Raw genomic sequence first — 56166 nt, 5'->3', positions numbered from 1 at the left:
CCCGTTCACCGGATCGCGGTCGCCGGTGAACAGCAGCAGCGGCAGGTCCTTCGGCAGCCGCTCCAGTTGCGCCGCGTCGGCGGTGCGAGCGCCCGTATCGAAAATCGAGAACAGCGACGCTTCGGTCAGCGGGAAGCCGCACAGCGGGTCGGCCATATAGGCGGCGGGAACGGCGGGGTCGCGGCTGAGCCAGTCCACCGGCGTGGCGGCGTTGGGCACCGTGGCGTTGGCTGTTTCCACGGTCCAGCCGGAGACGCGCGGATCGAGCAGCTCCAGTGCCGTGGTGCCCGACAGCGCGCACGCATGCAGCAGGTGCGCGTGGTCGAGCAGGTAGATCTGCGCGGCCATCGATCCCATGCTGTGCGCCAGCATCACCAGCGGCACGCCGGGATGCGCGGCGCGGACGTGGCGCGACGCCGCCGCCATGTCGTCCACCAGGCCCTGGAAGCCGCGCGCACCGAAGTCGCCCAGCTCGCGGCGGCGCCGCGCAAGCGCGCCGTGCCCGCGATGTTCGCCTGCGTAGACAGCATAGCCGGCCTCCAGCAGCGCTTCGGCCACGTGCTGGTAGCGCGCCGAGTGCTCGGCCATGCCGTGCACGATCTGCACCACGGCCCTGGGCGCCGCCCGCTGCCAGCACAGGATGTCGATGGCCTGGCCGTCGTTGGCTTCCAGGGTGATGCGTTCGGCGGGGTGTTTCATTGCGACCTCCATGTCAGTAGCGCACCGTCAGGTCGACGCCGTAGCGGCGCGGGTAGGGCACGGTGGTGAAGCGGGTCTGCGAGGTGGCGTCCAGCACGATGCCGGCCGGGTTGCGGTTGTCGCTCAGGTTCTTGCCGTACAGCGCCACCTCCACCTTTTTCGAGGGGCTGAGCAGGGCGATGCGGGCAGACACGTCGCGCGTGACGCCGACCCGCGAGGCGGGCACGTTCGTGGCGAGGAAGTACTGTTCGCCGATCACGCTGGCGTCGCCATGGAAGTTCAGCTTGTAGCCGCCCAGCGGCAGGCTGTAGTCGATGCCGGCGTTGGCGGTGTAGCGCGGCGCTTCGATCATGCGCTTGCCCGACAGGTCCACGCCGTTCAGCAGCAGCTCGCGGTACTTCCCGTTCAGCAGGCCCACGCTGGCGTTCACGCGCAGTTCGCGGGTGGCTTGCAGCGCCGCCTCGAACTCGGCGCCGGTGATGCGCGACTGGCCCGCGTTGACCAGCTGCTGCGTGCCGATGCCCACCACGTTGAGGAACTGCTGCTGCTTGAAGTCGTAGCGGAAGGCGGACGCGTTCAGCGTCAGCCTGCGGTCCCACATCTGCGACTTCACACCCGCTTCGTAGGAGTTCAGGTATTCAGGCTTGGCGGTATTCAGGTCGGCCGCGTTGGTCAGCGCGCCGCCGTTGAAGGCGCTGCTGCGGTAGCCGCGCGCATAGTGGCCATACGCCATCACGTCGCGCGAGAGCTTGTAGCTGGCGCCCAGCCGTCCGGTCGGCTTGGCGTCGCTGTAGTCGAGCGTGGGCTGCACCGGCACCACGGGCGTGACGTGGAAGCCGCGCATCTCGCCTTGGTCGCGCGTGTAGCGCAAGCCGCCGTAGATGGTGGCGCGTTCGTTCAGCTCATACGTCCCGTCCACGTAGGCCGCGTTGGAGCGGCGCGCCTGGTTGTATTTCTGGCGCAGGATGGGCAGCACCGGCGGGCCGCCGAAGATGGTGTAGGTGGTGCCGATGTCTACCTTGTCGCGCTGGTGGTACAGGCCGGCGATGAACTGGAACGGGCCGTCGAAGGAGCTGGAGAAGCGCAAGTCCTGGCTGAACTCGTGCGTTTTTGAAGTGAAGTCGATGTGCAGCAACGGGTCCATGGTGCCGTCGGCGTCCACCAGGTTGAGGAAGCGGCCGTTCAGGAAGGAGGTGATGGAAGTGACGGTGCCGTGTTCCAGGCGCTTGTTGAGCGTGAGGTAGCCGCCGCTGCCGCGCACTTCGATGTTGCCCGAACGGTCGGTGGCCACTTCGCGGTCGCCCAGGCGCGCGCCGGTGAAGGGATTGATGCGCGGGTTCTTGCCCAGCGCATTCAAGCCGTCGGCCGCCAGCCCTTCGTTGGTGGCGCCCACCGCCTCCGGGTTGTTGCGCACGGCGAACAGGCGCAGCGTGCCGTTCAGGCCACTCTCGTCCTTGTAGCCCAGGGTCAGGCGCACGGCCTTGCGGTCGATGTTGGACAAGTCGTGGCCGGCCGGGTTCACGTTATGGATGTAGCCGTCCGAATGCGCGCCGGTGAAGGCCAGGCGCGCGCTCAGGCGGTTCTCTATCAGCGGCGCTTCCAGCACGCCCTTGGCTTCGCGGTAGCCGTTGCTGCCCACGCCCACCGTCATTTCCGCCTGCGGGCGGAAGGTGGGCTTTTTCGAAATGAAGTTGACCGCGCCGGCGGTGGTGTTCTTGCCGAACAGCGTGCCCTGCGGCCCGCGCAGCACTTCCACTCGCTCGATGTCGAAGATCTGCGCACCGCCCAGGTATTGCGCGCCGACGTACACTTCGTCGAAGAAGGCGCCGGTGGGCGAGATGGCGTTCAGGTTGAATTCCGAGCTGGAGATGCCGCGCAGCGAGAACTTCGGCTGCGACTCGTCGCCCAGCACCGACACGCGCAGGTTGGCCACCAGGCGCGCGATCTCGGTGCCGGTATCGAGCTTGGCGTTGGCCAGCGTCTGCGCGCTCATGGCGTTCACCGACAGCGGCACCTCCTGCAGCAGCTGCTCGCGCTTCTGGGCGGTGACCACCACCTTGTTGGTGTCGGCGATTTCTTCGGCCGGCGGGGCGGTGTGTTCCTGCTGCGCGTGGACGGTAGCGGCCAGGCCCAGCATGGCAGCCGCGCCGAGGACATTGGTATAGTTCATTGCTTGTCTCCTTCTTTATAGTTGTGGCACTGCTTACATCAAGTGATTGCGGTACTGCTCCCTGATCCTGTTCTTCTGAATTTTTCCCGTCGGTCCCATGGGCAGGCTGTCGACGAAGACCACGTCGTCCGGTATCCACCAGCGCGCCACCTTGCCGTTGAAGTGCGCCAGCAGCGCATGGGGTTCCAGCTCGCAGCCGGGCTTGCGCACCACCACCAGCAAGGGCCGCTCCTCCCACTTCGGATGCGCCACGGCGATGCAGGCCGCCTGCTGCACGGCCGGATGCGCCATGGCGATGTTTTCCAGGTCGATCGAACCTATCCACTCGCCGCCGGACTTGATCAGGTCCTTGCTGCGGTCGGTGATGCGCATGTAGCCGTCGGCGGTAATGGTGGACACGTCGCCGGTGGGGAACCAGCCGCCTTCCAGCGCCGAGCCTGGCGGCTGGCCGAAGTAGGCGTCCGCCACCCACGGACCGCGCACCATCAGGTGGCCGGCGGCGTTGCCGTCCCACGGCAGTTCGGCGCCGTCGTCGTCCACGATCTTCATGTCCACGCCGAAAGGCACGCGGCCCTGCGCCTGCAGCAGCCGGCGCTGCTCCTCGGCCGGCAGGTCCAGGTGGTGCGCCTGCAGCGTGCAGACGGTGGCGATGGGGGACAGCTCGGTCATGCCGAAGGCGTGGACCACCTGCACGCCATACTCTTCGCGCAGGCCATCCATCAGCGCCGGCGGGCAGGCCGAACCGCCGATCACCGTGCGCGCGAACGTGGAGAAACGCAGTCCGTTGGCGCGCACGTGGTTGAGCAGGCCCAGCCAGATGGTGGGCACGCCGGCCGAGAAGGTTACGCCTTCCTGCTCGAACAGCTGGTACAGCGAAGCGCCGTCCAGCGCGGGGCCTGGCAGCACCAGCTTGGCGCCCACCAGCACGGCCGAATAGGGCAGCCCCCAGGCGTTCACATGGAACATCGGCACCACGGGCATGACACAGTCGCGCGCCGACAGGTTGAGCATGTCCGGCGCCACAGAGGCGTAGGAGTGCAGCATGGTGGAGCGGTGCGAGTACAGCACCCCTTTGGGATTGCCGGTGGTGCCCGAGGTGTAGCACAGGCCGCAGGCGGCATCCTCGTCGAACACCGGCCAGCTGTAGTCGCCGTCCTGCGCGGCCAGCAGGTCTTCATAGCAGGCCAGGCGGGGAATGCCCTTGATGCCGATAGCGTCCTTGTCCATCACGATGAAGGCCTTTACCCGCGTGCAGTGGGGCGCAATGGCCTGCACCAGCGGCGCCAGCGAACGCTCGAAGAACAGGTAGTCGTCGCCGGCGTCGTTGATGATGAAGGCCAACTGCTCGGCGTGCAGGCGCGGATTGATGGTGTGGATCACGGCGCCGAAGCCGGACACCGCGTAGTACAGCTCCAGGTGGCGGTAGCCGTTCCACGCCAGCGTGCCGACGCGGTCGCCCATGCGCACGTCCAGGGCGGCCAGCGCGCCGGCCAGGCGCTGCGCGCGGGCGTGGCAGTCGCGGTAGGTGTAGCGGTGCAGGCTGCCGTCGTCGCAGCGCGAGACGATTTCGCGCGCGCCGAAGTGGCGCTCGGCATGGCGCAGGATGGCGGAAATGAGCAAGGGGCGGCGCATCATCTGGCCGGGCAACGGACTGTGGACGTGCTGGTACATAAAGGTCTCCTGGCGCGTGCGGCGGAAAAAGAGCTGTCCGCGCCGCGCTGTTTCGGTGATAGTATTTTGTAGACACTGTAGGCGAGGGGGCGGTGCGCGTCTTGCCCCCGGCGGCCAAGTTATTGTTTTGCGGAGACAGCGCGAAGGCAGCGGCGAAGATCACACGACAAGACCGCGTACACGGAGATAAATGGAAACTGCAATCGAACAGGCGCGCACGCGCAGCCAGCCGACCACGGCTGGATCGTGGCTGCAAGGCATCCGGGACATGCTGCTGAGCGCCGGCCTGGACCCGGCCGCCATCTTCGCCGACGCAGGCATCCCCGCCGCGCACGTGGGCGATCCGCACCAGCGCATCCAGAGCGACCAGTTGAGCCGCCTGTGGAACGTCATCACGGCGGTGTCGGGCGACGAGGCGATCTCGCTGGCCTCGTCCGATTGTCCGCGCCCGGCCACGCTGGACCTGCTGACCTACACCATGATGACCGCGCCCAACCTGGAAGCGGCGCTGCAGCGCTTCATCCGCTACCTGCGCATCATCAGCGACGCCACCACCTTCTCGCTGGAGCCGGACGGCGTGCGCGGCCAATGGCTGCGGCTGGCCATCGAAGGCGGCGAGCTGGCGGTGCCGCGCCAGCGCTGCGAATTCATCCTGATCACCATCCTCAACATCTGCCGCTGGATCAGCAGCAAGCCGATCAACCCGGCCGCGATCGAGTTCGTGCATGCGGAGCCGGGCAGCACGCAGGCGCATGCGCGCGCGTTCGCCGGTCCGCTCACCTTCAGCGCCGCCCGCAACGGGCTGCTGATCGGCGCCGCCGACCTGGCCGCGCCGCTGCCGGCCGCGAACGCCAGGCTGTCCGAGCTGCACGAAAAATTCGCCTGCGATTTCCTGGACCGCATGGACAGCGCGCGCCTGACGCCGCGCGTGCGCGACATCATTGTGCGCAGCCTGCCCGACGGCGATCCGCCGCGCAGCCTGGCCGCCGCCGCGCTGTGCATCAGCGAGCGCACCTTGCAGCGCCGCCTGCAGGAAGAGGGCATGAGTTACCAGGAGCTGGTGGACCATACGCGGCGCGAACTGGCGCGCGACTATCTGGCGAAAGAGCAGCTGGCGCTGGGGCAGGTGGCGTTCATGCTGGGTTTCGCCGACCAGAGTACTTTTTGCCGGGCCTGCCAGCGCTGGTTTGGCAACACGCCCCGGCAGTTCCGCAAACGCCTGTCCCAGCCGGTACAAGCGGACTCGTCCGATGCTGCCTGAGGCCGCCTGATTCATTTCCTCGCGCAAACGTACAGAAGACCGCACAGCGCTGCCGTTATAGTGGACAGTGTTGAATATCTTCGGGACCCTGAGACACTGAATGCGCTCGCATATTTACCGTGGTTTTGAAATTAACTGTGTTGTCGCAAAAGCTGAGACCGGCAAGCCTAGTGCCCGATGGCATTGCGCGCTGACCATCCGCGCGCTGGATGAGCCGGAGCCCCTGCACTATGAGATAGACCTGAACGCCTGGACGCCCGCCGGCGCGCGCAGCCTGTGCATTCAGTACGCCAAGCAGCACGTGGACGAGTCCAAGGGGCCGGAGCAGTATGCCGGGCAGGCGTCCCAGTGTCCGCCCAGCTCCCCGCTGCGCAAAAAGGACGGCTAGCCTGTCTAAGAGCCGAGGCCGCCGCATGCGCCGGGAATGCGCCAAGGCCACTTGGTGCACAGCAACGTGCTACCATGCAATACATGAAGCATAGACTGTTCCTTTTCGACTTAGACGATACGCTGCTCGACTTCAAGGCCTCCGAGAAGCTCTCCTTCACCCGCACCATGCAGCAGCTTGGCCTGCGCGACGGCATGGACGGCTTGTTCGCGCAATACCAGGCGATCAACGTGGCGCTGTGGCGCAGTTTTGAAGCGGGTGCCGTGACCAAGGATTTCCTGAAGGTGGAGCGCTTCCGCAAGACCTTCGCCGAGAACGGCGTCGAATGCGATGCCGAACTGGCCAGCCGCCTGTATCTCGACTCCCTGCCGGATACGGTAGTGCTGATCGAGGGCGCCAAACTGCTGTGCGAGACCCTGTCCGCCATCGGCGAGGTGGGCATCATCACCAACGGCGTGGAACACATCCAGACCCGCCGCATCGCCAGCTCGGGGCTGCAAGCGCATATTTCCTTCGTGTCGACGTCCGAGGCCTGCGGCTACGCCAAGCCGGACGTGCGCTTCTTTGAATACGCCTCCAGGATGGCGCGCTCCTTCCGCAAGGAGGATGCGGTCATCGTCGGCGACCGGCTGGACGCGGACATCCTCGGCGCGAACCGGTACGGCATCGAAAGCTGCTGGTTCAACCCTGACCGGGTGGCCAACGAGTCGGAGGCGGTGCCAACCTACGAAGTCTCCAGCCTGCACGACATCGTGCCTTCGCTCAGGTCCGCAGCAGCTCGGCGCGGCGCTGCGCGGTAAAGCGCATCAGGTCCGGGAAGAATTGCTCGAAGCCGTCGGCGATGGCGGCGTAGTGTTGACGCAGGTCCAGCAAGCCTTCGCGCATCAGGTGGCCGTTGCGGCTCAGGCGCGTCGAGATGCGCGTGACGGCCATTTCCACGCCCGCCAGCTCCTCATAGCCCGCCAGCCACTGCTGCTCGATGATGCGCGGCGCAATGGCTTGCAGCTTCTCCGGCAGGATGTCCATGTGGGCGCGCAGCGCGCGGTGGAAGCGGGCGATCAGCTCGTGCCTCGGCAGGTCGCTGTACCGGTCCCAGCGCTGCGTGAGCAGGTGGTCGTAGAACACGTCGAGCACGATGCCGCCGTAGCGCCGGCGCGGTCCTTCGAACAGCTGCACCGCTTCCTTCACCACCGGGTGGGCGTCGGTGTAGCTGTCGATATAGCGGTGCAACATGATTTCGCGCTCGATCTCGGGCGTGTACACGCCGCTCACGCTGGCCTTGGCAAAATCGCCCAGCATGGCGCCTATCATGGCGGCGTCGCTCTGGCGGGCGAGGAAGATGTGCGCGAGGTAATTCATGCGCCCATTGTAGCCCGGGGCTATACTTTGACGCATGGACCAACGCGAACCGGGGAGCAGGGCGATATGCAAATAGCGGCAATTTCGGACATACATGGCAACCTGTGGGCGCTGGAGGCGGTGCTGGCGGATATCGCGCGGCGCGGGGCGGATATGACGGTCAACCTGGGCGATATCCTGTCCGGCCCGCTGCTGCCGCGCGAGACGGCGCAGCGGCTGATGGCGCTGCAGCTGCCCACCATTGCCGGCAATCACGAGCGCCAGGTGCTGACGCATGATCCTGCGCGCATGGGCGCGTCCGACCTGTACGCGCACCAGCAGCTGGACGAGGATCAGCGCGCGTGGATAGGCGCGCTGCCCACCGAGCTGCGGCTGGCGCACGATGTGCTGCTGGTGCACGGCATCCCCGGCAACGACCTGGTGTATTTCATGGAAACGGTGACGGAGCAGGGCGAGCGTCCGGCCACCCATGGCGAGGTGCTGGAGCGCGCCGGCGATGCGCGCGCGTCGCTGATCTTGTGCGGCCACACGCATGTGCCGCGCAGCGTGCAGCTGGATGACGGGCGGCTGATCGTGAACCCGGGCAGCGTGGGCTTGCAGGCGTATGACGATGAGCACCCATATCCGCACAAGGCGGAGAACTACACGCCGCATGCGCGCTATGCGCTGGTGGAGCGCACGGCGCAGGGCTGGCGGGTGGAGCAGGTGGCGGTGCCGTATGACTGGGAGGCGGCCAGCGCGCTGGCGGCGCGCAACGGGCGGCCTGAGTGGGCCTACGCCCTCAGGACGGGGCGCATGCCGGCCTAAGCCGCAGCTCAGGCGCTGGCGATCTCCGCGCCGGCCAGGAAGCCGGCCAGCAGCGGGTTGACCGCGGCGGCGTGCGTTATCGGCGCCATGTGGCCGCCCTTGGTCTGCACCGCGGCGCCGTTGGGCAGCGCGGCGGCCAGGCATTCGGCCACGCGCCGCGTCGATTGCGGGCTGCGCTCGCCGGACAGCACCAGCGCCGGCATGTCCAGGCCGGCCATGTCGGCCAGCGTCGCCGCTTCGCCCAGCAGGGCCTGGAAGTCCAGCTTGACCTTGGCGATCTGCGCGGCAAAGCGCTGCTGCTGCGCTTCGGGCAGCGCGTCGAAGGCGCCGGCGCGGTTCCAGTAGTCGATGAAAGTGCGCGCGGCGTCCTGCGGGCCGGCGGCGCTGTGGATGTCGGCCACCACGTTTTCAATTTCAATGCGCGCCGCGTCGTCTTCGGACAGCAGGTGGAACGCCACCGGCTCGAACACCGCCAGCGACAGCACGCGCGGGCGCAACTGGCGCGCCATGCGCAGCGCGGTGGCGCCGCCGTAGGAGTGGCCGATCAGGTGGAAGGGCTCGTCCGGCGCCAGCTTGCCGGCAATGGCGGCGTTCACCGCGTCCACCTCGTGCGCCAGCGAAAAGTCCGCTTCGGCGCCGGCCGGGAAGGGCGATTTGCCGTAGCCGAGCAGGTCGACGGCGATGCAGCGGAAACTGCTTTCCTGCTGGGCCATCAGCTCGGCCCACTGGCCCTTGGAACTCATGGAACTGTGCAGCAGTACAACGGCCGGGCGTGCGTCCGGCTGGGCATGGAAGGTGGTCATGTTGACAATCGCAAACGGCAAACCCGCGATTATAGCGCCTTGCCACCCGGCCGGACGCGCGGCGGCCTGCCTCTGCTACAGCGCGCGCACCGGGATGCAGATGTCGCAGATCATGTCGCCGGTGGCCGGGTCGAAGCTGCTGGCCGGGTCGAAGCGCTCGAAGCTGGGGCGGTCGTCGCACTGCAGGCCGCTCGAGGCCAGCCATTCGCGGGTCAGCCACATCCACGCGTTGCCGATGGTCTGCGGCTGGCCCCTGAAGCGCGCCACCGCGTAGCGGCCGCCCGGCAGCGTGGCCAGGCTGGCCTGGCTGGCCTGGAGCGCCGCCTCGAAGCCGTCCGGCACGGTGACGCAGGCGTCGTAGCGGCATTTGTCGGGCGGCGTGACGCTGGGATCGTCGTGGCCGACGCCGTAGCACAGCTGGCCGTCCAGGCCGTGCGACTGCATCCACGGCGCCATGGTCTGGCGCCAGAACACGCCGATTTGCGGACCGTAAGGTCCGATCAGGCGCTGGTAGGCCACGCGCACGGCGGGCAGGTCGGTGATTTGCACGTCCATTTCGGTTTCTCCATAAAGGGTTAAGGAGCCGTCATGGTCGCCCGGCGGGCGCGGGCGCGCCTGACCGGGGTTGCTGTGGACCTGATCAGGATTGCTCTGCATGGCCGCCAGCAGCGCCGCCGCGCGCTGCGGGGCGCCGGCGCGCCATTCGGTCGGCGTGCAGCCGAACTGCTGCTTGAAGGCGCGCGCGAACGCTTCGCCGGAGCCGAAGCCGCACGCCAGCGCGATCTCCAGCACCGGCTCGCCGCTGCCGCGCGCCAGCCGGGCCGCCGCCGTCTCCAGGCGCCGCCGGCGCGCGTAGTCGCCCAGGGTTTCGCCCATCCAGGCGGCGAAGATGCGGTGGAAGTGGAAGCGCGAAAAATTGGCCACGTCGGCCAGCTGCGCCAGGTCCAGCGGCGCGTCCAGATGCTGGTCGATGTAGTCGAGCACGCGATTCATGCGGCGCGCGTATTCGGCGCGGCTGGCGCGCATGAGCGCGTCCGGCGGCAGTTCTCCGTCCACGCCCGCTCCTTAGAGGTAGAGCGCGCCGCTGTCGGCCACGCCCACCAGGCTGACGGGCGGCGGCAGCGGGCCGGTGTTGCCGTCCAGCTGGGCGATCAGCGCGGGCAGCGCGGCCATGGCGCTGGCCAGCGTGGCGTCGTCCTTCACGCCGTCGATCCAGGCCCGCACCAGCGGCCAGTTGAACTGGCTCTGGCTGTAGGCGGCCTCCAGCGCCGGCGTGTTCAGCGCGGCCGTGAATTCGGCTGCCGCCACGGCCTTGTCCGCCAGCGCCACCACATCGCTGCCCTGCGCGCCGCGTGTCATGCTGAGCGCCATACCGGCCACGGTCAGGCCGTTCTCGAGCGCCGAAGACCAGAACTCCAGGCCGCCGGGTTCAGGCGCTCGGCCGAACAGGTTGTGGTACAGCTCGGTGATAATGGCATGGTTGTCCTTGCCCGCGTACTGCGCGGCGAATTCGGGCGCGAGCGCAATGGCGTTGGCCAGCACGTCGATGCTGCCGGTGTTCTGCCAGAAGGTTTCGCCTTGCGGCTCGGCGGGACGGTGCAGGAAGGCCAGGTAGAGCTTGCCGATGTCGAGCGTGTTCACGTCCGGCACGTTGGCGCCGCTGTTAGCCGCGTCGATGGCGGCCTGGTCGTACACGGTGGCCGGATCGATATCGCCGATATGCACCGCCGGGGTGCTGTTGGCCAGCGCCGAGCCCAGGTAGGACGACAGCAGCGCTTCCGGGGTGCCCCCGGCCATGGCGGCGGCCAGCTTGGCGGCCAGCGTGCCCTGCAGCAGGGAGGCGGCCTGGCCGATCTGCGCCAGCCCGCCGTGGATGCCGCCGCTGCCTGCGGCGCCCGCTTCGATATTGTCGATGGCCGCTGCCAGCAGCAGGCCGAACACGCCCTTGTCCGCGGCGCTGACGGCGGCTGCCGCCGTGCTCAGGCCGGCGTTCGCAGCCTTGACGACGCTGCTGTCGAACAGCGCGTTGATGAAGCTGGCGCTGCCCAGGTCGCTCGCGCCGGTGGCGTGGGCCAGGGTGTCGGCCAGCGCGCTGGAGACGGCGCGCAGCGCTTGCGCTTCGCTCAGCTGATTGCCGCTGTTGCCGCCGGCCAGGCTGACCAGCGTCTTGGCGATGGCCAGCTGCAGGCTGTCCACGCTGGCCGTGGCGGCCTGCTGGTGCAGCGCCGACTTGATGGCGGCCGGCGACAGGGCGTCGGCTTCGAAGGCGGCGAACAGCGGATTGCTTTTGTTGACGTCGGCGCCGTTCAGCAGCAGCGCCTGGTCCAGGCGCGCGCTGGCCTGGGCGGCGCTCAGGCCCTGCTGCACCAGCAGCGCGTGCAGCGAAGACAGCGCGTTGACGGCCTTGGTTTCCTGGCCGACCGTGTAGCTGCCGTGGTTTGCCAGCCCGGTGGTGGCGTCGGTGCCGCCGGTGGCCAGCAGCTGCCAGGCGCCCGCCGGGGGCGTCGGGAAGTCGCCCAGGCCGTCGATCAGCACGTAGCGGCCCTGGCTGTCGGTCACGGCGCCCAGCTCGCCCTGGTCGCGCACGCCGTTGCCGTTGGCGTCGCGGAACACGGTGGCCCCTTGCAGGTAGCCGGCCCCTTGCAGCTGGCCGGAGCGCACCGTGCCGCCTGGCGTATTGACCAGGTAGTCCAGCATCTCGGGCATGCCGGCCTTGAAGGCGAGCAGCGACGCTTCGTCGCTTACGCGGTCGAAGTAGGGGCTCAGGGCGGCGCCCGCGGCGGATTGGTAGCTGAGGACCTCGGCAGCCGTATCCAGCTCATTGGTAAAGGCCAGCGCGGCGGCCGTCTTGTATTCCAGGGTGTCGACGTCGCCGCCTTGCGCGCCAAGCGCGAGCCGGGCCGGCAGGTCGTTGCGGGAGATGGCGCCGCTGTCGACCAGGGCGCTCCAGAATGTCACGCCGCTGGTTTCCGCGGCGCGGCCAAACACGGCGTGGTAGACCGACTGCACCAGCTGGGCGCTGGTCTGGTTGGCGTGCAGCGTTTGGAATTCCTGCGAGGCGCCGAACGCGGCGGCGACCTCGGCGCTGTCGCGCTCGGTCCAGAACGCCAGACCCGCTGGGTCCGGCGCCCGGTTGAAGTACGCGATGTAGAGCTTGACGATGTCGAGCGGTGAAGTTGCCATGGACGGACCTCCTTGTATTGGAGTTTTAAGATTAACAACATTGTTAACTTTAAAATGTGTCGGCCATCACATTTCAGTCCATCCATTCAGCCCATCCGCTCCCTGTGTTTTAGAACTTGTATTTCAGGTTCAGGTAGAACTGGCGGCCCGACACGTCCAGTTTCTGCGGCTCCTCCTCGCTGTAGCGGTACTGCGCGCGCACCTGGTTCAGCAGGTTGGTGGCGTCGAACGTCACCTGCCAGTTCCTGGCGAAGGTGTAGTTGGCCGAGAACGCCAGGGTGGTCACGCCGGCCGCCATGGTGGGGGCGGTCGGCATGGCCACGCCGTTGATGACGGACTGCCCCTGGCTGTTGGCGGTGGGCGAAGGCGCGGTGGTGCTGCTGACGTATTTGCCGCGATAGTTGGCCACCAGGCGGGTGCTGAACACGTCGTTCTCGAAGTAGGCGCCCAGGTTGCCCGCCCATTCGGACGCGCCCACCATCGGCCGGCCGTCGTCGACCTTGGTCTTGGCGCGGCTGACATTGCTCTGGAAGCCGAAGCCGCCCCAGATCGGCTGCTCGTACGACAGCTCGATGCCGCTGATCTTGGCGCCCTGCTGGCTGGACGAGTTGATCGAGAAGGTTTTCACCTGCTGGTCGCGCGGGTCGACCAGCTGCACGGTGGCGCCGGACGGGTTGCCGCCGGTTTTCACGTAGCCGTCTATCTTCGAGTGGAACACGTTTACCGCAACCAGCGAGCGCGGCTTGAAGTACCAGGCCCAGGACAGGTCCACATTGTCCGAGGTGAGCGGCTTCAGGTCCGGGTTCGGGCCGCTCACCACGCAGCCGCTGGCGTCGCAGGTGGGCGTGCCGAAGCCGGTGCCCAGCACGTTGTAGTTCTGGCGGCCGATGGTGCGGCTGGCGCCGAAACGGGCGATCATGTCCTTCTGCAGCTCGTAGCGCAGGTTCACGCTGGGCAGCAGGTTGTTGAAGCTGCGGTCGGTGGCGGTCTTGTAGTACAGGATGCCGCTCTTCGGATTGAACGGCACGCCGTCGTAGTAGGACTGGGCCTCGCCGGCGGTGGTGATGGCGCCGGGGTAGGCGGCGCAGGTGGTGGCCGGCTTGCCGGGCTCGGTGCGGTCGCAGGCGCCGGCCGGGATCGGGGTCGGGATCTGCGCGTTGATCTGGGTGCGCACCCAGCGCACGCCGACGTTGCCGGACCAGCGTTCGCCTTCCAGGTTGCCCATCAGGTAGGCCGAGGTCTGGCGCTCGCGCATGTCGATCTCGGTGGCCACGCGGCGTTCCCACTCGGGCGTGGTGGTCTTGGTGTTGGCCGCCATGTAGGCTTGCAGCGCTTCCGGCGTGAAGCTGAAGCCGGTGTTGTCCCAGTTGCCGCCGCCCAGGTCGTTGCCGAAGTCGCCAGGGTAGGGCACGATGCCGCTGCCGGACGGCTCGGCCACCGAGGCGCCCTTGAAGGCCGGGTTCCAGCGTCCGCTCTTGCGCTTGTGGTCGGCAAAGCGCACGCCCGATTCCAGCGACTGCAGCACGCCCTTTTCCACCTTGTACTCGGCGTCCAGCGCGCCGCTGCTTTCCTTGTCCACGGTGCGGATGCCGGAAATGGTGCGGCCCACCAGCTTGTAGCCGCTGCCGTCCGGGTTCAGGCCCACGGTGTTGCTGCCGGCGCCGATGTAGCGCGAATCCGGCGCGTCCTTCAGGCCGTTCAGGCTGTAGGAAATGCCGGTGCCGTAGCGGGCGTAGGTCAGGCCCTGGTCGGCCTGGGTGGTGCCCACGCCGCGCGTGATGCTCAGCAGGGATTTCAGGGTCAGGTCGTTGTTGACGCGGTACTTGGCGTCCAGGTCCAGGAAGCCGCTGGTAGCCTTGGCGCCTTCGCGGAAGAAGCCTTCCGAGTTGCCCACGTACTGGGGCGTGGTGCCGTCCGGGAACACGATGTCGGCGCTCTTGAGCACGCGCAGCTCGTGGCCGTACATCGTGGTTTCCTTGACGATGACGGGGTTGCGGATCTGCGCATACACGCGCTGGCCGTTGGAGCTGGTATTGGCGCTGGTTGCCGCCACGCCGCCCAGCGGATCGTTCTTGCCCAGCAGCATGCTGTACATGGCGCCGGAGGTCAGGCGGCCGTTGTTGTTGGCCTTCATTTCCGAGTAGAAGCCGGTGGCCGTCACGTCCAGGTCGGCGTTCGGCTTGTACTGCAGCGACACCATGCCGCCCGAGCGGTCGCGCACGCCTTCCACGAACTCCGAGCTCATCGAGCCGGGCATGCGCACGCCGTTCAGGTCGGCCGCCTTCAGGCCGGTGCCGGCCAGCGAGGCGTCGGTGATGCCCAGCATGGTGCTGGTGTTGATCACGTCCCAGCCGCTGCTGGCGCCGTAGGCGAAGCGCGACACCGAGTCGCGCCGGCTGTAGCGTTTTTCCTTGAAGCCCTGCACGATCACGCCCAGCGTGCTGTCGGCGTTTTTCCAGTTGAAGGTGGCGTTCAGGTCGGGCGAGGTCTTGTCCGGCAGCTGGGCGTAGGTCAGGCCGGCGCTGATGACGCCGCCGAAGCTGGTCTTTTGCGCCAGCGGCTTGCGGGTGGTGACGTTGATGGTGCCGGCCAGGCCGCCGTCGACGATGTTGGCTTGCGAGGTCTTGTAGACGATGGCCTGGTTCAGCACCGAGGACGGCATCAGCGACAGGCTGGTGCTGCGGCTGCTGGAACCCTGGTCGGCCACGTACCAGTCGCCGCCGGAGACGGTATGGCCGTTGAACAGGATCAGCGACATGTCCGGGTTGGTGCCGCGCATGGACACCTTCTCGGCTTCGTCGTAGTCGGTGCGCACCGCCACGCCGGCCAGGCGCTGCAGGGAGTCGGCCAGGTTCTTGTCCGGCATCTTGCCCACGTCTTCGGCGGTGATGACTTCCACGTTGGCGGTGGCGTCCTTCTTCACGCCCAGCGACTTGGCCAGCGAGGCGCGGATGCCGGACACTTCCACCGTTTGCATGGTGGTATCGGCAGCCTGGGCCGCCTGGGGCTGCTGCGCCCGGGCCGGCGCCGCCATGGCGCACAGTGCAATCGAAATGGCCGCCGCTACCGGTTTTTTGTTCAAGTTCATGCCTTGCTCTCCCTGGTTTTAATTGGTATGCAAGTGGCAGTATTGATGAACAGCGCCGGGCTGAATAATGAGTTCTGTTGTTGGAACTATAACCTTGAGGAATGAGCAGGGGAGCCGGGCGCTGGATCAGCGCTTCAGCCAGCGGCTGAACGGCGCCGGGTCGGTGCCCGGCTCCAGGTACCACGCCTTGCGCGTCCAGTCGAATTTGGCGCCCAGCGCCTTTACTTGCTGCGCCTCGTGGATGGTGGCGCTGAGGTAATTGCGCTCGGTCTGATGTTGCGACTGATGCTGCGACTGTTGTTGTGCAGCCTCACCGTTGCGGGCGATGGCCAGTTCGGCGGCGGCGGCGGTGGGGCCGAGGCGCATGCGGGCCAGGTAGGCGCTGCGCCGCGCCGCGTCTTCCGGGGACAGCAGCGTGAGGCGGGCCTTGGCGCGCGTGGCGGCCACATAGAACAGGTTTTCCTCCTCGCTGGCGGCGAACATGGGGTTGGGGAATTCGCCCGTCTCCAGGAAGGGCAGGATCACGTGCGCGAACTCCTTGCCCTTGGCGTTGGCGGCGCAGTCCAGGGTCACGTAGTCCTTTTCGCGCTTGCGGCTGGCGAAGGCTTCGGCCGCGTTCAGCGTTTGCCAGAACTCGGCCAGCGTCTGGCCCGACTGCTCGGCGAAGGCCAGGAAGCCGGCCACCGATTTGGACACCACGCTGGCTTCGTAAGGGCGCACGAAGATGCGCTTGGCGGCCTGCTCCAGGTTCATCTGGCTGCCGATGGCGCGCAGCGCCTCGGCTGCGCTGGTGGCGGGGTCGAGCGCGGCGGCGTAGGCGATGGCGGCGGCGATCACGCCGCGCATGGCGCTGCTGCCGTTGCCACTGCCGTTGCCGTAGCTGCCGCCGTCGCCTTCGATGTACAGCGTGTAGAAGTCGCCCAGCAGCGAGGGCGTGCGCGCCACTTCGCGCTTGGCCATCTCCAGCCGCTGCGGCGCCAGGTTCACTTCGCCGAACACCGCCAGTGCCTCGACGATGGCGGCGCGCACCTCCAGCGACTTGACCGCCTCCAGGTCGCGCAGCGCGATCGCCACCATGCCGCGCAGGAACAGGATCTCGTCGCGCTGCAGATAGCCCGCCATGGCCGGCGTGCGGTAGCCTATTTTCGCCTTCAGCAGCGCGTTTTCCACGGCGATGGACTGGTGCCGGTCGCGCAGCAGGATGGCGCAGCCTTCCAGCGCATGGCCGTCGCGCTTCCAGGCCTTGATGGCCGCCACCGCCTGCTCGCCGCAGGCGTCGGCATCGGCGTAGTGCGCCTGCCTGATTTCCGTGTGCAGCGGCAGGCTCGATTCCACCGGCTTGTTCTTGAACTCCTTCATCGCATAGGCCAGGTGCGGGCCGTGGCGGTAGGTATAGGTCAGCGGGTAGTGCTTCAGGCCGGGATAGTGGCGGGCGAAGCGGTGCTCCAGGAATTCCTGGCTGGCGCCCAGCTTGGAGTAGATCACCTGGTCCTTGTCGCCGGCGCCGACGAAATAGCAGTCCGGCCGCGCCAGCAGCGCGTTCAGGATGCGGAAAGCCGCTTCGTTCAGGTCGTGCAGCTCGTCGCACACCACCACGCGGTAGGCCGGCAGCGCCTGCGCGTTCTCGGACGATTGCGACAGCATGCAGGCCAGGTCGTAGGTGGCGTCGAAGGGGCCGCGGAACTCGGCGCCCTCGTCGCCGCCCAGGCGCATGGTTTCATACTCGCAGGTGGTGAGGTAGTCGGTCAGCGGCACTTTCAGCAGGTCGGCCGCTTCCTCCAGCTCCATGTACTCCAGGTCCGCGTCCAGCGCCATGGTGGCTTTCAGCGTGAGCTGGATGTCGAGGAACTGCGACAGCGCGATGTTGTGGGTGCGGATGTCCAGGTAGTCCACCTGGCCGGTGTAGCGCTCGCTCACGCGCTCCAGCGCATGCAGCACGTAGGGCTTGAGCTGGCGCGCCTGGGGCAGGCGCTCGGCGCCGCCGCTGCCGCTCTGGGCCAGCATGCGCGCCGCGAAGTCCTCGAAGGTGGCCACGTCCACCCGGGCTGCGGTGGCGTAGGGGATGCCGATGTCCAGCAGGCGCTGGCGCATCACGTCGCGCGCTTCGGGCGTGAACACCAGCGCCAGGATCTGCTCGGGCGGCAGCTTGCGCGCCAGCGCTTCGCCGATGCGCAAGGCCAGCGTGGTGGTCTTGGCCGCGCCGGCGTTGGCGTCGATCAGCACCACCTTGTTCTGGGCCAGCTGGATGGCGGTCTGTTCCGGGGTGCGTATCAGGCCTTGCGGGGTGAAGCGGGGCGTATTGGATTCGGTCATCCCGCCAGTATACCCCGGGAGTCCTAGCGCACCGTCTCCACCTCGGCCGTGAAGCGGTAGCCGGCGCCGCGCTCGGTGCGGATGAAGGCCGGCGCGCCGTCCGGCTCCAGCTTCTTGCGCAGGCGGCCCACCTGCACGTCGATGGCGCGGTCGTACACTTCGTCATTGTGCAGGCGCGACATGTCCAGCAGCTGCTCGCGCGACAGCACGCGCTGCGGCGCGGCCAGGAAGGCGGCCAGCAGGTTGAATTCGTTGTTGGTGAGCGCCACGTCGGCGCCGGCGGGCGAGGTCAGGCGGCGCAGCCGCACGTTCAGCACCCAGCCGGCGAAACGGTAGGCGCGCACCCGCGCCAGGCCGTCGGCCACCGACTGCTGGGCGCGCGCGCGGCGCAGCAGGGCGCGGATGCGGGCCAGCAGCTCGCGCGGCGAAAAGGGCTTGGTCAGGTAGTCGTCGGCGCCTAGTTCCAGGCCCATCACGCGGTCCGCCTCTTCCCGGCGGCCGGTAAGCATGATGATGGGCAGGTTGGAATGGTCGCGCAGGCGGCGCGCGATATGCATGCCGTCCTCGCCGGGCAGTTTCAGGTCCAGGATCAGCAGGTCGATCAGCTCATCGGCCATCACGCGGTCCACCTCGCGGCCGTCGGGCAGGGCGGTGGTGCGGATGTCGTTGTCGCCCAGGTAGTCGATGATCATCTGGCGCACGCCAGCGTCGTCGTCCACTACCAGCACGTGCGCTTCGCCTGCCATGGAAGTTCGCCCTGTTGGAAAAACGGCATGCCGCCGCCACAAGATTGTATCAGGATAGTTACCGCTCCCATTGATGTCAATTGACACATTCCAGCCCCGGCGCAGCATACTGTTGCTTTGACCGCAGTGCATAACTGTGACACAGTTAACCACTCACTCCGCCCACGCCATGGACCGTCCGACCGCCACCGAGCCCGCCATGCACGAAGCCAGCCATGCCTCCGCCAGCCAGGCCGCCGCGCCGGCCGGGCAGGACGTGCCGGCGCGCCTGCTGGCCGGCGAAAAGCGGCTGCTGGAAATGATCGCGCGCGCCGAACCGCTGGCCGGCATCCTGGAGGCCTGCTGCCGCCTGTTCGACGAAGTGGCGGAGGACGCCGTCAGCTCCCTGCTGCTGATGGACGAGGGCGGCACGCTATTGCGTCCCGGCTCGGCGCCGAACCTGCCGCCGGACTTCATGCTGGCGCTGGAAGGCTCGGCGCTGATCGGTCCCGGCGAAGGCTCCTGCGGCACCGCCGCCTGGCGCCGCGAACCGGTGTTCGTGTCCGACATCGCCACCGACCCGCTGTGGGACAAGTACCGCCGCCTGCCGCTGGAGCATGGCCTGCGGGCCTGCTGGTCGATGCCCATCCTGTCCAGCAGCGGCAAGGTGCTGGGCACCTTCGGCGTGTACTCGCGCCACGCCGCGCTGCCCACCGCAGCGCAGCGCAATGTCATGGCGCGCTTTTCCGACCTGGCCAGCATCGCCATCGAGCGCTGCACGTCGATGGCCGCCTTGCGCCGCTCCGAAGAGCGCTACGAGCTGGCGGTGGACGCGGCCGGCGACGGCCATACCGACTGGGTGGTGGCCACCGACACGTTCTACGCCTCGCCGCGTTTCCTCGAGCTGTGCGGCATGCCGCCGGACACGGTGTTCGCCAGCCGCGCCGACTTCACGGCGCGCTTTCCCTACCATCCGGAGGACCGCCAGCGCGTGATCGACCAGCTGGCCGAACACTTCGCCGGCAGCACCAACCGCCTGCAGCTGGAGCTGCGCATCATCGTGCGCGGCGAGGTGCGCTGGCTCAAGCTGACCGGCCTGTGTTCGCGCGACGCCCAGGGGCGGCTGGTGCGCTGGAACGCCGCCACCACCGACGTGACCGACCGGGTGCGCAGCGAAACGGCGCTGCGCGCCTCCGAGCAGCGCTACGCGCTGGCCATGAGCGCCGCCGGCGAGGGCCACTGGGACTGGGACATCCTGAAGGACGAGTTCTACGGCTCGCCGCGCATGATGGAGATGTATGGCTTCCCGCCCGACACCGTGTTCGCCGGGCGCGCCGACTTCCTGGCGCGTTTCCCCTTCCACCCGGAGGACAAGCCGAAGTGGGAAAAAGCGGCGGCCGAGCATTTCGCCGGCCACAGCGCGCGCTTCGACCTGGAGATCCGCATGCTGCCGCGCGGCGAGGTGCGCTGGATACACCTGACCGGCATGTGCCAGCGCGACGCGTCCGGCACGCCGGTGCGCTGGACCGGCGCCGTCAGCGACGTGACCGACCGCCGCCGCCTGGAAGAGCAACTGCGGCTGGCGCAGCGGCTGGAGGCCATGGGCACGCTGGCCGGCGGCATCGCGCACGACTTCAACAACATCCTGGCCTCGATACTCGGCTATGGCGAAATGGCGCTGCGCGACGCGCCCGAGGGCAGCCGCCTGCGGCGCGACGTGGGACACATCGTCGCGGCCGGGGAGCGCGGGCGGGCGCTGGTGGACCGCATCCTGGCGTTCAGCCGCAGCGGCATGGGCGAACGGGTGGCGGTGCACGTGGAGGCCGTGTTGCGCGAAGCGCTGGACCAGCTGGCGTCCAAGCTGCCGGAGGGGGTGCAAGTGAGCGCCCGCTTGCAGGCCGGCCGCGCGGCCCTGCTGGGCGACTGCACCCAGGTGCACCAGGTGCTGAGCAACCTGATGCTGAACGGCGTGCAGGCGATGGAACACGGCGGCCTGCTGCGGGTGGCGCTGGAAACGCGCAGCATCGGCGAGCATTCGCTGGCCACCATCGGCAGCATCGCGGCGGCGGACTACATCGTGCTCACCGTGAGCGACACCGGCGCCGGCATCCCGCCCGCCATCCTGGGACGGATTTTCGATCCCTTCTTCACCACCAAGGAGGTGGGCGTGGGCACCGGGCTGGGGCTGTCGATGGTGCACGCCATCGTGACGCAGCTGGGCGGCGCGGTCAGCGTGGCCAGCACCGAGGGCGAGGGCAGCACCTTCACGGTGTTCCTGCCGCGCTGCGGCGACGTGGCGGCCGACAGCGGCGCCGCCGCGCAGCCCGATCCGCCGCGCGGCCAGGGCCAGCGCGTGCTGGTGGTGGACGACGAGGAAGCGCTGGCGCGCCTGGCCGGCGCCATGCTGGACGACCTGGGCTACCGGCATGCGGCGTTCACTTCGCCGGCGCAGGCGCTGGCCGCTTTCTCGGCGGCGCCGCAGCAGTACGACGCGGTGATTACCGACGAGCGCATGCCCGGCATGACCGGTTCGGAGCTGATACGCGCGCTGCGCGGCGTCCGCTCGGGCATTCCCATCGTGCTGGCCAGCGGCTACATGGGCGCGGCGCTGGCCCAACAGGGGGGCGCGGGCGGGGTGTTGCGCAAGCCGTATTCCATGATGGAGCTGGCGCACGCGCTGGCGCACATCTTCGGGCCGCATGTCAATTGACATAATTGCAGGCATTCACGTCATGCCAACGCCACGCATCGCTGGCATACTGCAAGTTCGAACAGGTATCGCGTCTGAGAGGACAGCATGTTTTACGATGCCACTGAGGCAGGCGAGCCGGTATTGGCTTTCAATTCGTTCCGGTTTTTCCCGGCGCGCCGCATGCTCTATGAGGAAGACCGTCCGCTGCGGCTGGGCAGCCGCGCCATCGACATCCTGCAGGTGCTGCTGGAGCGCGCCGGCGAAACCGTGACCAAGGACCAGCTGATCGCGCGCGCCTGGCCCAATACGGTGGTCGAGGAAGGCAATTTGCGGGTGCACGTGGCGGCGCTGCGCAAGATGCTGGGCGAGCGCCACATCGAGAACGTGGTGGGGCGCGGCTATTGCTTCATCACGCCGGTGGTGCGCGGCGAGGCCGGGCCGGAGGGCGCGCAGGGGGCGCACACCGCGCAGGCGCTGCCACTTTCCGATGGGCAATCAAGAATGGCGCAGGCCAAGACGGTGTATCTGCCGCAGAGCGACGGCCTGCCGCCCTGCGCCACGCGCATCTTCGGCCGCGAGCAGACCGTGGCGGCGCTCAGGCAGCAATTGTCCGAGCGGCGCTTCGTCACCATTGTCGGCACCGGCGGCATGGGCAAGACCACGGCGGCGCTGGCCGCCGCCGAGCGCATGCAATCCCACTGGCGGCAAGGCACGGTGTTCGTCGACCTGGCCCCGCTCACGCGCGCCGACCAGGTGCCGCAGGCACTGGCCGCCGCGCTGGTGATGGAACGCCCGGCGGCGATGGACACGGCGGCCATCGTGGCCGCGCTGCACAGCCACCACCTGCTGCTGATACTGGACAGTTGCGAGCATGTGCTGGAAGCGGTGTCGCTGCTGGCCGAGCAGATACTGCACGGCGCGCCCGGCGTGCGCCTGCTGGCCACCAGCCGCGAGCCGCTGCGTGCCGAGGGCGAATGGGTGCACCGCCTGCCCGCGCTGGAGCTGCCGCCTGAACCGGAGCAGGGGTCGGGCCAGCCGCCGCTGACGATGGCGCAGGCCATGGCCTACCCATCGGTGCAGCTGTTCGCCGAGCGCGTGCAGGCCAGCGCGGCCGGGCTGGCGCTGGGCGACCAGGAAGCGCCGCAGATCGCCGGCATCTGCCGCCGTCTGGACGGCATACCGCTGGCGATCGAACTGGCTGCCGCGCGCGTGGAACTGCTGGGCATACGCGGCCTGGTGGCGCGCCTGGACGACTGCTGCTATCTGCTCAAGGGCGGCCGGCGCACGGCCAAGGTAAGGCACCGCACGCTGGAGGCAACGCTGGACTGGAGCTATGACCTGCTGGGCGAACGGGAACGCAAGCTGCTGCACCGGCTGTCGGTGTTCCGGCGCCGTTTCTCGCTGGAGGAAGCGCTGTCCATCGGGGCCGATAGCAGGGAAGGGCTGGAAGACGCCATGGACGCGCTATCCAGCCTGGTGAGCAAGTCGATGCTGGCCACGGTGGCCGACACCGGCGCGGCGCGCTACCGCATGCTGGAAACCACGCGCAGCTATGCGGCGGCCAAGCTGGCCGAAAGCGGCGAACATGATGTGATCCTGGCGCACTACGTGGCGCTCGGCGGCCCGCCGCTCTGAGCGTTTCCGCGGCGTCGTCTCCGCTCAGGCTCCGCGCATCGCCAGCAGGCGCGCCCAGGCCGGCACCGCGCCGCGCCAGAACTGCTCCACGCTGTCCGCCTGCCGCTCCAGCCCCTCCAGCCCCAGGAAACGCGCCGCCGGCAGCAGCGCCGATTCCAGCAGCTGCGCCACCGGGGCGCCGTTGTCGAAGGCCTGCGCGCCGGTTTGCTTGGACAGTTTTTCGCCGTCCGCGTTGGCCACCACCGGCACGTGCAGATACCTCGGCTGCGGCAGCCCCAGCAGCTCCTGCAGGTAAATCTGGCGCGGCGCCGAATCCAGCAGGTCCGCGCCGCGCACGATGTCGGTGATGCCTTGCGCGGCGTCGTCCACCACCACCGCCAGCTGATAGGCCCAGAAGCCGTCGGCGCGGCGTATCACGAAGTCGCCCACCTCGGCGGTCAGGTCCTGGCACACCTCGCCGTGCCAGCGGTCGGCGAAGCAGATCGTGCGGTGCGGTTGCTGCGGCGTGCGCAGGCGCACCGCGCGCGCGGCTTTGCCCGGCGCCAGCCCGTTGCGGCAGGTGCCCGGATACACCAGCGCCGGCGAGGCCTGCCCCAGGCGCAGCTGGGAATCCTGGATCTCCTTGCGCGAGCAGGCGCAAGGGTACACCGCGCCCGCCGCCTCCAGCCGCGCCAGCGCCGCCTGGTACAGCCCCGTGCGCAAGGTCTGCCACGTCACCTCGCCGTCCCACTGCATGCCGCAGCGCTGCAGCGAGGCCAGGATGTGCTGGTCCACGCCCGCCACGTTGCGGTCGCGGTCCAGGTCCTCGATGCGCACCAGCCACTGGCCGTGGTGGACTTTGGCGTCCAGATAGCTGGCCATGGCCGCCACCAGCGAACCGAGGTGCAGGGGACCGGTGGGGGAGGGCGCGAAACGGCCGATGTAGGGAGGGCGTGCTGACGTCATGTGAAAAGTATCCCCGACCGGCGCGGTGCGCGTCAACCGTCGCTTGCTGCAGCGCGCAATGGATATGCGGGAAACTTCGCATACAATGCTCGGCGCGGCGATGTGGCCGCCTTATCGACTCCATATCAGACCATACAGACACTATGCAGAAACTGTTCCCATCCGCGCTCGCATGCGCCGTTGCCGCCAGCCTGGCGCTGTCCTTCCCGGCGTACGCCGCCGCGCCGGAAGCTGCCAAAGCCGCCCGGCAAAAGCAGCCCAAGGTGCAGGAAGCGCCGCTGCGCGCGCACCTGGCCTTCCTGTCCAGCGACCTGCTGGAAGGGCGCGGCACCGGCCAGCGCGGCGGCGACCTGACGGTGGCTTACCTGGAAACGCAGGCGCTGGCCGCCGGCCTCAAGCCGCTGGCCGGCAAGAGCTTCCGCCAGGCGGTGCAGATCGCGGGCGTGAAGTCGCTGCCGGCTGAGAGCTCGCTGCGCCTGGAAGCCAACGGCGCCGCGCTGCCGGCTTCCTTCGGCAAGGACTGGGTATGGGCGCCGGGCGACGCGCAAGCCGCGCACAGCCTGGACGCGGAACTGGTCTTCGTCGGCTACGGCGCCACCGCCTCCGAAGAAGGATGGAACGATTTCAAGGGCCGGAACCTGAAAGGCAAAGTGCTGGTCATGATGGTGAACGACCCGCAGCCGACCGCCGAACAGCCCGACCGTTTCGGCGGCAAGGCGCTGACCTACTACGGCCGCTGGACCTATAAATTCGAAGAAGCCGCGCGCCAGGGCGCCGCCGGCGTGCTGCTGATCCACACCACGCCGAGCGCGTCGTACGGCTGGAGCGTGATCCAGAACAGCTGGGACAACGTGGAACGCTTCCAGCTGGCGCAAGGCGCTGCTGGCACCGGCCTGCAAGGCTGGCTGACCGACGACACCGCGCGCGCCCTGTTCAAGGCCGCCGGCCAGGACCTGGACGCGCTGCGCGCCGCCGCCGAAAGCAAGGACTTCCAGCCGGTGCCGCTGAACGCCAAAGTGGCCGGCGAGATGAAGGCCGCCGTGCGCCGCCTGGAGCAGTTCAACGTGGCCGGCGTGGTGCCGGGCACCGATCCCAAGCTGAAGGACGAAGTGGTGATCTACAGCGCGCACTGGGACCACCTGGGCAAGCAGGGCACCGAAGGCGACACTATCTTCAACGGCGCCGTCGACAACGCCTCCGGCATCGCCGCGCTGCTGGCCATGGCCAAGGAAGCGTCGCTCAGCCCGGCCAGGCGCAGCCAGATGTTCCTGTGGGTTGCCGCCGAAGAGCAGGGCCTGCTGGGCAGCGAAGCCTACGCCACCGCGCCGCTGTGGCCACTGGCCAAGACCGCCGCCAACCTGAACCTGGACAGCCTGAATTTCATCGGCGTCACGCGCGACATCGGCGCGGCGGGCAGCGAGCGCACCGACCTGGGCAAGATGGCCGAGGCCACCGCCAAGGCCATGAACATGGTCATTGCCGAAGCCAAACCGGACCTGTCGGGCGGCTATTTCCGCAGCGACCACTTCGCCTTTGCCAAGGTGGGCGTGCCGGCCTTCTCGATCACCTCGGGCCGCGACTACCTGGGCGACAAGGCGGCCGCGAAAGCCAAGGCGGAGGCCTACAGCAAGCGCTATCACCAGGTGTCGGATGAATACGACCCGAGCTGGGACCTGGCCGGCATGACGCAGCACGCGCAATTCGCGCTGAACCTGGGCCGCATGGTGGCGGACGCACCCAAGATGCCCGAATGGAAAGCCGGCGACGCCTTCGGCAAAGCCCGCGCCAAGTAAGGCCCCGCTAATCCCCAGCCGCCTCCGGGCGGCTTTTCTTTTGACGACAGCACCGACAGCACCATGACTGCCACGCGCCTGACCTCCCTCGACGCCTTTCGCGGCTTCACCATCGCCGGCATGCTGCTGGTGAATAATCCCGGCGACTGGAGCCACCTGTATTCGCAGCTGGCGCACGCGCACTGGAACGGCTGGACCTTCACCGACTGGATCTTTCCCTTCTTCCTGTTCATCGGCGGCATCTCGATGGCGTTCTCGCTGGGGCGCGCAGCCGACGCGGGCGCGGACAAGGGCGCCTTGCTGCGCAAGCTGTTCAAGCGCGCGCTGCTGATTTTCCTGATCGGCTTCCTGCTCAACTACATTCCGCGCTTCGACCTGTCCAGCGTGCGCATCCCGGGCGTGCTGCAGCGCATCGCGCTGTGCACCATGCTGGCGGCGCCGCTGGTGGTGTACTGCAACTGGCGCCAGATCCTGTGGTGGATCGCCGGCCTGCTGGCCTTCTACAGCGCGATGATGCTGCTGGTGCCGGTGCCGGACGTGAACGGCGTGGTGGGCGCCGGCGTGCTGGAACCGGGCCGCGACTTCGGCGCGTGGCTGGACCGCCAGTTCCTCAGCGGCCACATGTGGGCGCAATCGAAAACCTGGGACCCGGAAGGTCTGTTCACCACCATCCCGGCCCTGTGCAGCCAGCTGATCGGCGTGCTGGCCGGGCGCTGGCTGATGGCGGAACGCGCGCGGTCCGAGCAAACCGTGTGGATGATGCTGGCCGGCCTGGCGCTGCTGCTGGCGGGCGCCATGCTGGACGTGGTGCTGATGCCGATCAATAAGAGCTTGTGGACCACGTCCTACTGCCTGTTCATCAGCGGCTGGGCGCTGCTGATGTTCGCCGTTTTCTACTGGCTGCTGGACGCCAACCCCTCGGCATGGCTGCGTGCCAGGGCGCAAGGCGGCTCGGCGTTCTTCATCATCTACGGCATGAACGCGCTGTTCATCTTCGCCTTGTCTGGCCTGGTGGCCAAGATGCTGGGCTTCGTCAAGTTCGCGCAGGCGGACGGCACGCAGCAGTCGCTGGGCGCCATGCTGTACGCGCCCATCAAGGCGCTGCCCCTGCAGCCGGAGGCCGCCTCGCTGCTGCACGCGCTGCTGTTCAACGCCGCCATGTTCGCGGTGGCCTGGTTCATGTGGCGCCGGCGCTGGTTTGTAAAAGTATGATAGTTGCCAAGATGAAATATCGAGACGATAATGCTTATTCTTTGACTTCAGGCCTCGTCTCCCATGGAAAGCACCAATCCGTATCAGGCACCGCAAACCGTTTTTGAAGAGGGCGACGCCGGCGCGGCGCCGGGCGAGCTGCAGTATGCGGGCTTCTGGCGCCGCTTCGGCGCTTTCTGGCTGGACGCGCTGTGCCTGGCGCCGCTGACCGGCATCGTGCTGTTCCTCAGCACCACCACGCGCTACTTCCATGCGCTGTGGCTGGTGCCGGGATTGCTGTTCGGCTTGTGGTTTAACGTTTACCTGGTCAAGCGCTACGGCGGCACGCCGGGCAAGCTGATGATGAAAATCCGCGTGGCCATGGTGGATGGCGCGGCCGTCACCGGCAAGGCCGCCCTGCTGCGTTACAGCGTGATGTTCGCGCTGAGCGCAGCGTCGTCGGTGGCGCTGGTCATGGCCAGCCTGGCGATGGGCGACGAGCTGTATCTGTCGCTCGGCTTCATGCGCATGAACACGGTGCTGGTGGAGCAGGCGCCGCTGTGGTATCCGGCGGTGAACGTGGCCCTTCAGATCTGGATCTGGGGCGAGTTCGTCACCATGCTGCTGAACAAGCGCCGCCGCGCCGTACACGACTATATGGCCGGCACGGTGGTGGTGCACAAGCCCAAGGCCCAGGCTTAAGCCCAGGCTTCAGCCTTCCTTGCGCGGCGCGTGGCTGACGAGGTCGGACGGCGTCATGCCGAACCAGCGCTTGCAGGCGCGGTAAAAGGCGCTCGGCTCCGAGAAGCCGAGCTGGAAGCTGAGCACCTTGAGCGACAGCTCGCCGGCGGCCAGCGACTGGCGCGCCAGTTCGCGCCGCGTGTCGTCCACCAGCGCGGTGAAGCTGGTGCCTTCCTCGGCCAGCCGGCGCTGCAAGGTGCGCTCGCTCATCATCATGTGCGCCGCCACGTCTTCGCGCTGCGGCGGACCTTTGGGCAGCATCGCCGCCACCATGGCTTGCACGCGCGCGCCGATGGTGGGCGGCTGCGCCTGCGCCAGGCTGGCCAGCACGCCGCTGCCGCCCCGGTAGCCGGGCAGCGCCGACACCAGGTCGGCGTCGGCGAATTCCATCACGTTGTGCGGGCGGTTGAAATGCACCGGGCAGCCGAAGGTCTGCGCGTACATGTCGGCGCTGGCCGGTTCCGGGAACGCGTATTCAACCTGCACCGGCCTGGCGTCGTCGTTGCCGGCCGCGCTGCGCAGGCTGCGCAGCAGCACGCACCAGACGAAGTCGTAGCGCTGCTGCGGCACCACGCGCTGCGCGCCGGGCAGCACCAGGCCCACGCGCGTGTGGCCGTGGCAGCGCTCGATGGTGCTTTGCACGGTGGGCGACACCAGCATGATGTGGCCCATCACGCCCAGCCAGCCGAGGCGGTTCGGGGTGGATATTTTCAGGCCGATCAGCGGGTCGCGGGAATGCTCGACCAGCAGCGACCACAGGTGGCTCAGTTTATCGGATAGCGCGAGGGCGTCGCACGCGAGGCCGTCGCCTTCGTCCAGGCCGGCCTGCTGGAACAGCGCTTCGGCCTGCACGCCGGAATGCGCCAGGCGCGACTTCACGCCCCGCACCAGGTGCAGGGCGGAGGAGTACCCCATGCCGGGCCCCAAGAGTGCTTCGTTCATTTCCCATGTCTCCATTGCGAACGACCGTGCTTATTTTTGACGGTTCGCTCTGCGTCTTTTTTGTAAATTATTAACGCATGAAATTTACCAGGCCAGCAGCAAAAAATTAGACGGGGGACTCTATCGCGCAGGGCGCGGTTTCGTGCTAGACGGGGCGGGACGGATAGGGGACAGGGAAGGGGCGGCGGGCGCCGCCCCGGCGGGATATTACTGCTGACTAATTACTTGCCGCCTTCGTTGGCGTGCTCGCCCAGGATCTGCTTGGCGTAGCGGATGCCGATGCCGTAGGCCGAGTGGGCCTTGAAGATGTCCATGCAGCCGTCGTAGGTTTCGCCGCGCGCCCAGTCGCGCTGCAGTTCGCACATCCATTGCAGCGAGTTGGTCGGCGTGGCGCCGGCCTGGATCATGCGCTGGACGGCGCGCTCATGCGCTTCCATGGTGGTGTCGCCGCAAGCGTCGGTCGGCACGAAGATCTCGTAGCCTTCGGCCAGCATCTGCAGGGTCGGGAAGGTCACGCACACTTCGGTCCACAGGCCGGCGATGATGATGCGCTTGCGGCCGGTGGCCTTGATGGCGGCCTTGAAGTTCTGGTCTTCCCACGAATTCATCGAGGTGCGGTCGATCGGCTTCTGGTCCGGGAACACGGACTGGATCTCGGGGATCAGGTGGCCGCTGAAGGTTTCCGACGCGATGGTGGTCAGGATGGTCGGCACGCCGAACAGCTTGGCGGTCTTGGCCAGGATCTGCGCGTTGTGCAGGACGGCGGTGCGCTCGTGCGACATGGTGCCGAACAGCATTTGCGGCTGGTGGTCGATCAGCGCCAGGACGCAGTCTTGCGGATTGAGCAGGGTGTTGTAGGACATGGTTTTCTCCTTGAAAAGTCGGGGTGGCAAAGTACGTTCGCACTTTGCCAGCTTTGCCTGAATTGCACGTCTGCTATAAGGACTGCCCCTGCTCTTGCTTACGGGAGAGCGTTACTCCTTGCCGATAAACTCCGTGGCGTATACCAGCAGCGCGATCAGCGGGAACGCCAGCCCCGTCATCAGCACGCCGTGCCAGCCGTGGTGCGCGTACATCCAGCCGCCCAGCGAGGAACCGATGGCGCCGCCGCAAAAGAAGATCGCCATGTACAAGCCGTTCAGGCGGCTGCGCACGTCTTCGCCCAGCGCGAAGATGGCGCGCTGGCCGGTGACCAGGCTGGCCGACACGCCGGCGTCGAGCACGATGGAGGCGGCCACCAGCAGCCCCAGGTCGAACACGCGGCCGCCCTGCAGCAGCAGCGGCGCGCCGAAGGCGAGCAGCGCGGCGGCCAGCGCCATGCCGGTGGTGGAGCGGCTCTTGCCCTGGTCGGCGCGGCGGCCGGCGTACGGCGAGGCGATGGCGCCGGCCACGCCGGCCAGCGCGAAGATGGCGATGCCGGTTTGCGACAGGCCGAAATAGGGCGCCGCCAGCACCAGCGGCACGGTGGTCCAGAACAGGCTGAAGGCGCCGAACATGCAGGCCTGGTAGGCGGCGCGGCGGCGCAGCACGGGCGTAGTCTTCAGCAACTGCCACAGCGAGGCCAGCAGCGCGCCGTAAGGCATGGCCGCCACCGGCTGGCGCCTGGGCAGCTTGCGGTGCAGCAGCAAGGCCAGCAGCGCGGTGCCGATGGCCGACAGCACGAAGATGGCGTGCCAGTTCAGCGCGTCGGTGACCAGGCTGGAGACCGGGCGCGCCAGCATGATGCCCATCAACAGGCCGGACACCACCTTGCCCACGATCTGGCCGCGCATGTGCGGCGGCGCCAGGTGGGAGGCGAACGGCACCACCACCTGCGCGGCCACCGAGCCCAGGCCGATGCACAGCGCGGCGGCCAGGAACAGCCCGGCGTTGCTGGTGCTGGCGGCCACCAGCAGCGCGGCCGAGGTGGCGGCCAGGCAGGTGACGATCAGGCGGCGGTTCTCCAGCAGGTCGCCCAGCGGGACGATGAAGATCATGCCGAGGCAATAGCCGATCTGCGTCAGCGTGACGATCAGCCCGGCCGCGCCGGGCGACAGGCCGGTGGCCAGGCTGATGGGGCCGACCAGCGGCTGGGCGTAATACAGATTGGCGACGATGAGGCCGGTGGCGGTCGCCAGCAGCAATACCATGCCGGAGGAAATCCCCGGTACGGCGATGGTTTGGTGGGTGGTCAACGGAACTCCTGGATGCGCAACGACAAGTGCCGGGCCCTGCTTGGAAAAAGGCGGGCTCAGCCGGACAAACATTGTAGTGGGGAATCCAGATCCCTGCTGGCGGCGGCCGGATATGGCTGGCATATCCGGCCGGGCATGGCGCGCCGCTACAGCGTGCGCAGGAAGGCGGTGAGGTCGGATTTTTCCTTGTCGCTGAGCTTGGTTTCCAGGATCAGGTTGAAGAATTCCACCGTGTCTTCCAGCGTCAGCAGGCGGCCGTCGTGCAGGTAGGGCGGGGATTCCTTGATGCCGCGCAGCGGGAAGGTCTTGATGGGGCCGTCCGCCGTGGCCATCATGCCGTTGACGATGCGCGGCTTGTAGAAGCGCTCCGCCTTCAGGTTGTGCATCAGGTTGTCGGTGTAGTAGGGCGCGGCGTGGCAGGTGGAACATTGCGCCTTGCCGAAGAACAGCGCCTGGCCGCGCAGCTCGCTTTCGCTGGCCTTCTCCGGATCGAGCTTGCCGTTGATGCCCAGCTTGGGCGCGGGCGGGAAGTCCAGCAGCGCCTGGAACTCGGCCATGAAGTGCACCTGGCTGCCGCGCTCGAGGACGTTGACGCCCTTCTTGGTGGCGATCACCGGGTCGCCGTCGAAGTAGGCGGCGCGCTGCTCGAACTCGGTGAAGTCTTCCACCGTTTTCAGCGCGCGCTGCGAGCCGAACAGGCGCTGGATGTTGAGGCCGCGCAAGGTCGGCGTGTCGATGCGGTGGCGGAAGATCTGCGGGCGGATGTCGCCCACCAGATGCGTGGCGCCGTTGCTGTGGCCGTTGGAATGGCAGTCCAGGCAGGCCACGCCACGGCTGGGGCGTTCGGAGCGGCGGTCTTCGGTCTGGTTGAACTGCTGCTGCGGGAACGGCGTGAGCAGCAGGCGCAGGCCTTCGAGCTGCTTGGGGTTGAGCAGGCCGTTGAACATGCCGTGGAAGTTGTCGATGGTGAGCAGCTTGCCGCCGGAAACGTCGCCCAGGTCGGGCCGCGTGGTGAGGAAGATCGGCGCGGGGAACTCGGGCAGGAAGTGGTCGGGCAGGTCGAAGTCGAGGTCGAAGCGGTTCAGGTCGCGCTGCTCCTGGCGTTTCAGCTCGTCGATCTGGAATTGCGGGAACAGCATGCCGCCTTCGGCGTGGTTGGGATGCGGCAGCGGCAGGAAGCCGGCCGGGAACAGGTCGCGCGCGCGGATGTCGTCGGGGCCCAGTTCGGCCAGGCGCTGCCAGCTCGTGCCCGCCGGCAGCTTGACGCGCACCCCGCCTTGCACCGGCTTGCCCCGGAACATGGCGGCGCCGCTGGGGCGGTTGGACAAGTCGTAGCGCTGGGCCAGCAGCTCGCGCTGGCGCTGCATCAGGGCGGCGCGCGCGGCGCGCATGCGCGCCAGCGTTGCGCCGAAGTCTTCGGTGATGTCCACCTTCATGTAGCTGGTGGGACGCTCCGCCGGCGGCGGGTGGCGCTGCGCGGCGAAGGCGGCGGCCGCGATGGCCGCTGCCGCGGCAAGCGTGGCGATGCGGATGGCAAAGGCGGCGACGGCGCCCTTGGCGGTGGGGGTCTTCATGGCACTCTCCTGCTGCGTGGCCGGGCAAGCTGCCCTGTTCCAGTTAAGCAGACAGGAGAGTTATGGCTATGCTTAAGGCGTGCGCTTTTGCGCTGGCTCAAGCCGCTCGCGGATGCCGGCCGTTATCTCGTACGAACGCAGGCGCTTGCCGTGCTCGAAGATCTGCGAGGTGATCATCAACTCGTCCGGCTGGGTGCTGTCGATAAAGCCTTGCAGCTGTTTGGCCACCGTCTGCGGCGAGCCGATCGCCGAGCAGGACAGCACCGAATCGAGCATGGCGTTTTCCTGCTGGCCCAGGGTCTGGCGGTAATTGGCCAGCGGCGGCGGCAGCTGCGACGGCCGGCCGGTGCGCAGGTTGACGAAGGCTTGCTGCATCGAGGTGGCCAGCAACTGCGCTTCCTCGTCGGTGTCGGCCGCGAACACATTGAAGCCCAGCATCACGTACGGCTGGTCCAGCTGCGCCGAGGGCTTGAAGTTGGCGCGGTACAGCGCCACCGCCTGCATCATCTGCGCCGGCGCGAAGTGGGACGCGAACGCATAGGGCAGGCCGAGATGGGCCGCCAGCTGCGCGCCGAACAGGCTGGAGCCGAGTATCCACAGCGGCACCTTGGCGCCCCGGCCCGGCACGGCCAGCACCTGCTGGCGCGGCGCGTCGGACAGATAGTCTTGCAGCTCCAGCACGTCCTGCGGGAACTCGTCCGCGTCCGACGCCAGGCTGCGGCGCAGGGCGCGCGCGGTGGTCTGGTCGGAACCGGGCGCGCGCCCCAGGCCCAGGTCGATGCGCCCCGGATGCAGCGCTTCCAGCGTGCCGAACTGCTCGGCGATCACCAGCGGAGAATGGTTCGGCAGCATGATGCCGCCCGCGCCCACCCGGATGGTGCGGGTGCCGGCGGCCACGTGCGCCATCACCACCGAGGTGGCGGCGCTGGCGATGCCCGGCATGCCGTGGTGTTCCGCCAGCCAGTAGCGGTTGTAGCCCCAGCGTTCGCCGTGCTGCGCCAGATCCAGCGTGTTGCGCAGCGAGGCGGAGGCATCGCTGCCGAGCGCGATGGGGGAGAGGTCGAGTATGGAAAATGGAGTCATGGCTGTGATATGGCGGCGGTAAGCCGGGTTTCAATGAAGGCCCTGACGCGCTCATGGCCTTTCCGTTACACTTGCAAAACCATAACAAAAGAGACACGCCTCATGCTGAAAAAAATTGCCTTGATGACCATGCTGGCGCAGGCCGCGCTCTACCCGAGCGCCCAGGCCGCCGCGCTGAGCGAGGCGGCCACCGCCACCGCCCGTTACGCAGTTGAAACCTATCCGCAGCAGATGACCGCCGCGCTGGCCGCCATGGTCAGCTACAACACCGTGGCCGATCCGGCCTACACGGCCGACAAGAACCCGCAGCACATCGCTTTCAAGCAGATGCTGAAAGAGGAGGCCGCGCGCCTGGGCCTGGACTATCAAGACCATGGCTACGTGGCGGTGATCGGCCTGGGCGAGAGCGCGGACCGGGTCGGCATCATCACGCACGGCGACGTGCAGCCGGTGAATCCTGCCAAGTGGGCCAAGTCGCCCTTCGAGCTGGACAGCACCAGCGAGCCGGGCCGCCTGGTGGCGCGCGGCTCGGAAGACGACAAGGGCCCGATCGCCACCGCCATGTATGCGATGAAGGCTATCAAAGACCAGAAGGTGGCGCTGAAGAAGCGGCTTGAGCTGTACGTCTACATGGCCGAGGAATCGGACTGGGCGCCGCTCGAGGCTTTCCTGAAAGACCACACGCCGCCGCAGATGAACATCACGCTGGACGCCGAGTATCCGGTGGTGACGGCCGAGAAGGGCTGGGGCGCGGTGAAGGTGACCATGCCGGCGCTGCCGGCCCCGGCAGCCGGCAAGGGCCCGCTGCTGCGCGAATTCGCCGGCGGCTTCTTCGGCAGCCAGATCCCGGAGGACGCCAGCGCCGTGATCGCCAACGCCACGCCGGCGCTGGAAAAACAGATCCGCGCGCGCGCCGCCGCGCAGAAGGGCATGCGCTACCAGTACGCGTGGCAGGGCCGCGACCTGAAAATCACCGCGCTGGGCCTGTCCGCGCACTCGTCCAAGCCGGAAGACGGCGTCAACGCCATCAGCATGCTGGCGGACGCGCTCAAGGTGCAGCCATGGAAAGCCACCGCCGCCGCCGGCATGGTGACCATGCTGAACGACCTGGTCGGCACCGGCATCCACGGCGAACGTTTCGGCAAGGCGGCCTACCGCGACGATTTCATGGGCCCGATGACGGTGGCGCCTACCGTGCTCAAGCAGAAGGATGGCGGCATCGAGCTGAACATCAATATCCGCCGCCCGAAAGGCAAGCCAGGCGCCCAGCTGCAAGCCGAGTTCCAGCAGGCGTTCGACCAGTGGAAGCGCACGCATGCGCCGCAAGCGGCCATCGCCATGCAGATCGGCGAGCCGTGGGTGCAGGCGGACGCGCCGCAGGTGCCGGTGCTGCTGGACGTGTTCTCGCACTACACCGGCATCCAGAATGCCAAGCCGATCTCGATCGGCGGCGGCACCAACTCGCGCCTGTTCCCGAAAGCGGTTGCCTTCGGTCCGGCCATGCCGGGCATGGCCTACACCGGCCACTCCGAACATGAGTTCATCACCACCAAACAGTTGATGCTGAACCTGCAGATGTACACCGCTGTGCTGGTCGAACTGGCACGTTAATGCAAGGATGTTATCGGCGCGGCGCACCTTTGTTGGTGCGCCGCGTTTTTTTTGTCCAGTCCGCCCCGTTATGTATTCCCATGCGGAAAAATAAGCCTTACTATCAAGCGCAATAAGGCTTACTTTCTCGCCGCTTCTTACCGAAACCTCATCTTTTCAACTTCATCTATTGGGATGCCGGATCACCAACGATCCCGGCAGGGGACTCTGCATGCCACGTAAATCATTGTCAGTTTGTGCATTGCTGTTTGCTGTTTGCCAGCTTGTGTGCCGGCCCGCGTTCAGCGCCGAGATGGAAATGAGCGCGCATGCGCAACCGGCGGGCGCCATCGCCGCTTCCATGGAAGAGGCGGCGCCGCGCCGCGGCGCGCTGTTCAAAGTGCGGCACGACGGCCGCACCAGCTATCTGTTCGGCACGGTACATGCAGGCAAGCAGGCCTTCTTCCCGCTGGAGCCGCAGGTGACGCGCGCGCTGGCCGATTCGAACGCGCTGGTGCTGGAGCTGGACGTGCGCGCCAGCGAACCGTTCCAGCAGGCGCTGGCGGCGCACGGCCGCTATCCGAAGGGCGATTCGATCCGCAACCACCTGTCGCACGAAACGCTGGCACTGCTGCAGCAGGCGCTGGCCCGCGCCGGCATGTCGCTGGACAACCTGGAACAGTACCGTCCGTGGCTGCTGGCCAATCTGCTGATCGGCGCCGAAATCGAGCGCCACGGCTATATGCGCAGCCAGGGCGTGGAGCAGTTCCTGCTGAAGGAAGCCGCGCAGCATAACAAGCCGCTGCGCGAACTGGAGAGCGCGGATTATCAGCTGGGCCTGTTCGCCGACATGAACGACGCGCAGCAGGAAACCTATCTGCGCGAGAACCTGGCCGAACTGGCCAGCGGCGCGTCGCTGAAAAAGACCGCCAGCCTGATCGACGCCTGGGGCAAGGCCGACGCGCCGGGCATGAACGAGGCCTGGCAATCCATGATCAGTGGCGACAGCGTGTCCGCCGCCTTCATGGACCGCACGCTGCTGGGCAAGCGCAATCCCGAGATGGCGGCCTCGATCGAAAACATCATGAAGGCGGACCAGACCGCGTTTGTCGGCGTCGGCTTGCTGCATCTGCTGGGCGCGCAGGGCGTGCCCGAGCTGCTGCGCCAGCGCGGCTACCAGGTGGAACAGATTTACTGATCCGTTTTACTGGGATTCGCGCGAGACCATGCCGTTGGCGTAGCGTACGCGGTCGCCGCTCCTGTAGCTGGGCATGCTCTCCGCCAGCACGGTCTGGGTGGTGCCGTCGTCCATGCGCACGGTGACGCGATAAATCCTGTCGCTGGGCGAGCCCAGGCTGCCGCCCGCCGCCGCTGCGCCGGCGGACAGGCCCATCGACACGGCGTCCTGCCGTGTGATCTGGTCTATGCTCTGGACCACGCCGCTTCCCGGACTGCCGGTCTGCGCCATGCTCGCGGCGCCGCGCGCTTCGGGCGACGCGGTGGCCGGCGCCGACTGGCCTACCGTGCCGGCCGTATTGGCTGCACTGGCGGTGCCGGTGCCGGTGCCGCCGCTCTCGGTGCTGCTCGTGCTGGCTGTGCTGCCGCCATTGTCCATCGAGGTGCTGCGGTCCGAGGCGCAGCCGGCCAGCGCGATCAGCGTGCAGGCCAGTAAAGTGCTTTTTATCTTCATGATGATCTCCGTTATACGAGCGTCCGCTCGAATAGTTTGGAGTTCCTATGATGCCACCCGTTCCAGCGGAAGCGCGCACCCTTGACGCACATCAAGCGATTACCTGAATTGCGTGACCATAATTGCGTGTCAGAAATTTATAGGGGTGGCTATGTTTAATCGCAGGACGGACAAGGTAATCGAAGATTTGATCGCAGCTACCTGCGGGCTGCAATCGGAAGTGCGGCAGCGCCACGTGTACACACAGGCGCTGCAAGGACTGGTGCGCCTGGCGAAAGCCGAGCAATTGCTGGAGATGCGGCTGGACGCGGAGCGGGCCGCCGGCAGCCTGGCCTGCGCCAGCCGCAAGCGGCAAACCCGCGCCATCCTGCGCAAGATCGGCATGGACGTGAAGAACCGCCAGCGCGAGCTGGAGTTCGGCCAGTACTACCCGGAAGGCAAGGACGATCCGGGCTAGGCCGCGACCTTGTTGCGGCTCCACAGCAGCCACATGATGCTGGCAGTGACGAGGGCGGCGGCCGTGTCCACCGCCCAGTCCGATACCGCGCCGTGGCGGTAGGGCAGGAAGCTCTGTACCAGCTCATCCAGCGCCCCCATGGCCATGATGGTCAGCACCGCCTTGATGGCGCGTAAAGCCGCGCTGCCGCTGCTGCCGGTGAACAGCAAAAAGGTCAGGCCGGCATAAGCGCAGGAGTGCAGCACCACGCCGGGCGCGACCGCGCCGATGTCGCTGCGCGCGCCGGGGATGGAGCCGAGCACCAAGATCATCAGGTAGAGGACCAGCGCGGTGCGGTAGCGCAGATTGGCGTGGGCGGAGGTGAGGACGACTTGCTGAAGTAGGGAACGCATAGCGCAAGGATAGCATGCGGCAAAAAAAATGCCCGCTGGTGAAAGCGGGCCGAAAAACCCATATCCGGGTCAAGAGAGCAGAGAATTCGGGGTGGTGCGCACGGGGCGCACCGTTCTGTTGCCACGCATATCGGTTGCATGTGCAGCAGATGAAGCAAGTTTATATCCCCCATGTGACGCCACCGTGACATATCTCAAGGGGCGCCAAGAAAATTTTGGATAAAAAAAAGCCCGCTGATCAAAGCGGGCTTGAAACTATTATCTTGGAGGAGAATAGTGGAGACAGGTGCAATTATGCTGCAGCACAGCATATATGTCTAATTTTCGTTTTCGATATCATATATTAGTTTTCCATATAACTCTCCGCCGTCATTCCTTCACCGGCACCGTGTAGTTCAGCGCCAGGCGGCCGCCGTCCACGAACAGGGTCTGGCCGGTCATGTAGGTGGCGTCGTCGCTGGCCAGGAAGGCGGCGATGGAGGCGACTTCCTCCGGCTCGCCGCAGCGGCCCATCGGCGTGCGCGACAGGATGGTGTGGCGCGCCTCCGGGCTGCCCAGCACGGCTTTCTTGGCCAGTTCGGTGAGGATGGTGCCGGGGCCGATGCCGTTCACCCGGATGCCGTGCTGGGCCAGGTTCAGCGCCATCACCTTGGTCAGCTGGTTGATGCCGCCCTTGGACACCACGTACGGCACCTGGTCGGGAATGGCCAGTTCGGAGTTCACGCTGGACATATTGATGATGCAGCCGCTTTGCTGCTTGACCATCTGGCGCGCCACGGCCTGGCTGCACAGGAACATGGATTTCAGGTTGATGCGCATCACGCGGTCGAAATCGTCCTCGGTCAGGTCGAGGAAGTCGGCCTTGTGGGTGACGCCGGCATTGTTGATCAGGATGTCGATGCGGCCGAACACGGCCATGGTTTCGGCCACCAGCGCGTCCACGTCCGCCTTCTGGCTCACGTCGGCGGTATAGAAGCGGGCCTGGTCGCCCAGCGCCTCGGCCGCCTGCGCGCCCTCCGGCTTGATGTCCACCAGCATGACCTTGGCGCCCTCGGCGATCAGCCGCTGTGCGCAGGCGAGGCCGATGCCCTGGGTGGCGCCGGTGACAATGGCTACTTTTTGAGATAGTTTCATGGTGTGGGTCCTGAGGGTTGATCGATGGAGCGAATTTTACTTCACGCTATAATGGCGGGTTTGCATTTAATTTGGAGGGGTCGTCGTGAATTTTATTAACAAGCTGAATGCCGCATGGACGGCCAACGACTCCCTGCTGTGCGTCGGCCTCGATCCCGACATGGGCAAGCTGCCGCCGCAGTTCCAGCAAGACCCGAACGGCATCTTCCACTTCTGCAAAGAGATCATCGACGCAACGGCCGACCTGGCCTGCTCCTTCAAGCCGCAGATCGCCTATTTCGCCGCGCTGAGCGCCGAGCGCCAGCTGGAAGACATCTGCGCCTACGCGCGCGAGCACTATCCGCACATCCCGCTGATCCTGGACTCCAAGCGCGGCGACATCGGCGCCACCGCGCGCCAGTACGCGCGCGAAGCCTACGACCGCTACGGCGCGGACGCGGTGACGGTGAGCCCTTACATGGGGTCGGATTCGGTGGAGCCGTACATGGAATGGGCCGACCGCGGCGTCATCATCCTGTGCCGCACGTCGAACGCGGGCGGCTCGGATTTGCAGTTCCTGAACGTGGACGGCAAGCCGCTGTACCAGCACGTGGCGCGCCTGGTGGCGGAGAAGTGGAACGCCAACGGCCAGTGCGCGCTGGTGGTGGGCGCCACCTTCCCTGAAGAGCTGGCGCAGGTGCGCGCGATTATCGGCGACATGCCGCTGCTGGTGCCGGGCGTCGGCGCGCAGGGCGGCGACGTGGCCGCCACCGTGAAGGCCGGGCGCACCGCGAACGGCACCGGCATGATGATCAATTCTTCGCGCGCCATCCTGTACGCGGCGCAGCAGCCGGGCGAGGACTTCGCCATGGCCGCCCGCCGCGTGGCCCTGGAAACCCGCGACGCGATCAACCAGCACCGCGCCGGCTGAGCAACGGCGGGTGACGGCGCGATGCGCCTAAGCCGCCGGCGCCCCTAGTAGCGCTGCGGCGCCACCATCTCCGCGTAGTCGTACAGCGCGCCGAGGATTTCCTCTCCGCGCTCGTCGGCGGTCTCGGACAACTGGTCGATTTCGCCGAACAGCTGCTCCACCGTCCTGGCCCCGGCCGCGCCGTCGAACAGGCGCGCGGCGCGGTGCGCTTCCCAATGCTCGGCTTCCTGCTCGCTCAAGGTTTGCGGGAAGTTGCGCGCGCGGTAGCGGAACACCAGTTCGCCCAGGCGCGCGTCGTCGAACGGCGGCGTCATCATGGCCAGCTTGGCCGGCGTCTCCCGGCGCATCGCGTCCAGCAGGCGGCGGTCGTCCTTGCCGACGAAGCCGCCATACAAATCCTCGTCCACATCCGTTTCCTCGGCCGCGCCGGGACGGTGGTAGACCTGCGCCCACAGCGCGCCCAGGTCCGGCCCGGCCGCCGCCGTCTGCGCGTGGCGCCTGGCTTGCTCCACGTCGATGCCCCAGCGCGCCGCCATCGCCGGCGACAGGGTCTTCAGGTTGGACACCAGCATGGGCGATTTGTTCAGGTGCACGCTCTTGATCGGCAGGCGCGTCACGCCTTCCGGCAACTCGCTGCTGCGGGTGAACATGCGCATGCGCACCGTGTCCGCGTCCAGCCCGTACAGCTCGGCGGGGTCGTAAGCGCAGTCCCAGACGATGATTTCATTCTTGTTGGTGGGGTGCGTGCCCAGCGGCCACACCAGGCCGATGCAGCCGCGCTCGGCAGGGAACATGCCGGACACGTGCAGGAAGGGCTGGCGCAGATGCGGCAGCAGGTGCATGCCGATCTCGTCGGCCACGCGGTCCTTCTTGTGCAGCGCGAAGCAGAAGTCCCACAGCTTGGGCTGCTTCTGCTTGATCAGGCGCGCCAGGCCGATGGTGGCGCGCACGTCGGACAGCGCGTCGTGCGCGGACTCGTGCAGCAGGCCGTTGGCGGCCGCCAGGTGCTCCAGGCGGAAGCTGGGCTTGCCGTCCTCGCGCAGCGGCCATTCGATGCCTTCCGGGCGCAGCGCGTAAGTCATGCGCACCACGTCCAGCAAGTCCCAGCGCCCGCACTGGTTCTGCCATTCGCGCGCGTACGGATCGATCAGGTTGCGCCAGAACAGGAAGCGTGTCACCTCGTCATCGAAACGGATGGTGTTGTAGCCCACGCCCACGGTGCCGGGCTGGGAAAACGCCTGCTCGACGGTGGCGGCGAACTTGTGCTCCGGCACGCCCCATTCCAGGCATTGCTGCGGCGTAATGCCGGTGATCAGGCAGGACTGCGGGTCGGGCAGGAAGTCGGGCGCCGGCTGGCAGTACAGCATGATAGGTTCGCCTATCTCGTTCAGGTCCGCATCGGTGCGGATCGCGGCAAACTGGGCTGGGCGGTCGCGGCGCGGCTGCGCGCCGAACGTTTCATAGTCGTGCCAAAGGAAAGTTTGCTGGCTCATGGATTCGTTGTATTTGTTGGTGACGCGGCTACAGTTCGCCGCTTTCTGGCCGATATGATAAAGGGGAATGGCGCAAACAAGGAGAGCGATTATGGTAAACCCTACTTCAGCGAGGTCCGGCGGCAAGGCGGTCGAGGTGCCGGGTGCGGATGGCACGGCGCGCAGCGGCGCCGTGGCCGCACCGCCGCGCGTGCAGGCCAGGCAGCAACTCAATACCGCGATCGTGCAGTCGTCCATGTCGGTGGCGATCAGCTCGGGCAACGAGCCGCTGGCGCTGCTGTACAAATCGGCGCTGACCGGCATCAACGAGGCGCTGGCGCCGGATTTCGGGCCGAATGCAATCCAGAACGCCAACGGGCAGGACAACACGCCGGAAGGCACGGCGGGGCGCATCGTGTCGCTCAGCACGGCGTTTTTCGACGCCTTCAAGGCGCAGAACAAGGGCCTGGACGACGAGGCGGTGCTGCAGAAGTTCATGGACACCATCCAGGGCGGCGTCGACCAGGGTTTCGAAGAGGCGCGCGGCATACTGGACGGCTTGCAGGTGCTGAAGGGCGATATCGCCGCCAACATCGACAAGACTTACGATCTGGTCAAGCAGGGCTTGCAGCAGTTTGCCGACGGCAAGCGGGCGCCGGCCGCTAGCTGAACAGGGTTTCCTGCACCGCCACCTGGTTGCGGCCGCCGTCCTTGGCGCGGTACAGCGCGGCGTCGGCGGTGGCGATCAGGCCATGGTCGTCCTGTCCGGGCAGCAGGCTGGCCACGCCCAGCGACGCGGTCAGGTGCGGCAGCGGCACGCGCATGTCGCGGAACACCACCGCCTGGCGTATCCGTTCGCACAGGCGCTCGGCCACCACCACGGCCACCTTGTCGCTGGTGTCGGGCAGCAGCACCATCATTTCCTCCCCGCCGTAACGCACCGCGCAATCGGAGGGCCGCAAGGCGCCGCTCAGCACTTGCGCCGCCGTCCGCAGCGCCTGGTCGCCGGCCAGGTGGCCGTGGCTGTCGTTGAATTGCTTGAAATGGTCCAGGTCGATCATGATCAGCGACAGCGGCTGGCCGGCGCCGTGCGCGCTGGCCACCATCTCCGGCAGCAGGTCGTTCAGCCAGGCGCGGTTATACAGTCCGGTGAGGCCGTCTATCATCGACATCTGGCGGTAGAACTCGCCCAGTTTCTGGCGCCGGCGCAACTGCGCGTTGGCGGCGCGGATGCGGAAGGACAGCAGGCGCAGCAGGTTGCGCGCCACGCCGTTCGATTCGTCGATCAGCCGCCACACGATTTCCGCTTCCACCACCAGCAGCTCGCTCGCTTCCAGCGCCGTCATGGCCGACAGGTTGGCTTCTTCGTCCAGCACCGACTGCTCGCCCACGCTCTCGCCCGGCAGCACCTTGCTGACGGTGCCGTCCGACATGCCGGTGCGGGTGTCGGCGGTGACCGACAGCGCGCCGCTGAGCACGATGTACAGGCGCGCGCGGCTGGTGTCGGTCACCGATTCGCCTTGCTGCAGTTGCACCACGGGGCAGTGCGCCAGCGAGCGCGCCGCCAGCGCCACGTCGGAATCGCGGAACAGTTGCAAGTCGTCGATCCGGTAGGCGGACTCGCCAAAGGTGGTGATCTGCTTCAAGATAAGTTCCGAAAAAGAATGAATACTGTGCGGCAATCATATCGCAAACGGCGCGCCTGGCTACACTGCGCGGCCGCCTTGTGTTTCAATACTGCGACGAACCCCAACCACGACCGACCCATGACGCATACCGACGCCCTCGGGCAGCCGCATCCCGCCGATCCCGACGCCCGCATCGTTTCGCTGGTGCCCTCCATCACCGAGCTGCTGTGCGAGCTGGGCCTGGCCGGCAAGCTGGTGGGCCGTACCGGATTCTGCATCCACCCGGCTGACACGGTGCGCGCGATTGCCAAGGTGGGCGGCACCAAGGACGTCAACCTGGGCAAGATCCGCGCGCTGGCGCCGACCCACGTGATTGTCAATATTGACGAAAACGAGAAGCCCACCGCCGACGCGCTGGCCGAATTCGTGCCGCACGTGGTGGTCACGCACCCGCTGGCGCCGCGCGACAACCTGGACCTGGCGCGCTTGATGGGCGGTATCTTTTGCGTGCAGGACAAGGCGGAAGCGTGGTGCGCCGCCTTCGAGGCCGAGTACGCCGCGCTGCGGGCCATGCGCCAAGCCAGCCCGGCGCCGCCGCAGACCGTGCTGTACTGCATCTGGCAGGATCCGTGGATGAGTATTTCCAGCGACACCTATATCGCGCGCATGCTGGCGGAAATCGGCTGGCAGGTGCCGCAGTTGGGCAATGAGCCGGGTAGCGAACGCTACCCGCGCTTCGACTGGACGCCGGAACTGCTGGCGCGGATCGACCGGGTGCTGCTGTCGTCCGAGCCCTACCGTTTCACGGAGGCGCACGTGGACGCGCTGGAACGCCAGATCGGCAAGCCGGTGCAACTGGTGGATGGGGAGATGATGTCGTGGTACGGCAGCCGTGCCCTGGAGGGGATGGCCTACCTGCGCCGGCTGGCGCAGAGCTAGCGCCTGAACTGGCTGCTAGCTGCTGGCTGGCCGGCGGCCTATGGTGGAATTATTCGGTGGTTTCTTCGTCGGCTGCTTCCGACACGGCTTTCGACAGCGGCACGTTGCGCTTGTCGTACAGGCGGCCCAGGGCGCTGTCGATGGCGCGCTTGAGCTTGTCGGCGGCGCCGTTGATGGCTTGGTGCAGGGTGGCGGCATGGTCGCTGACGGCGATCGGCTGGTAGCCGGTGATGCGCGCTTCCATGAGGCAACGATTGTCGCCGTCTACCGATTTCTGGCTGTTGTTGTCGCTCAGGTGGACTTCGACTCGGGTGATGTGTTCGGCAAAGCGGCTGATGGCTGCGGTAACCACGGTTTGTACATGGTCGTCCAGGCCAGCATGACGTTCGATGGTCTTATCGGTGTTGACATTGATCTGCATACACTGCTCCCGTTTGTTCATCAAAGCCTGCCCGGGTAGGGGCAGGCGATTCCATCTTACTCCTTTTGGCGGGGCTTGCCATTGACTGAAGCTTAGCGTTTGCTTAAGCCGCTTTTTTAGCCGGCATTCTCAAGCGGCCTTCGCTTGCGTCTCGCGCTCGGCGTGCGGGAAACGGTCCATGCGCGACAGCACCGGGAACAGCACGCTCCACAGCCCGGTGACGGCCAAGGTGGCCGCGCCGCCGAACACCACCGCGCGCGTCAGGCCGAACCAGCCGGCCGTCACGCCGGACTCGAATTCGCCCAGCTCGTTGGAGGCGCCGATGAACACCGAGTTGACCGCGCTCACGCGGCCGCGGATCTCGTCCGGCGTTTCATACTGCACCAGCAGATGGCGCACATACACGCTGATCATGTCGCCGGCGCCCATCAGCAGCAGGGCCAGCAATGCCAGGATGAAACTGGTGGTCGAGCCCAGCAGCACGGTGCAGGCGCCGAACAGCGCCACGCCGCCGAACATCCACAAGCCCACGCGGCGGGTGATGGGGAAGAAGGCCAGCGCCACCGAGCACAGCGCGGCGCCGACGCCGGGCGCGGTGCGCAGCAGGCCCAGCCCGCTCGGCCCCACGTGCAGCACGTCCGCCGCCAGCGCCGGCAGCAGGGCGGTGGCGCCGCCGAACAGCACCGCGAACAGGTCCAGCGACATGGCGCCCAGCACCACCGGGCGCGACATCACGAAGCGCAGGCCCTCGAGCACGCTGTGCCAGCTGGCCGGCTCCTTGCTCACCGCCTGCGGCGCGGTCTTGGTCAGGCACATCAGCACCACCGACACCACCAGCAGCGCGGACGCGGCCAGGAACACCGTGGTGGCGCCGTAGAAATACAGCAGCCCGCCCAGCGTGGGGCCGAGGATGACGGCAATGTGGAAGGTGGACGAACTGAGCGCCACGGCCTTGCTGAAGTCCTCGGGCGGCACCATGTTCACCAGCACCGCCTGCGTGGCCGGCATCATGAAGGCGCGCGCGCTGCCGAACAGGGTCAGGATCAGGAACACCGGCCAGACAATGCTCAGTCCGGTCAAGGTAAAGCCCAGCAGCAACAGGCCGCACAGCAGTTGCGCGGCCAGGCAGAAGGCGATGATGTTGCGGCGGTTGTAGCGGTCGGCCACGTGGCCGGCGGGCAGGATCAGCAGCAGGAAGGGCGCGAACTGCGCCAGGCCGATCAGGCCCAGGTCGTACAGGTTGCCGGTCAGCGAGTACACGTGCCAGCCGATGGCCACGTGCTGCATCTGCACGGCCAGGGTGCCGAGCACGCGGGCCGACAGGTAGAAAGCGAAATTGCGGTGCTTGAGGACGGAGAAACCGTTACTGGAAGAGGACATGGGGCACAATGACAGGCTGGCTTAGCCCGTCATTGTGCCTGATGTCCGACAACCGCGCTTGCGGCCGCCCCGGCTGATACTCGGCCGTTTACTTGGCCAGGTCGGCTTCGCTGGTGAAGGCGTCGGCGTAGAATTCGTCTTCCGGCAGGCCGCACCGGGCCACGAAGTCTTTCTTGGCCGATTCAACCATGATGGGGGCGCCGCAGGAATACACCTGGTAGCCGGACAGGTCGGGCAGGTCGGCCATCACGGCCTGGTGCACGAAGCCGGTGCGGCCGCTCCAGTTGTCTTCCGCCTCGGCGTTCGACACCACCGGCACATACTGGAAGTTGGGCAGCTTGGCGGCCCATTCGCGGCACAGCGCGTCCATGTACAGGTCCTGCGGGCGGCGGCCGCCCCAGTACAGCGCTATCGGGCGGGTGGAGCCGGTTTGCACCAGGTGCTCGACGATGGCCTTGATCGGCGCGAAACCGGTGCCCGAAGCGAGCAGCACCATCGGCTTGTCGCTATCGTCGCGCACGAAGAAGGTGCCCAGCGGGCCTTCGAAGCGCAGGATGTCGCGCTCCTTCATGGTGGAAAACACCTGGTCGGTGAACAGGCCGCCCGGCATGTGGCGGATGTGCAGCGTGAGCGGGCCGTTGTCGGGCGCGGTGGCGATGCTGTAGCTGCGGCGCTTGCCGTCGCGCAGCAGGAATTCGATGTACTGGCCGGCGCGGTATTGCAGCGTTTCGTTGGCGGGCAGCTGCAGCGAGACCACCACCACGTCCGGCGCCACCTTGTCGATGGTGGACACGCGCGACGGCATTTTCTTGATCGGGAAGTCGCCGCTGCCGGCCACTTCGCGCGCCTCGATCACCAGGTCCGCGTGCGGCATGGCGCAGCAGAACAGCGACATGCCGGCCGCTTCCTCTTCCGGCGTCAGCGCGCGCGCCTGGTGCGCTTTATGCGTCACGCTGCCGGAAACGACCTTGCCCTTGCACGAGCTGCAGGCGCCGTTCTTGCAGCCGTACGGCAGCCCGACGCCGGCGCGCATGGCCGCCGCCAGGACGGTTTCGTCCTCGTCGCAGGAGAATTGATGGCCGCTGGGCTGAACAGTAATCTGGAAAGTCATACAATCCTTCAAATGAATATCTTGGAAACCAATATCTTGCACACTAAAAAAATCTCCCGGCCGCGCTTGCTGGTGCTGGGCTGCGGCGACGTCGGCATGCGCTTGCTGCCGCTGCTGCGCGCGCAATTCCGCGTGTTCGCCGTCACCAGCCAGCCGGGGCGCCGCGCCGAACTGCGCGCCGCCGGCGCCGTGCCGCTGGTGGCCGACCTGGACGATCCAGCCAGCCTGCGCCGCCTGAAGGGGCTGGCGCCGTACGTGGTGCACCTGGCGCCGCCGCCCGCCGAGGGCATGCTGGACCGCCGCACCCGCCATGTGGCCGCCATTTTACCCGACGCCGCACGCGTGGTTTACATTAGCACCACCGGCGTTTATGGGGATTGCGGCGGTGCGTGGTTCGACGAAAGCCGGCCGGTGGCGCCGCACAATGCGCGCGCCCGGCGCCGGGTGGACGCGGAACAGGTGCTGCGGCGCTGGGCCGTGCGCAGCGGCGGCACGCTGTCCATCCTGCGCGTGCCCGGCATCTACGCGTCCGACCGGCTGCCGCTCAGGCGCCTCGAGCTGGGCACGCCCGCGCTGCTGGAACAGGACGACGTCTACACCAACCATATCCATGCCGACGACCTGGCCCGCATCATCGCGCGCGCGCTGTTCAAGGGCAGGCCCAACCGGGTTTACCACGCGGTGGACGACAGCGACATGAAAATGGCCGCCTACTTCGACGCGGTGGCGGACGCGTTCCAGCTGCCGCGCCCGCCGCGCCTGCCGCGCGCGGAACTGGCGGCGGTGGTTACGCCGGCCTTGCTGTCGTTCATGTCGGAGTCGCGCCGCATGCGCAATGCGCGGCTGAAAAGCGAGCTGGGCGTTCGCTTGCGCTATGCGCGCGTTGTAGATTGTCTACAACAGCTGCGCACGACAGGTGTAAATTGAAAGGCAGGTGTAAGCAAAAAGGCTGATAATAAATAAACAATGTTCCGGCAGGAGACGCCATGCATGCCACCCCGCAGCCCAGCAAGGAGCAAGTTCGCGCTTATATGACGCAGCGTTGCCGGGCCCAGCTGCCGCCGCCGGCGCCGGATGAAATCCGCCGGCAGCTCGGCTGGTGTTGGCAATGCGACAACGACCAGTCCTGCCTGGTTTTCCCTTCCCCGCAGTTCACCCTCGTGCTCCCCGGCAATCTTGCCCAGCTCAGCGCCTTGCTGACCATGGAATGGCTGTTCCTGGCCGCCGGCTACAGCGTTGCACATTAACTATGTCTTTTCCGGAAACACGTTTTAACCTTTCCTAGCACATCATGTGGTGAGGAAATCTATCTAATTCTCACTTTTTTCGTGCCGGATTGGCCTTTGGGCAATTAAAACGTGTATCATACGGCTTAGATGCTATAAAACATAGCAAATGCCCTATGTACGCTAGTGTCATTCTTGTACTTTTCCGGTAAATATTTTGTCAATGTGTCGTTTTTTTTCCAAGAAGACGACCCGAACCTGAACGAATCCGATGACGTCTCTTAAAGAAATTACTGCTTCGGCAACTTACAATCCGAACCGAGTCCTCGACGCAATTATTGAAAAATTGCAACTCAAGAACGATGCGGCCCTGTCGCGCGCGCTCGAGGTGGCTCCTCCCGTGATCAGCAAGATCCGCCACAACACGCTGCCTATCGGCGCCACCATCCTGATCCGTATGCATGAAATCAGCGATTTCAGCATCCGCGAACTGCGCGAAATGATGGCTGCCTGATCAAGCGCATGCCAAAAACAATGGCCCCCGCCTGTCGCCAGGAGGGGGCCATTTTCGTTTCGGCGCCGTCTTCCGCGCCGGGTATGGCGCTTAAGGCGTGATGCGCGGGCGGACCGTGTACATGGCGGAAGGCTGCTGCGCCTGCTGCTGTGCTTGCTGCTGGGTCGCGCCCGAGTAGGCTACCGTGGCGCCCGAGTAGGCGGTCTTGCCGGTGGTCGCACCCGAATAGGCGGTTTTGGCCTGCACCGTGGCGCCCGAGTAGGCCACCGTGGCGCCGGAGTAGGCGGTCTTGCCGGTGGTTGCGCCCGAATAGGCGGTTTTGGCTTGCACCGTGGCGCCGGAATAGGCCACGGTGGCGCCCGAGTACGCGGTTTTGCCGGTGGTCGCGCCCGAGTAGGCGGTTTTCGCCTGCTGGGTGGTGGCGCCCGAATAGGCTACGGTGGCGCCCGAGTAAGCGGTCTGGCCGGCGGTGGCGCCGGAGTAGGCCGTCTGCGCTTGCTGCACGGTGGCGCCCGAGTAGGCGGTGTCGGCGCGCACATAATCTTCGCCGAAGGTGGCTTCATACAGCTCCTTCATGCGCTCGCCAACCCGGTGGTGCGCTTCCACGTCGTCTTCGCCGCGCAGGCCGATGTAGGGGAAGTGGTGCAGGAAGTAGCCAAACACCGCCTGGCAGTCTACCGCGTACTTCATCGTGTCCAGGATGTGGTAGTGCCAGAAGGTGTCCACGTCCATCAGCGGCGCGGTCTGCTCCTGGGGGAAGGTTTTCATCAGGTACAGGAAACGGCGGTATTCGAATTCCACGGCGTTGGCTTTTTGCAGCGACCAGCCTTCCCCGGATTCTTCGTGCATCAGTTTGACTTTGATAGGCTCCAGATCGAGGTCGGCAATGGCTTGGAAGCTTTCAGCAGAAATCATGAGTGACATCCTTTACTGAGTGGCATAGTTGAGAGATACGCGGTTTGGTCTGGGCCGAGGCGGCGAGCGCATGGTCGTTCGGAGCTGGGAACGAGTGTTGATGTGGGTCAACGAACCAAGTATATGCAAGTCAGTGCTGAATGCAAGGACTGATTTCTATCGTGCTCAGCTATCAAAATACAAGTAGCGCGGAGGCCGGACCGGTCTCCGCGTTACTTTTGAAAAGCAAGTAAATCAAATACTTGCGGCCAGGCGGGGACGTTCGGAGTAGAACTCGGCGGTGCCTGCCGAGGCCACGCCGGAAAAGGCGGTGTTGCTGGCGACACCCGAAAACGCGGTTTTGGCGGCCACGCCGGAGAAGGCGGTTTTGGCCGCCACGCCGGAGAACGCGGTCTTTGCGGCAACGCCGGAGAAGGCCGTCTTCGCGGCCACGCCGGAGAACGCGGTTTGCGTGGCCACGCCGGAGAACGCCGCCTGGTTGGCCGCGCCGCGCGTGTAGTCTTCGCCGAAGGTGGTTTCGTACAGTTCCTTCATGCGTTCGCCCACGCGCTGGTGGGCCGCTTCGTCGTCTTCCCCGCGCAGGCCGATGTAGGGGAAGTGGTGCAGGAAGTAGCCGAACACCGCTTCGCAGTCGGCCGCGTATTTCATGGTGTCCAGGATGTGGTAGTGCCAGAAGGTGTCGACGTCGACCAGCGGCGCGGTTTGTTCGTGCGGATACTTCTTCATCAGGATCAGGAAGCGCCGGTACTCAAACTCGATGGCGTTGGCGCGTTCCAGCGTCCAGCCCTCGCCGGATGCCTCGTGCATCAGCTTGACCTTGATCGGTTCCAGGTCCAGTTCCGCGATAGCCTTGAAGTCGTCGTTCGAATTCATGTGGTCGTTCCTTTCAAAGGTGGAAGGGGTGCTGCAGGAACGATTCTTGACCAGTTGAACCGGCTTGCTATTGAGAATTCTCAAGCTTTTGTCAGGAAATTCCTAATCGCAACAGCAATGTCCTAGACGAACGTTCAGACAGTTCCCAGGCGATGTTGGAAGGCGGGGGCGCCGTGGTTGACCGGTACGGTGATGAGGACGGTGGTGCCGGCGTTGGGCGCGCCGGTGATGGTGCAGGTGCCGCCGAGGATGCTGACGCGCTCTTCAATGCCGACCAGGCCGAAGGAGCCGAATTTGTTGCGGCTGCGGTCTTGCAGGCCGACGCCGTTGTCGCTGATGCTCATGCTGAGCACGCCGTCCTGGCGCCGCAGTTCCACCCGCACCAGGCTGGCGTTGGCGTGCTGCAGGATGTTGCTCAGGGATTCTTGCAGGATGCGGAAGTAAGCGACGGCACACTTGTCGTCGATGCCAAAGTCGATGTCGGCACCGTTTTCGATCAGCTCGCAAACGATGCCGCTTCTCTGTCGGAACTGGCCTATCTGCCATTCCACCGCCGCGCTCAGGCCCAGGTCCAGCACGTTGGGCCGCAAGTCGTTGATGATCTGGCGCACGCTCTTGATGGTGTTGTCGATCTGCGCCAGCGTGCAGCGCGCGCGCTCGTGCAGGCGCGAGTGGCGGTGGCTGGTGCGGGTGGTCAGCACGTCGGCCTCGATGCGCAGCGCCAGCAGGTTCTGGCCCAGGTCGTCGTGGATTTCGCGCGCGATGCGCTTGCGTTCTTCCTCCTTGATCTGCTCGGCGTGCGCGGCCAGGCGGCGCAGCTTGTGGTGCGACAGCTGCAGCTTGGCCTGGCTCTCGCGCAGTTCGCGCGTCATGGCCTTGGCCATGCGGATGGCGCGCAGGCGCGACGAGGACAGGGTGTGGAACAGCGCGTAGATCAGCATGGTGCCGATAAAGCCGGTCAGCAGCGCCAGCCACGGCAGGAACACGTCGACCCGCGAGTACAGCGAGCTCATGGGGGCGGTGAAGCGCGCCTCCCACTGGCGGCCGTTGAAGTCGATCGGCAGCACGCAGCTGATCAGGCGTTCGCTGCTGGTGCTTTCGGCATCGGTGTCGGCGCTGTCGTACAGCAGCGCGGCGCCGTTGGCCGGGTTGCCTTCGCTCACGTCCTGCAAGGTCAGGCGCGCGTTGCGCACCGGGATCTCGGCCAGCGCCTCGGACACCAGGCGGTGCACGCTGAAGCCGATGCCGACCGAGCCCACGTAGGCGGCGCGGCGTTCGGACACGGTGCTGATGGGCATGTCCGGGCGGTACACGGGCAAGCGCATGGCCAGCGCCTGGCGGTTGGGCAGGGTGTCGAAGCCGATCGGCAGGCCGGACGCGCTCAGCATGCCGGTGTCGCGCGACAGCGCCAGCGATTCGGCCACCGCCGGCCGGGCCGCGATGTCGACGCCGAATTTCGCCTCCAGGCCCGCCATGGGTTCCATCAGCGACAGGATGGCCGCGTCGGCCTGGCCGGCGCCGGGTTTCAACACCAGCTCCGGGTAGCCGTCCACGCCCGGCCGCGCCGTGCGGCGCACGTGCTGCTCGAAAGCGGCGCGCTGATCGGGCGGCACATGTTGAGCGAAATTAATACTGACGATGGCGGGGAAGTTGTGCTGCAGGTCCAGCCCGCGCACATAACGGTGGAAATTCTCGCGCGTGATGGTGTCCACCGACTGGAAGAAGCTGGCCGTGCCGCGCAGCACGTCGGTATAGGCTTTGATGCCGGTGGCGATATTGAACTGGCTGCTGCGCGCCTGGTTGCGGAAGCGCTCGCTCGCTTCCGCCTCCAGCGAGTTGGAGGTGAACGCGTGCAGCGCCACCCCCACGCCGAGTGACAGTAGCAGCCCTGTCCACCACAAAGGCTGGGTTGGGGAGAACAGTTGTTTTCTTGCGATCAAAGCGCGCATTCCCCAAGGTGCCACATGAAAAAGTTGATTAAATATATAGATCGGTAATTGATTCCGTCAAGTATCTTTTCTTGCATTTCAGGTAGTTTGTTGCGCCGCGCAACAAAAAAAAACCGCCCGGAGGCGGTTCTTCTAAACAGGTATGCGGTTGGTATCTATTTTGCAGACCAGCTGTCTTTCAAGGTGACGATGCGGTTGAATACCGGCTTGCCCGGCAGGCTGTCGACCCTGTCCGCGACAAAGTAACCGTGCCTTTCAAACTGGAAGCGTTGGTCGGCGGCCGCGCTTTTCATGCCCGGCTCCAGGTAGGCGGTGACGGTTTCCAGCGCGTTCGGGTTCAGCGCGGCCAGGAAGTCCTTGCCGCCGGCGTCCGGCTGCGGGTCGGTGAACAGGCGGTCGTACAGGCGCACTTCGGCTTCCAGCGCGGTGGCGGCCGAGACCCAGTGGATGTTGCCCTTGACCTTGTAGGTGTCCGAACCCGGGGTGCCGGATTTGCTGTCTTCGAAGTACTTCACGCGCACGGCGGTCACCTTGCCGTTCTCATCCTTGTCGTAGCCGGTGCATTCGGTCACGAAACCGTGGCGCAGGCGCACGCGGCTGCCGGGCTGGTCGCCGATCGGCGGGTAGTAGCGGAAATAGCCCTTGCTCGGCGCTTCCATGAAGTCCTCTTCCTCGATCCACAGCTCGCGCGTGAACGGGAAGGTGCGCAGGCCCATTTCCGGATGGTGCGGGTGGACCGGCGAGGTGCACTCTTCGCTCTGGCCGTCAGGGTAGTTCTCGACGATCAGCTTGAGCGGGCGCAGCACGGCGGTGGCGCGCGGCGCTTTCGGGTCCAGGTCTTCGCGCAGGCAGCCTTCCAGCGTGCTCATGTCGATCCAGCCGTCCGACTTGGTCACGCCGATGCGCTCGCAGAACAGCTGGATCGATTCCGGCGTGTAGCCGCGGCGGCGCAGGCCGACGATGGTGGGCATGCGCGGGTCGTCCCAGCCGGTCACCACTTTTTCGTCCACCAGCTGGCGCAGTTTGCGCTTGGAGGTGATCACATAGGTCAGGTTCAGGCGCGAGAACTCATACTGTTTCGGCACCGGCAGCTTGAAGAAGCCGCCTGCCGACAGGGTTTCCAGCAGCCAGTCGTAGAACGGGCGGTGGTCCTGGAATTCCAGCGTGCACACGGAATGGGTGATGTTTTCCAGCGCGTCCGAAATCGGGTGCGTGTAGTCGTACATCGGGTAGATGCACCAGGCGTCGCCGGTGCGCACGTGGTGCTCGTGCCGGATCCGGTAAATCGCCGGGTCGCGCATATTCATGTTCGGCGAGGACATCGCGTCTTCGCTGATCTTGGCGCGCAGGATGTGCTCGCCATTCGCGTACTTGCCGGCCTTCATGTCGCGGAACATCTGCAGCGATTCTTCGCGCGGGCGGTCGCGGAACGGCGAGTTCTTGCCCGGGGTGTTGAAATTGCCCCGGTTGGCCGCCATGTCGTCGGCGCTCTGGCTGTCCACGTAGGCGTAGCCTTGCTCGATCAGGTACTCGGCCATGGCGTACAGCTGGTCGAAATAGTCGGACGCGTGGTGCAGGTGGTGCTCGACGCCGGACGGGCCTTGCCAGTCCCAGGAAAAGCCCAGCCATTGCACGCTGTCCTTGATGGTGTCGACGTATTCCTGTTCTTCTTTTTCCGGATTGGTGTCGTCGAAGCGCAGGTGGCAGCGGCCGTTGTAGTCGCGCGCCAGGCCGAAGTTCAGGCAGATCGACTTGGCGTGGCCCACGTGCAGGTAGCCGTTCGGCTCCGGCGGGAAGCGGGTGATGACGTTGGGCAGGCCTTCGCGCGCGTGCGCGCCGGAAGCCAGGTCGGATTCGATGATGGCGCGCAGGAAGTTGGACGGCAATGCCGGTGCGGCAGGGGCGGTATTTTTTTTGTCGTTGCTCATGTAAGAGGCAGGGAAAAGGGGGCTAATTCCGGGCATTTTACCGTACCGAAGCGGCCCGGCGGGACGGCGGATGCTTTTCTATAGGATAATTCGTCTTTGCATCACGGCATACAACCCTACGGAGTTTCCCAAATGGAAAATTTATATAACGTGCTGGGTGTGGCGCCTAACGCCTCTGACGAGGAAATCAAGAAGGTTTACCGGTCGCTGGCCATGCGCTACCACCCGGACCGCAATCCCGCCCCTGGGGCCGAAGTGCGCTTCAAGGCCATTACCAAGGCCTACGAAATCCTGTCGGATCCGGTCAAGCGCGAGGAATACAACCAGAGCGTGAACCACCGCATCATTATCGACCCGGAAGCCGAAGCTTACCAGCTGTGGCGTTCCGTGTTCGGCCTGCACGGCGTGACCCTGCCGGCAGCGTAGTCTAGAAAAGAGAACAACATGAGCAGAAGAGTACATCCCGAATTCGCCTACCAGTCGCGTGAGCTGGAAGGCCAGATCGAAGGCATCCTGGGCGACCCGCCCGACCACAAGAACTACAAGATGATGCTGAACGCGCTGATGTCGGAGTACGCCGGCGGCGGCGGCATCGAGGACGTCAACATGATGGCGTTCGCGCTGGTGGACGTGATCAAGTTCGACAACCCGAAAGCGGTGCTGGCCGAAGCCCAGGACTATGAAGAGGGCGACCCGGCGCGCGTGTTCGCGCTGGTGTCGGCCGCCGAAGGCGAGCCGGCCAAGATGCTGGCCGCCATCGAGGAGAATTTCCCGGACATCGGCCGCCAAGCCATCATCACGGCCTGCCTGCACAAGCACCCGCGCCTGTGGGACGACGACGACACCTCGCTGGAGCAGCTGTCGGCCGGCGACGATGGCGACGATGAAGACGCATACGACGAAGCAGGCGAAGCCACCGACGACTTCGCCCAGATGTTCGACCAGGAAGGAGAGCGCTAATGTCCGACAACGCATCCAACAGCAATCTGCCCGCCCTCAGCAAACAGGTCACCGAGCTGGTGCTGGCCGGCTCGCTGGGCCACGCCGAGCAAGCCTTCGCCGAAGCGGCCGACCAGTTCGGCGACTACGCGGTGGCCGAGGTGCTCAACACCATCCCGCCGCAAGTGACCGCGCTGCACCTGGCCGGCTTCGACGGCGGCAAGATGTCGCTCGCGACCCTGCTGGTGCCGCCCAAGGCCTGGGCCGACAGCCTGGCCTTCTTCGCCGCCACCTTCCCGGACGACCTGATCGAGGACGACCCGGAACGCCTGGCCGAACAGCTGTTCGCGCACATCCACGGCGTGGTGTTCTCCACCGAGGACGAAGCGCGCCGCGAAGCGCTGCTGCAGGCGGCCTCGGCCACCGACCACGGCTGCACCGCCTTTGCCGTGCTGTTCTCGATGGCGCCCAAGGAAATCCTGGAAGTGGCCGGCGAGATCATCTCGAAAGGCCCGTACGTGAGCGGCCTGACCTCGGCCGACAACGACATCGTGCCGCTGGCCGTGGCCTTGGCGCAAGCCAGCGAAGACGGCTGGGACCGCGCGCTGTTCGAGCTGTTCCCGGACTTCCGCCACAGCGCCGACCTGGCCGACGCCGAGTTCAGCGACGACCCGGACGACGAGCCGAAGTTCCTGCAGCGCAGCACCAAGGAGCTGCTGTACCGCCTGCGCAAGCAAGTGCCGAGCACCCGCAGCGCGCCCAAGGCGGCCAGCACCCGCCGCTCCATCGGCACGGGGATCTTCTCCTGATGCTGCCGGCTTTAGTCAAGGAAAGCCTGCCGCGCCTGGTGCGCGCCATGAAGCTGCTGCCGGGCGACGAGCGCCCGGACGCGGCCGTCATCCTGGCCGACGAGCTGACCGGCATCACCGCCATGGTGGCCGAAAAGTTCACCAACGACCGCACCGCGGACGGCATCGCGCGCGCGCTGCAGCTGGCGGTGGGCGGGGTGTCGCTGGGGCTGGAGCAGGTGCTGAGCGTGGACAGCGACGAGGCAGCGCTGGATTTCCTGGTCGATAACGGCGCCGAGGCGGCCTTCCAGGCCGGTTTCCGCCTGATCAAGGACCTCGCGGCCATGCCGGAAGACTCGCTGGTGGGCGAATACGACCAGGACCCGGTGTACGCGCAACGGCGCTTGCGCGACTTGTTTGTCGATATCTGCCTGGCCGACCCGAACCAGAACTGGAACGGGCACGAGCGCTACCAGGTGCTGCTCAAGCAGCGCAAGGAAGTGCAGGCCATCGTGCGCCTGGCGGGCTGGCTGCGCCGCCACCACGACAACGGCCCGGTGACCGATACCGACCTGAACGCCGAAGGCGTGATCGCGCTGGCCATCATCTTCGCGGTGGAAGGCGGCGGGCGCATCGTGGCGCGCACCGGGCAGAAGGAGTTCGAGCGCTTCGT

50 protein-coding genes (2 of these 50 only partly in view) are annotated in these 56166 nt (G+C 66.5%); 22 read left to right on the top strand and 28 right to left on the bottom strand.

The window, feature by feature from the left end:
* The 3 genes in view from AC56DV_RS24195 to AC56DV_RS24185 are tightly spaced (at most 33 nt apart) and all read right to left on the bottom strand, a layout consistent with a single transcriptional unit that may run on beyond the window.
* A protein-coding gene (locus tag AC56DV_RS24195) for an alpha/beta fold hydrolase (protein WP_496316768.1) crosses the window boundary here: on the bottom strand, window positions 1–699 show its 5' portion. Its footprint begins 165 nt before the window's first position; the window shows 699 of its 864 coding nt (coding positions 1–699); it begins with the start codon at window positions 697–699; the stop codon falls past the left edge of the window.
* A 13-nt stretch (window positions 700–712) separates the two neighbouring features.
* On the bottom strand, window positions 713–2869 hold the full coding sequence (locus AC56DV_RS24190) for a TonB-dependent receptor (protein WP_496316767.1): 2157 nt from the start codon (window positions 2867–2869) through the stop codon (window positions 713–715).
* 33 nt (window positions 2870–2902) lie between these two features.
* Window positions 2903–4540, bottom strand: a complete 1638-nt coding sequence (locus tag AC56DV_RS24185) for a 3-(methylthio)propionyl-CoA ligase (protein WP_496316766.1) — start codon at window positions 4538–4540, stop codon at window positions 2903–2905.
* Window positions 4541–4730: 190 nt separating this feature from the next.
* Between AC56DV_RS24185 and AC56DV_RS24180 the strand changes: the two genes are divergently transcribed.
* From AC56DV_RS24180 to AC56DV_RS24170, 3 genes are all read left to right on the top strand, one after another.
* Window positions 4731–5801 (top strand): AraC family transcriptional regulator, encoded by a 1071-nt coding sequence (locus AC56DV_RS24180; protein WP_496316765.1) that lies wholly within the window; start codon window positions 4731–4733, stop codon window positions 5799–5801.
* A 100-nt stretch (window positions 5802–5901) separates the two neighbouring features.
* Entirely contained in the window at window positions 5902–6189 is a 288-nt protein-coding gene (locus tag AC56DV_RS24175; RefSeq protein ID WP_496316764.1) for a hypothetical protein, read from the top strand.
* Window positions 6190–6272: 83 nt separating this feature from the next.
* Complete coding sequence (locus AC56DV_RS24170) at window positions 6273–6989, top strand: YjjG family noncanonical pyrimidine nucleotidase (protein ID WP_496316763.1); 717 nt, start codon at window positions 6273–6275, stop codon at window positions 6987–6989.
* On the opposite strand, the gene AC56DV_RS24165 is transcribed toward AC56DV_RS24170, so the two are convergent.
* Complete coding sequence (locus AC56DV_RS24165; RefSeq protein ID WP_496316762.1) at window positions 6952–7548, bottom strand: acyl carrier protein phosphodiesterase; 597 nt, start codon at window positions 7546–7548, stop codon at window positions 6952–6954. The genes AC56DV_RS24170 and AC56DV_RS24165 overlap by 38 nt on opposite strands.
* 66 nt (window positions 7549–7614) lie before the next feature.
* Here AC56DV_RS24165 and AC56DV_RS24160 point away from each other — a divergent pair, with 66 nt between their 5' ends.
* A complete protein-coding gene (locus AC56DV_RS24160) occupies window positions 7615–8355 on the top strand; it encodes a metallophosphoesterase family protein (protein WP_496316761.1) in 741 nt (246 codons plus the stop codon).
* Between the two features lie 8 nt (window positions 8356–8363).
* On the opposite strand, the gene AC56DV_RS24155 is transcribed toward AC56DV_RS24160, so the two are convergent.
* The 6 genes from AC56DV_RS24155 to AC56DV_RS24130 all read right to left on the bottom strand — a co-directional run bounded on the left by AC56DV_RS24155 (window position 8364) and on the right by AC56DV_RS24130 (window position 18488).
* Window positions 8364–9158: an alpha/beta fold hydrolase gene (locus AC56DV_RS24155; protein WP_496316760.1), complete on the bottom strand. Its 795-nt coding sequence runs from the start codon at window positions 9156–9158 to the stop codon at window positions 8364–8366.
* A gap of 75 nt (window positions 9159–9233) precedes the next feature.
* Window positions 9234–10214: an AraC family transcriptional regulator gene (locus tag AC56DV_RS24150; protein WP_496316759.1), complete on the bottom strand. Its 981-nt coding sequence runs from the start codon at window positions 10212–10214 to the stop codon at window positions 9234–9236.
* Window positions 10215–10223: 9 nt separating this feature from the next.
* Window positions 10224–12341: a DUF4214 domain-containing protein gene (locus AC56DV_RS24145; protein WP_496316758.1), complete on the bottom strand. Its 2118-nt coding sequence runs from the start codon at window positions 12339–12341 to the stop codon at window positions 10224–10226.
* A gap of 109 nt (window positions 12342–12450) precedes the next feature.
* Window positions 12451–15429, bottom strand: a complete 2979-nt coding sequence (locus AC56DV_RS24140; protein WP_496316757.1) for a TonB-dependent receptor — start codon at window positions 15427–15429, stop codon at window positions 12451–12453.
* A gap of 126 nt (window positions 15430–15555) precedes the next feature.
* A complete protein-coding gene (locus tag AC56DV_RS24135) occupies window positions 15556–17742 on the bottom strand; it encodes an ATP-dependent helicase (protein WP_496316756.1) in 2187 nt (728 codons plus the stop codon).
* Between the two features lie 23 nt (window positions 17743–17765).
* The gene (locus AC56DV_RS24130) at window positions 17766–18488 is read right to left on the bottom strand and encodes a response regulator (protein WP_496316755.1); all 723 of its coding nucleotides are present in this window, start codon (window positions 18486–18488) and stop codon (window positions 17766–17768) included.
* A 169-nt stretch (window positions 18489–18657) separates the two neighbouring features.
* Here AC56DV_RS24130 and AC56DV_RS24125 point away from each other — a divergent pair, with 169 nt between their 5' ends.
* Together AC56DV_RS24125 and AC56DV_RS24120 are read left to right on the top strand one after the other, a co-directional pair.
* Complete coding sequence (locus AC56DV_RS24125; RefSeq protein WP_496316754.1) at window positions 18658–21177, top strand: ATP-binding protein; 2520 nt, start codon at window positions 18658–18660, stop codon at window positions 21175–21177.
* Window positions 21178–21339: 162 nt separating this feature from the next.
* Window positions 21340–22794 (top strand): ATP-binding protein, encoded by a 1455-nt coding sequence (locus AC56DV_RS24120; protein WP_496316753.1) that lies wholly within the window; start codon window positions 21340–21342, stop codon window positions 22792–22794.
* 24 nt (window positions 22795–22818) lie between these two features.
* Here the strand turns inward: AC56DV_RS24120 and gluQRS are convergent, their stop codons facing one another.
* Window positions 22819–23739, bottom strand: coding sequence for a tRNA glutamyl-Q(34) synthetase GluQRS (gene gluQRS, locus AC56DV_RS24115; protein WP_496316752.1), 921 nt, complete (start codon window positions 23737–23739; stop codon window positions 22819–22821).
* Between the two features lie 143 nt (window positions 23740–23882).
* Between gluQRS and AC56DV_RS24110 the strand changes: the two genes are divergently transcribed.
* The 3 genes from AC56DV_RS24110 to AC56DV_RS24100 all read left to right on the top strand — a co-directional run bounded on the left by AC56DV_RS24110 (window position 23883) and on the right by AC56DV_RS24100 (window position 27425).
* Complete coding sequence (locus tag AC56DV_RS24110; protein WP_496316751.1) at window positions 23883–25532, top strand: M28 family peptidase; 1650 nt, start codon at window positions 23883–23885, stop codon at window positions 25530–25532.
* 63 nt (window positions 25533–25595) lie between these two features.
* On the top strand, window positions 25596–26744 hold the full coding sequence (locus AC56DV_RS24105) for an acyltransferase family protein (protein ID WP_496316750.1): 1149 nt from the start codon (window positions 25596–25598) through the stop codon (window positions 26742–26744).
* Between the two features lie 63 nt (window positions 26745–26807).
* Window positions 26808–27425, top strand: a complete 618-nt coding sequence (locus AC56DV_RS24100; RefSeq protein ID WP_496316749.1) for an RDD family protein — start codon at window positions 26808–26810, stop codon at window positions 27423–27425.
* Between the two features lie 9 nt (window positions 27426–27434).
* Here AC56DV_RS24100 and AC56DV_RS24095 read toward each other — a convergent pair whose 3' ends face one another.
* The 5 genes from AC56DV_RS24095 to AC56DV_RS24075 all read right to left on the bottom strand — a co-directional run bounded on the left by AC56DV_RS24095 (window position 27435) and on the right by AC56DV_RS24075 (window position 33237).
* Entirely contained in the window at window positions 27435–28406 is a 972-nt protein-coding gene (locus AC56DV_RS24095) for an AraC family transcriptional regulator (RefSeq protein WP_496316748.1), read from the bottom strand.
* Between the two features lie 221 nt (window positions 28407–28627).
* Complete coding sequence (locus AC56DV_RS24090; RefSeq protein ID WP_496316747.1) at window positions 28628–29269, bottom strand: hydrolase; 642 nt, start codon at window positions 29267–29269, stop codon at window positions 28628–28630.
* Between the two features lie 111 nt (window positions 29270–29380).
* Window positions 29381–30535 carry an MFS transporter gene (locus AC56DV_RS24085; protein ID WP_496317277.1) on the bottom strand — a complete coding sequence of 385 codons (1155 nt, stop codon included), beginning with the start codon at window positions 30533–30535 and terminating at the stop codon, window positions 29381–29383.
* 191 nt (window positions 30536–30726) lie between these two features.
* Window positions 30727–32154, bottom strand: a complete 1428-nt coding sequence (locus AC56DV_RS24080) for a hypothetical protein (RefSeq protein WP_496316746.1) — start codon at window positions 32152–32154, stop codon at window positions 30727–30729.
* 72 nt (window positions 32155–32226) lie between these two features.
* Window positions 32227–33237: an LLM class flavin-dependent oxidoreductase gene (locus tag AC56DV_RS24075; RefSeq protein WP_496316745.1), complete on the bottom strand. Its 1011-nt coding sequence runs from the start codon at window positions 33235–33237 to the stop codon at window positions 32227–32229.
* Window positions 33238–33339: 102 nt separating this feature from the next.
* On the opposite strand from AC56DV_RS24075, the gene AC56DV_RS24070 reads away from it, so the two are divergent.
* Together AC56DV_RS24070 and AC56DV_RS24065 are read left to right on the top strand one after the other, a co-directional pair.
* Window positions 33340–34848, top strand: a complete 1509-nt coding sequence (locus AC56DV_RS24070; RefSeq protein WP_496316744.1) for a dipeptidase — start codon at window positions 33340–33342, stop codon at window positions 34846–34848.
* Between the two features lie 298 nt (window positions 34849–35146).
* On the top strand, window positions 35147–36025 hold the full coding sequence (locus AC56DV_RS24065) for a TraB/GumN family protein (RefSeq protein WP_496316743.1): 879 nt from the start codon (window positions 35147–35149) through the stop codon (window positions 36023–36025).
* A gap of 6 nt (window positions 36026–36031) precedes the next feature.
* Here AC56DV_RS24065 and AC56DV_RS24060 read toward each other — a convergent pair whose 3' ends face one another.
* A complete protein-coding gene (locus AC56DV_RS24060) occupies window positions 36032–36517 on the bottom strand; it encodes a hypothetical protein (RefSeq protein WP_496316742.1) in 486 nt (161 codons plus the stop codon).
* A 187-nt stretch (window positions 36518–36704) separates the two neighbouring features.
* Here AC56DV_RS24060 and AC56DV_RS24055 point away from each other — a divergent pair, with 187 nt between their 5' ends.
* A complete protein-coding gene (locus tag AC56DV_RS24055) occupies window positions 36705–36974 on the top strand; it encodes a hypothetical protein (RefSeq protein WP_496316741.1) in 270 nt (89 codons plus the stop codon).
* Here AC56DV_RS24055 and AC56DV_RS24050 read toward each other — a convergent pair.
* Both AC56DV_RS24050 and AC56DV_RS24045 read right to left on the bottom strand, forming a co-directional pair.
* Window positions 36971–37366 carry a VanZ family protein gene (locus tag AC56DV_RS24050; protein ID WP_496316740.1) on the bottom strand — a complete coding sequence of 132 codons (396 nt, stop codon included), beginning with the start codon at window positions 37364–37366 and terminating at the stop codon, window positions 36971–36973. The two genes, AC56DV_RS24055 and AC56DV_RS24050, sit on opposite strands and share 4 nt — an antisense overlap.
* A gap of 369 nt (window positions 37367–37735) precedes the next feature.
* Window positions 37736–38500: an SDR family NAD(P)-dependent oxidoreductase gene (locus tag AC56DV_RS24045; protein WP_496316739.1), complete on the bottom strand. Its 765-nt coding sequence runs from the start codon at window positions 38498–38500 to the stop codon at window positions 37736–37738.
* Window positions 38501–38585: 85 nt separating this feature from the next.
* Here AC56DV_RS24045 and pyrF point away from each other — a divergent pair, with 85 nt between their 5' ends.
* On the top strand, window positions 38586–39410 hold the full coding sequence (pyrF, locus tag AC56DV_RS24040; RefSeq protein ID WP_496316738.1) for an orotidine-5'-phosphate decarboxylase: 825 nt from the start codon (window positions 38586–38588) through the stop codon (window positions 39408–39410).
* 44 nt (window positions 39411–39454) lie between these two features.
* Here pyrF and sbcB read toward each other — a convergent pair whose 3' ends face one another.
* Window positions 39455–40903: an exodeoxyribonuclease I gene (sbcB, locus tag AC56DV_RS24035; protein ID WP_496316737.1), complete on the bottom strand. Its 1449-nt coding sequence runs from the start codon at window positions 40901–40903 to the stop codon at window positions 39455–39457.
* A gap of 91 nt (window positions 40904–40994) precedes the next feature.
* On the opposite strand from sbcB, the gene AC56DV_RS24030 reads away from it, so the two are divergent.
* On the top strand, window positions 40995–41552 hold the full coding sequence (locus AC56DV_RS24030) for a DUF5610 domain-containing protein (protein WP_496316736.1): 558 nt from the start codon (window positions 40995–40997) through the stop codon (window positions 41550–41552).
* Here the strand turns inward: AC56DV_RS24030 and AC56DV_RS24025 are convergent.
* Window positions 41545–42528 carry a GGDEF domain-containing protein gene (locus AC56DV_RS24025; protein ID WP_496316735.1) on the bottom strand — a complete coding sequence of 328 codons (984 nt, stop codon included), beginning with the start codon at window positions 42526–42528 and terminating at the stop codon, window positions 41545–41547. The two genes, AC56DV_RS24030 and AC56DV_RS24025, sit on opposite strands and share 8 nt — an antisense overlap.
* A gap of 120 nt (window positions 42529–42648) precedes the next feature.
* On the opposite strand from AC56DV_RS24025, the gene AC56DV_RS24020 reads away from it, so the two are divergent.
* Window positions 42649–43449 (top strand): helical backbone metal receptor, encoded by an 801-nt coding sequence (locus AC56DV_RS24020; protein WP_496316734.1) that lies wholly within the window; start codon window positions 42649–42651, stop codon window positions 43447–43449.
* 49 nt (window positions 43450–43498) lie between these two features.
* On the opposite strand, the gene AC56DV_RS24015 is transcribed toward AC56DV_RS24020, so the two are convergent.
* The 3 genes from AC56DV_RS24015 to AC56DV_RS24005 form a co-directional block, all read right to left on the bottom strand.
* Window positions 43499–43870, bottom strand: coding sequence for an HPF/RaiA family ribosome-associated protein (locus AC56DV_RS24015; RefSeq protein WP_496316733.1), 372 nt, complete (start codon window positions 43868–43870; stop codon window positions 43499–43501).
* Between the two features lie 129 nt (window positions 43871–43999).
* Window positions 44000–45250, bottom strand: coding sequence for an MFS transporter (locus AC56DV_RS24010; protein ID WP_496316732.1), 1251 nt, complete (start codon window positions 45248–45250; stop codon window positions 44000–44002).
* A gap of 88 nt (window positions 45251–45338) precedes the next feature.
* Window positions 45339–46361 carry a CDP-6-deoxy-delta-3,4-glucoseen reductase gene (locus tag AC56DV_RS24005; protein ID WP_496316731.1) on the bottom strand — a complete coding sequence of 341 codons (1023 nt, stop codon included), beginning with the start codon at window positions 46359–46361 and terminating at the stop codon, window positions 45339–45341.
* A gap of 12 nt (window positions 46362–46373) precedes the next feature.
* Here AC56DV_RS24005 and AC56DV_RS24000 point away from each other — a divergent pair, with 12 nt between their 5' ends.
* The 3 genes from AC56DV_RS24000 to AC56DV_RS23990 all read left to right on the top strand — a co-directional run bounded on the left by AC56DV_RS24000 (window position 46374) and on the right by AC56DV_RS23990 (window position 48101).
* A complete protein-coding gene (locus AC56DV_RS24000; RefSeq protein WP_496316730.1) occupies window positions 46374–47288 on the top strand; it encodes an SDR family oxidoreductase in 915 nt (304 codons plus the stop codon).
* 59 nt (window positions 47289–47347) lie between these two features.
* The gene (locus tag AC56DV_RS23995) at window positions 47348–47608 is read left to right on the top strand and encodes a hypothetical protein (protein ID WP_496316729.1); all 261 of its coding nucleotides are present in this window, start codon (window positions 47348–47350) and stop codon (window positions 47606–47608) included.
* Between the two features lie 250 nt (window positions 47609–47858).
* The gene (locus AC56DV_RS23990) at window positions 47859–48101 is read left to right on the top strand and encodes a hypothetical protein (RefSeq protein ID WP_056403290.1); all 243 of its coding nucleotides are present in this window, start codon (window positions 47859–47861) and stop codon (window positions 48099–48101) included.
* A gap of 90 nt (window positions 48102–48191) precedes the next feature.
* On the opposite strand, the gene AC56DV_RS23985 is transcribed toward AC56DV_RS23990, so the two are convergent.
* The 4 genes from AC56DV_RS23985 to AC56DV_RS23970 form a co-directional block, all read right to left on the bottom strand.
* Window positions 48192–49016 (bottom strand): glycine-rich domain-containing protein, encoded by an 825-nt coding sequence (locus AC56DV_RS23985; protein WP_496316728.1) that lies wholly within the window; start codon window positions 49014–49016, stop codon window positions 48192–48194.
* Window positions 49017–49250: 234 nt separating this feature from the next.
* Window positions 49251–49889: a glycine-rich domain-containing protein gene (locus AC56DV_RS23980; protein WP_496316727.1), complete on the bottom strand. Its 639-nt coding sequence runs from the start codon at window positions 49887–49889 to the stop codon at window positions 49251–49253.
* A gap of 134 nt (window positions 49890–50023) precedes the next feature.
* Window positions 50024–51838, bottom strand: coding sequence for a CHASE domain-containing protein (locus AC56DV_RS23975; RefSeq protein ID WP_496316726.1), 1815 nt, complete (start codon window positions 51836–51838; stop codon window positions 50024–50026).
* Between the two features lie 155 nt (window positions 51839–51993).
* Entirely contained in the window at window positions 51994–53766 is a 1773-nt protein-coding gene (locus tag AC56DV_RS23970; RefSeq protein ID WP_496316725.1) for a glutamine--tRNA ligase/YqeY domain fusion protein, read from the bottom strand.
* Between the two features lie 132 nt (window positions 53767–53898).
* Here AC56DV_RS23970 and AC56DV_RS23965 point away from each other — a divergent pair, with 132 nt between their 5' ends.
* The 4 genes in view from AC56DV_RS23965 to AC56DV_RS23950 are tightly spaced (at most 18 nt apart) and all read left to right on the top strand, a layout consistent with a single transcriptional unit that may run on beyond the window.
* On the top strand, window positions 53899–54192 hold the full coding sequence (locus AC56DV_RS23965) for a DnaJ domain-containing protein (protein WP_056403275.1): 294 nt from the start codon (window positions 53899–53901) through the stop codon (window positions 54190–54192).
* Window positions 54193–54210: 18 nt separating this feature from the next.
* The gene (locus AC56DV_RS23960; RefSeq protein WP_496316724.1) at window positions 54211–54726 is read left to right on the top strand and encodes a hypothetical protein; all 516 of its coding nucleotides are present in this window, start codon (window positions 54211–54213) and stop codon (window positions 54724–54726) included.
* A complete protein-coding gene (locus AC56DV_RS23955; protein WP_496316723.1) occupies window positions 54726–55514 on the top strand; it encodes a hypothetical protein in 789 nt (262 codons plus the stop codon). The genes AC56DV_RS23960 and AC56DV_RS23955 overlap by 1 nt, the downstream gene beginning before the upstream one ends.
* A protein-coding gene (locus AC56DV_RS23950; RefSeq protein ID WP_496316722.1) for a hypothetical protein crosses the window boundary here: on the top strand, window positions 55514–56166 show its 5' portion. It continues 220 nt past the right edge of the window; the window shows 653 of its 873 coding nt (coding positions 1–653); the start codon lies at window positions 55514–55516; the stop codon falls past the right edge of the window. The genes AC56DV_RS23955 and AC56DV_RS23950 overlap by 1 nt, the downstream gene beginning before the upstream one ends.

The sequence above is a fragment of the Massilia sp. BGA-UO-ETr-WB1 genome (assembly GCF_059567845.1).
The sequence above is the reverse complement of the archived record's forward strand: the minus strand, read 5'-3'. Positions and strand labels throughout refer to the sequence as shown.

Excerpts from the sequence above, each read along its gene's own strand:
- AC56DV_RS24190 (WP_496316767.1), bottom strand. The coding sequence starts at position 2,869 with ATGAACTATACCAATGTCCTCGGCGCGGCTGCCATGCTGGGCCTGGCC.
- AC56DV_RS24185 (WP_496316766.1), bottom strand. The coding sequence starts at position 4,540 with ATGTACCAGCACGTCCACAGTCCGTTGCCCGGCCAGATGATGCGCCGC.
- AC56DV_RS24180 (WP_496316765.1), top strand. The coding sequence starts at position 4,731 with ATGGAAACTGCAATCGAACAGGCGCGCACGCGCAGCCAGCCGACCACG.
- AC56DV_RS24175 (WP_496316764.1), top strand. The coding sequence starts at position 5,902 with ATGCGCTCGCATATTTACCGTGGTTTTGAAATTAACTGTGTTGTCGCA.
- AC56DV_RS24170 (WP_496316763.1), top strand. The coding sequence starts at position 6,273 with ATGAAGCATAGACTGTTCCTTTTCGACTTAGACGATACGCTGCTCGAC.
- AC56DV_RS24165 (WP_496316762.1), bottom strand. The coding sequence starts at position 7,548 with ATGAATTACCTCGCGCACATCTTCCTCGCCCGCCAGAGCGACGCCGCC.
- AC56DV_RS24160 (WP_496316761.1), top strand. The coding sequence starts at position 7,615 with ATGCAAATAGCGGCAATTTCGGACATACATGGCAACCTGTGGGCGCTG.
- AC56DV_RS24155 (WP_496316760.1), bottom strand. The coding sequence starts at position 9,158 with ATGACCACCTTCCATGCCCAGCCGGACGCACGCCCGGCCGTTGTACTG.
- AC56DV_RS24145 (WP_496316758.1), bottom strand. The coding sequence starts at position 12,341 with ATGGCAACTTCACCGCTCGACATCGTCAAGCTCTACATCGCGTACTTC.
- AC56DV_RS24140 (WP_496316757.1), bottom strand. The coding sequence starts at position 15,429 with ATGAACTTGAACAAAAAACCGGTAGCGGCGGCCATTTCGATTGCACTG.
- AC56DV_RS24135 (WP_496316756.1), bottom strand. The coding sequence starts at position 17,742 with ATGACCGAATCCAATACGCCCCGCTTCACCCCGCAAGGCCTGATACGC.
- AC56DV_RS24130 (WP_496316755.1), bottom strand. The coding sequence starts at position 18,488 with ATGGCAGGCGAAGCGCACGTGCTGGTAGTGGACGACGACGCTGGCGTG.
- AC56DV_RS24125 (WP_496316754.1), top strand. The coding sequence starts at position 18,658 with ATGGACCGTCCGACCGCCACCGAGCCCGCCATGCACGAAGCCAGCCAT.
- AC56DV_RS24120 (WP_496316753.1), top strand. The coding sequence starts at position 21,340 with ATGCTCTATGAGGAAGACCGTCCGCTGCGGCTGGGCAGCCGCGCCATC.
- gluQRS (WP_496316752.1), bottom strand. The coding sequence starts at position 23,739 with ATGACGTCAGCACGCCCTCCCTACATCGGCCGTTTCGCGCCCTCCCCC.
- AC56DV_RS24110 (WP_496316751.1), top strand. The coding sequence starts at position 23,883 with ATGCAGAAACTGTTCCCATCCGCGCTCGCATGCGCCGTTGCCGCCAGC.
- AC56DV_RS24105 (WP_496316750.1), top strand. The coding sequence starts at position 25,596 with ATGACTGCCACGCGCCTGACCTCCCTCGACGCCTTTCGCGGCTTCACC.
- AC56DV_RS24100 (WP_496316749.1), top strand. The coding sequence starts at position 26,808 with ATGGAAAGCACCAATCCGTATCAGGCACCGCAAACCGTTTTTGAAGAG.
- AC56DV_RS24095 (WP_496316748.1), bottom strand. The coding sequence starts at position 28,406 with ATGAACGAAGCACTCTTGGGGCCCGGCATGGGGTACTCCTCCGCCCTG.
- AC56DV_RS24090 (WP_496316747.1), bottom strand. The coding sequence starts at position 29,269 with ATGTCCTACAACACCCTGCTCAATCCGCAAGACTGCGTCCTGGCGCTG.
- AC56DV_RS24085 (WP_496317277.1), bottom strand. The coding sequence starts at position 30,535 with ATGGTATTGCTGCTGGCGACCGCCACCGGCCTCATCGTCGCCAATCTG.
- AC56DV_RS24080 (WP_496316746.1), bottom strand. The coding sequence starts at position 32,154 with ATGAAGACCCCCACCGCCAAGGGCGCCGTCGCCGCCTTTGCCATCCGC.
- AC56DV_RS24075 (WP_496316745.1), bottom strand. The coding sequence starts at position 33,237 with ATGACTCCATTTTCCATACTCGACCTCTCCCCCATCGCGCTCGGCAGC.
- AC56DV_RS24070 (WP_496316744.1), top strand. The coding sequence starts at position 33,340 with ATGCTGAAAAAAATTGCCTTGATGACCATGCTGGCGCAGGCCGCGCTC.
- AC56DV_RS24065 (WP_496316743.1), top strand. The coding sequence starts at position 35,147 with ATGAGCGCGCATGCGCAACCGGCGGGCGCCATCGCCGCTTCCATGGAA.
- AC56DV_RS24060 (WP_496316742.1), bottom strand. The coding sequence starts at position 36,517 with ATGAAGATAAAAAGCACTTTACTGGCCTGCACGCTGATCGCGCTGGCC.
- AC56DV_RS24050 (WP_496316740.1), bottom strand. The coding sequence starts at position 37,366 with ATGCGTTCCCTACTTCAGCAAGTCGTCCTCACCTCCGCCCACGCCAAT.
- AC56DV_RS24045 (WP_496316739.1), bottom strand. The coding sequence starts at position 38,500 with ATGAAACTATCTCAAAAAGTAGCCATTGTCACCGGCGCCACCCAGGGC.
- sbcB (WP_496316737.1), bottom strand. The coding sequence starts at position 40,903 with ATGAGCCAGCAAACTTTCCTTTGGCACGACTATGAAACGTTCGGCGCG.
- AC56DV_RS24030 (WP_496316736.1), top strand. The coding sequence starts at position 40,995 with ATGGTAAACCCTACTTCAGCGAGGTCCGGCGGCAAGGCGGTCGAGGTG.
- AC56DV_RS24020 (WP_496316734.1), top strand. The coding sequence starts at position 42,649 with ATGACGCATACCGACGCCCTCGGGCAGCCGCATCCCGCCGATCCCGAC.
- AC56DV_RS24015 (WP_496316733.1), bottom strand. The coding sequence starts at position 43,870 with ATGCAGATCAATGTCAACACCGATAAGACCATCGAACGTCATGCTGGC.
- AC56DV_RS24010 (WP_496316732.1), bottom strand. The coding sequence starts at position 45,250 with ATGTCCTCTTCCAGTAACGGTTTCTCCGTCCTCAAGCACCGCAATTTC.
- AC56DV_RS24005 (WP_496316731.1), bottom strand. The coding sequence starts at position 46,361 with ATGACTTTCCAGATTACTGTTCAGCCCAGCGGCCATCAATTCTCCTGC.
- AC56DV_RS24000 (WP_496316730.1), top strand. The coding sequence starts at position 46,374 with ATGAATATCTTGGAAACCAATATCTTGCACACTAAAAAAATCTCCCGG.
- AC56DV_RS23995 (WP_496316729.1), top strand. The coding sequence starts at position 47,348 with ATGCATGCCACCCCGCAGCCCAGCAAGGAGCAAGTTCGCGCTTATATG.
- AC56DV_RS23990 (WP_056403290.1), top strand. The coding sequence starts at position 47,859 with ATGACGTCTCTTAAAGAAATTACTGCTTCGGCAACTTACAATCCGAAC.
- AC56DV_RS23985 (WP_496316728.1), bottom strand. The coding sequence starts at position 49,016 with ATGATTTCTGCTGAAAGCTTCCAAGCCATTGCCGACCTCGATCTGGAG.
- AC56DV_RS23980 (WP_496316727.1), bottom strand. The coding sequence starts at position 49,889 with ATGAATTCGAACGACGACTTCAAGGCTATCGCGGAACTGGACCTGGAA.
- AC56DV_RS23975 (WP_496316726.1), bottom strand. The coding sequence starts at position 51,838 with ATGCGCGCTTTGATCGCAAGAAAACAACTGTTCTCCCCAACCCAGCCT.
- AC56DV_RS23970 (WP_496316725.1), bottom strand. The coding sequence starts at position 53,766 with ATGAGCAACGACAAAAAAAATACCGCCCCTGCCGCACCGGCATTGCCG.
- AC56DV_RS23965 (WP_056403275.1), top strand. The coding sequence starts at position 53,899 with ATGGAAAATTTATATAACGTGCTGGGTGTGGCGCCTAACGCCTCTGAC.
- AC56DV_RS23960 (WP_496316724.1), top strand. The coding sequence starts at position 54,211 with ATGAGCAGAAGAGTACATCCCGAATTCGCCTACCAGTCGCGTGAGCTG.
- AC56DV_RS23955 (WP_496316723.1), top strand. The coding sequence starts at position 54,726 with ATGTCCGACAACGCATCCAACAGCAATCTGCCCGCCCTCAGCAAACAG.